The sequence below is a fragment of the Vitiosangium sp. GDMCC 1.1324 genome (assembly GCF_003044305.1).
Classification (GTDB): domain Bacteria; phylum Myxococcota; class Myxococcia; order Myxococcales; family Myxococcaceae; genus Archangium.
On record NZ_PZOX01000017.1, the window covers coordinates 115,344 to 171,068 of the forward strand.

Genomic DNA, 55,725 nt, shown 5'->3' on the forward strand with positions numbered 1-55,725 from the left:
CGGTTGAGGCGGATGGCCGTGTCCAGCGGGACGGTGACGCCCGCGAGCAGCGCCCGGTCGGACGCGCCCACCACCTGCACCTGGGTGGAGAGGGTCGGAACGTTGGGCAGCGGGGCCGTCACATAGGAGCGGTTGAAGTCCACGGGCAGGGTGAAGCCCACGAGCATGCTCGGGGCGAGCGTCGGCAGCTTGCGGGCCGGGGCGAAGGTGTTGTTGTAGATCTCCAGGAGGCGCGTGGAGATGAGGGCCGGCAGCGGCTGGCCCGGCCCCGGGTCCACGAACTTCCCCATCTGCACGTCGCCCTCGACGAGGCCGGGGTCCACCCCCACCGTGAGGACGTCCATGCCCATGCGGATCTTCCGGCCGAAGAAGTCCCCGTTGTAGAGGCTCGCCGCGGGGGCGCGCACGTTCATCTTCCGGTAGAGCTTCTCCACATCCGGCAGCGCCTGGAGCCGCTCCACCATGGCCGCGTCCAGCTTGCCTCCGCCGAGGAACGATCCGAGCGACACCGCCGGAGGCACCACGTCCACCAGCCGCGCGTCGTTGGGGAAGATCTTCTCGCGGATGACTCGGCCCACCCCCAGGCCCAGGCCCAGGAAGAAGACGAGCGCCCCCACACCCATGGCCACGCCGAAGGCGGAGAAGAACGCGCCGCGCCGCTCGCGGGCGAGGCTCAACCGCACCAGTTGGGACAGCGCCGCCAGCCTCATGACAGACCTCCCGCCAGCGCGGGACGAGGCTCCTCGACGAGCCGGCCCTCCTTGAGGCGCAGCACGCGCCGCGCCGCCGAGCTCATCCGATCCTCGTGGGTGACGGCGAGCAGGGTGAGGCCCTCGTGGTGCAGTTCCTGGAAGAGCGAGATGACCCCGGCGCCCGTGGCGGCATCGAGGTTGCCGGTGGGCTCGTCACACAAGAGCAGCCGGGGGCCGGTGAAGAGGGCCCGGGCGATGGCCACGCGCTGGCGCTCGCCGCCGGAGAGCCGCACCGGGGCGCGGTCCTTCTTGGCCAGCAGACCCACCCGGTCGAGCAGGGACTCGGCGCGTTTGCGGGCCTCGGGAGAGGCGGGGCCGAAGTGCGAGGGCATCAGCACGTTCTCCACCGCGGACAGGTTGGGGATGAGGTGGAAGGACTGGAAGACGAAGCCCACGTGCTGGTTGCGGAAGCGCGCGAGCTCCTTGTCGGAGAGCCCGGCCAGCTTCACGCCGGCCACCTCCACGTCGCCCTGGTAGTGCACATCCAGGCCGCCGAGCAGGTGCAGCAACGTGGACTTGCCACTGCCGGAGGGGCCCACCACCGCGACGAACTCACCGTCCGCCACGTCGAGCGAGAGTCCATCGAGGACCCGCACCTCGGTGCCGTCCCCGTCCCGGTACTGTTTGACGATGTCGCGTGCGCGTATCAATGGGGTGCCAACCAGAGGGTGAGCTCGGCCTGCAGGGCCTTCTCCTTCTCGGAGAGGCCCAGCGTGACCGCGCGGAGATCATCCGTGGCGTCCAGCCAGCGCACCGTGGTCGCCTTGATGGCGAAGCCGCCGATGCCCCAGGCCTCGGAGGGGAGCGCCCTCACGGAGTCGGACAGGCGATTCAGGTCCAACACCGCGCCCAACACCGGACCCTGGAGCGCGCTGCGCACGTCCTCGGCCACGGGGCTCTTGCCAGCGGGGCCCTTGAGCCGGGTGAGCGCCGCCTCGAGGCGGGATTGAGGCGCGGCGAGCACCACCTTGTCGCCCACCTCGGCGAAGTGCGCGCCCTCGCCCTGCCGGTACGAGGTGAAGTAGACGCGCTGGCCGTTGATGTCCGTGGGCTTCACCTCGGCGCCGAAGCGCTGGGCGACGGGGGGCACCTTCTCCAGCGTGGAGGCGAAGGCGGCCGCGTCCTTGGACTCGCCCACCACCACCAGGTGAATGAAGCGGAAGGGGTTGGTGCGCCGTGGGTCCAACGACGGCATGCCGCCACCGAGTTGCGCGGTGGGCGCCAGGGACACGCCCGCGACGAGGCCGGGCTTGAGCTTGTCGAGCACCTCGCCCTTCAGGTCGAAGCCGCTCTGCTGCACGGCCTGGGTGACGGAGGAGCCGACGAGGTAGGGCCAGATGCCGCTGAGCTGCGAGGGGTCTCCCCGGTAGCGCGCCACGAAGAAGCTGTCCTCCGGGAGGTAGCCGAGCAGCTCCGGGGCCTGCTGGGGAGTGAGCGCGGCGAGCGAGGCCTGCGTGTCGGGCCAGGGCGTATCCAGGCGCAGCGTCACCGCGCGCTCACCGAGGGAGCCCGCCACGGTGACGGACTGGGTGGTGCCTGCCGGGATGAGGAAGCCGATGCCACCGGGGAGGAAGGCGTAGAAGTCGCGCTCGGCGGGCAGCCGGTTGAGCGAGGCGGTGAGGAGCGGCTCCTGGAGGAGCGACTTCTCGGCGGGCATGGTGGCGTAGCCGGAGAGCTGGGACACCATGGCGCCCGCGCCCAGCAGGGCATAGCCCTCGGTGAAGAGGAGCCCGAGCGAGGGCTGCTGCGCGTTGGGGCGGCTGAAGGTGACGAGCGTGCCGCCGGGGACCTTGCTCTCGGCGGACTGGGAGGCGCCGAGGCGCTCGCGGGCGAGCTTCGCGAAGGTGGCCGTCAGGGTCTTCTCGTCCTTCACCCCGAGCACGGAGAAGGCCTGGTCTCCACCGAGCAGGGAGGCACCCGCGCCCCGGGCCGGGTCGATGCCAGCGGCCTCCATGGCCTGACGGCTGCGCAGGTCCACGCCCACCTGCCGCATGATGCTGGAGACGTAGGACTCGGCGGACGAGGCGTTCTGGAGCTGGGCGACGAAGTTGGCCAGCTTGAGCTTCTGGAAGCGCGCGAGCTTCTCACCGAGGGCCCCGAGGTCGGGGACGACGACGGAGGCCTGGGCGCCGCGAGGCAGGAAGCGGGCGGGGTTGGCCGCCGTCGCGCCGACCTGCTTCTCCCCACAACGGGAGCAGCCGGCGAACACGAGCAGGACGAGCAGGAGCCAGGAAGGGGCGCGGCGGGACATGGAGCCGGGAGTGCAGACGGCCCCGGGCCCGGAGTCAAATTCTTCCTTCAGGAGCCCCCTGTCCGGCCGTCCGGGGGCCGACCTTGACATCCCCCGAACCGCACTGGGAGCGCGGGCGCTGGACCCGAGACCCAGCGGGACCTCTCACCAGATGCTGTCGGAGAAGAGGCAGTGGAGGAGATTCACCTTGCCGAAGCCGGTGTTGCACACCTGGAGGTCCGGCACAGGGGTGAAGAGCACGTCATTGGGCAACCGAACGGAGCTGAACGACTCACGAGCGAGCGCGTCCAGCTTCGCCTCGAGAGGCTGGAGTTCGGGAGGAAATGGAGGAAACCACGCCTCGGAGTGCGATCGTTCCTCGTCCAGTTCCACCTCTTGAGACGCATGAAGGAAATGCACCGGAGCCAGGATGCTCACGTACACCACGACGCACTTCTTCTCGCGTTGCTCCCCCTTCGTGCCAGGCAGATAGACCCGGACATGGCGGCTCGGATCATAACGAAGGGCCCGCAAGTCCCATTGGAGGCAATCGGGGAGTTGCTCGCGAACACGCTGCAGGAAGCCCTTCCAAGCCGCGTCATCCTTCATTGCAGCCTGCTTCGCGGCCACCAACCGCTTGTATTCCTCGCTCTGCCTATGGCGCGGATCATCTTCATGAAGCCCCGAAGGGTAGTAGCGATGCACGAGCTTGATGAGGGACTCCGCAGAGAAACGCTCTTCCATGCTGTTGGCCCTCAATCCTCGGGGAAAGTTTTCGGCTCGATCCCTGCCGTGAGGAACTTCGTCACCCTGACGCCCTTGAGAGGCTCCCTCAACAACCTCAACATTTCGACCCTGAACTGATCGCAGGCAAGTGCAGAAACGGTCTCGGGTCCACTCAGCACCATCTGAGCTGCCGCATCAGCGGCTTCCGCCGACCGTCTCTGCGCGGTCACGTTCGAAATCGCGCGTTTCCAGTTGGTGACGGGCACTCCGACTTCCACATCGCACCACGCCTGCAACGGCCTGAGTTGGGACACTCGAGTCAACAAGATGTTCACCTGCGCAATCTTCCATCCCCCCGGCTCCGGTCCCGTCTTGTCCACGACATCGTGGAACTCGAACGCCGACGGCGGGATGTGCCCACCCGAAACGGTGGCGCATCCATCCAGCAACAACACCATCGCGCCCAACAGGAGCAGGCGTACCCAGAGTCCTCGCTTCATGGTCCTCCCCCGAGCCATGGGCCCTCGGGAGTCATGAAACAGGGAACACTTCGGACACGAAACGGCTCACGCCGCGCGCTGTCTGGAATCCCTCAGCGCACCCGCGTCCCGTGCGGCAGCGGGCCCGAGGTCTCCTCCGTGAAGTCGAGGAAGCGCTCCATCTCGCGCACCGTCTCGTCCGTGGCGTGCGCCTCGGCGCTGAGCGCATCGAGCTGCCGGTTGACGGTCTCGGGATCCCGGATCGCGATCGACTGCTCGTGCGTCAACCGCATCAGGTCCTCGATGCTCGCCAACTGGTGGCTCACCACCTCGCGGCTCTCCCCCGCCTGCTCGAAGCGCGCCAGCCGCCGCTTCAAAATCTCCAACCGCTTCTCCTTCACGTCCTTGAGCCGCGGATTCGTCTCCTGCGCCACCTCCGCGTCCATCAACCGCACCTCTTTCTCCAGCGACTGCCGCTCCGCCGAGTTGAGGTACGTGCGGTACTGGTTCAGCGTGGAGATGAGCCGCAGGAACGAGGTGAGCAACGCATCCAGCCGCTGCTCGCTGCTCGCCGCCAGTACCCGCCCTCCAGGCAGCTTCGCGTAGTTGGCGAGGATCTTCTCCTTCAGCCCCACCAGCTGCTGGTAGTGCTCGCGCTGCGAGGTGGCCAGTTCCGCCAGCAACGTGTCCACCTGCTGCCGCGCGGCCTCCGCGTCCTTCTCCTCGGGCATGCCCGCACGCACCGCCCGCTGGAAGCGCTTCGAGAAGGGCACCACCCCCAGGTACAGCCCCTCCACTCCGAGCGCCACCAGCGTCGGCAACAGATGTCCCGTGAGCGCCGAGGACGCCCCCGCGGTCAGCAGCCCCACCAGGTTGGCGGGCATCAGGAAGGCGGCCTTCAGGAAGTTGGGTGTGCGCGCCACGGAAGTCCTCGCCAGGGAGGCGCCTCGCGTCCAGAGGGCTCAGGGCCCTCGCGCCTCCGACACGTATTTCAGCGCGCCGAGGTCGCGAGTGTCCTCGGCTGGCGGAGCCACCGCCGTGCGCTTGATCTTCTGGTAGAGCGCCGAGGCGCTCTGGAAGAGCTCGTCATAGGTGACGGGCGCCTCGCCGGAAAGTCCGAAGAAGGCCCGATTGTCCGCCAGCGTCGCCGGGGGCGCGCTCCGGATGGCCTCGGTGGGGTCTCCCAGGTACGGCGCCACCTCGCCCAACAGCCGCGCCCCGGGCCCTGGATCCTTCTGGACGCTGCCTCCCGCATCCAGCAGTCCCCGGATGACGCGGCGGACCGCGTCCGGGTAGCGCGCGGCATAATCGCCCCGGGCCACCAGCACCGTAGCCACCAGGTGAGGCGCGTCCGCCGTGGTGGCCAGCACCGCGCCGCCCCGGTCCCGAGCCGCCAGTTCCACGTCGCCCCATAGCCCGGAGACCGCGTCCGCCCGGCCCTCGCGCAGCGCTCGGCCCGCGTCCAGCGTGGAGGGCAGGTCCACCCACCGCACGTCCGTCATCCGCAGGCCCGCGCGAGACAGCGCCCACAGCGCGAAGTAGTACGAGGAGCCCGAGGGGTACACCCCCAGCCGCTTGCCGCGCAGCGAGGCCAGGTCCGGCACGCCCACCGCCGCCAGCGCCTCCTGCCCGCGGCTGCGCCCCACCAGCATCACCGTGCGCGGCGCTGCGTCCCTCAGCGACGGCAGCCAGGACGCCAGCCGGTCCACCGAGATGGCGGCCATGTCCACCCCGCCGTGCTCCGCGCCCACCGCCAGCGCCTGCCGCAATTCCTCCTCGCTGGCGAAGACGACCGCGCGCGCGTCCATGGCGTACGCCGTCTTCAGCACGCCCTGCGCCGCGCCGGGAGGTGCCCCGGGGTTGTCCAGCGTCGAGGCCCCACCGGTGGCCAGCAACAGCGCCGCCGCCGAGCCTCGCGCGGTGAAGCCAATGAGCGTGGGCCGCAGCGGCACCGAGGCCAGGTCCGCCACCGGCGCCGCCACTCCGGCGGGGAAGTCTCCCGGCGACAGGCGGATGGCCTCCTTGGCCGCCGGGAAGAAGCGCGCCTGGAGGCGGTCCAGGTACCCCTGCCTCGAGGCCACCAGGTACACCGCCCCCAGACAACACAGCGCCAGGAACGGATAGAGGCCGGGTCCGCGTCTCACTGCCATCCGGGCGGCCTCCTCCGTCCCACGGGACTACTTGATCTCCACCTTCTTGCCGATGGTCTTCTCCGGACCGCCACCCACCTCGGACACCGGCGCGGGGCTCTCCAGACCCATCTCCATCTTCATCTGCTTGACGAGGTCCATCGCCTGGATGCGCTCGGCGTCCTCCTCGATCTGCACGGCCTGGTGGTCCACCGACTCGAGCGCCATCTGCATGCGCGCCTCGTTGATGGCGGACTTCTCCTGGACCTTGCGCAGCATCTCGTCGTGGGTGGCGTCGATGCCGGCCACCTGGAAGGACTCCATGGCGTCGGCCACCTTGGACTGCCACTGGGCGCGCCGCGCGTCGCGGATGGCGTTCATCGCCTCCTGCGTCTTGCGGTCCTTCTCGCGCATGAAGGCCTTCTTCAGGTTCAGCGACTTCTCGTACGCCTGCTTGGCCGTATCCAGCTGCATCTGGTTGCGCTCGAGCGCCGCCTTCTCCGTCTGCAGCTTGGTGGCGTACTGCGCCGCCAGGTCGTCACGTCCCGCCTGGATGGCCGCCTTCACCTTGGCTGTCAGCTCCCGGATGTCCTGCTGGTACTTGGCGTTCTCCTTCTCCAGGAGCGTCAGGTTCGCCCGCACCATGGCGATGGACTCGTTCATCTTCGGGACCTGATCGTTCAGGTCACGGATGTTCTGCTCGAGAATGAGCTCGGGGTCCTCAATGGAGGAGACGAAGAAGCCAAAGAAACTGCGCATTGCCCTTGTGAACCGTTGCCACATGGCGGGTGTCTACCTCCTCGAATTCGTGCCGTTGGTGGGGGACCTTACACCAACCCACCGTATTCCACGTATGGCGAATGCCTCAGGTCTACGCTCACCGAACGGCGGTGATTGCCAGCCGACTCCCCGAGTGACGCTGGTCCGCTCGGAGTGCGAGCAGCCCCTACCCGGAGCACCCCCTCGCCGCCCCTCTCCGAGGCCTTAACGGGCCCAGGCGGCGATGCGCGCGGCGTGCTGGCGGGCGCTCGACACCACGGAGGCCGCGTCCAGGGTGAGCAGGTTGCGGTCCTTGAGGACGGGCCTGCCGTCGATGAGGACGTGCACCACGTCGGTGGAGCGCGCCGAGTAGACGAGCGGCGAGAGCACATCCCGGGGATCGGCCGGGGAGGAGTGGAGGCCGGAGAGCTCCACCACGGTGATGTCCGCGCGCTTGCCCTCCTCCAGCGAACCCAGCTCCGCCTCCAGGCCCAGCGCCCGGGCACCGCCGAGCGTGGCCATCTCCAGGACGCGCTCGGGCGGCATGCCCCGGGGGCCCACCCTGGGCTTGTGCAGCAGCGCCGCCAGCCGCATCTCCAGGAACATGTCCAGGTTGTTGTTGCAGGGCGCGCCGTCCGCGCCGAGGCACATGGACACGCCCGCGTCGAGCAGCTCGGGCACCGGGGCAATGCCCGAGGCCAGCTTGAGGTTGGAGCCGGGGCAGTGGCACACCACCGTGCGCGTGTCCCGCAGCAGCCGCCGCTCCTCCTCGGAGAGCCACACGCAGTGGGCCAGCGTCACGTGCGGGCCGGTGAGGCCCACCTCATGGAAGAAGGCCACGTTGTCCTTGCCGGTGAGCTCGCGCACCACGTCGCACTCGGTGCGGTTCTCGCTGGCGTGGGTGTGGATGCGCACGCCCTTCTCCCGGGCCAGGCGCCCCACCTCGCGCAGCAGCTTCTCCGTGCACGAGAGGACGAAGCGCGGCGCGAAGGCGTAGCGCAGCCGGCCCCCGTGGGTGCCATGCCAGCGCCCGAGCAGCGCGAGGCTCTCCGCCAGCGAGGCCTCCGTGGACTCGTGCAGGCCCGTGGGCACGTCGGCCGCGTCCATCATCGCCTTGCCGCCGGTGAGCCGGAAGCCACTGTCCCGAGCGGACTCGAAGACGGCGTCGTAGTGGCGCACCGTGCCCATGTCGAGCGCGGCCGTGGCCCCCGAGCGGATGAGCTCCGCGAAGGTGAGATCCGCCGAGGCCCGCATGGAGTCCGCGTCGTGCGCGGCCTCGAAGGGCCAGATGCGCTCGCGCAGCCAGTCCAGCAGCTCCAGCCCGTCCGCCCGGTTGCGGAAGAGCGTCTGGCAGGCGTGCAGGTGGCCATGGATGAGGCCGGGCAGCACCACCTTGCCGCTGACGTCCAGCACGCGCAGGCCCGCGCCCCGGGTGCGGATGTTCCGCCCCACCCGGGCAATTCGCCCATCCTGGATGAGGACATCGGCTTCCGCGAGCACCTCGCGCTCGCGGTTCATGGTCACGACGGTGCCGTTGGTGAGGAGGAGATCCACGGTCCAACGGGTATTACCACGGTTTGAGGCCCCACTTGGGGGCCATACACGGAGTGTCAGAGGAAATCGCGGGTGAAGGCGTGCGGGAGCAGCTCACCGAGGGTGTAGCGCGCCTCGTCCCCCTTGAGGTTGCGGCTGCGCACGGGCAGCTCCTTCGGGGCGAACTCCAGCATCACCTGGCGGCACATGCCGCACGGCGGACACGGAGTGGGCGTGTCCACCACGATGGCCACCGCCACCGGCCGGTCGCGCCCCTGGGCCACCCCGGCCGCCAGCGCGCCACGCTCGGCGCACACGGACAGGCCGTAGGAGGAGTTCTCCACGTTGCAGCCCGACACCACACTTCCGTCCGCGTACAGCACCGCCGCGCCCACCGGAAAGCGTGAGTAGGGCGCATACGCGCGCTCCCGCACCTTCTTCGCCGCCTCGAACAGCTGCTCCCAGGGAATGTCCGCGCTCATGCGCCTCCTCGTGCCTTGGACTCGGCCAGCTCGATTTCGTCAATATAGCGGGCGATGCGCAGCTCCACGTCCTCCGGCAGGTCCATGAAGCGCACGTGCGCGGACGAGCCTCGCGGACCGTGCCCCACGTGGAGCACCTGCCCGAGCACCTGGAGCTCCTCGTCGGAGCCCGGCAGCGTGAAGCGCGCCTCCACCTTCGTGCCCACCGGCATGGCCCAGCTGTACCAGGCGAAACCCCCGAGCGAGATGTTGCCCTCCCGGGGTTCGAACGCGTCCGACGAGCCCGCCCGCCTCACGTGGATGCGCATCGACACACGGGGGGACTCACGCCGGTCGTCCACCTTCCGCGGGTTACCATCCTTGGACTGCTCGCTCATGCCGTGCCCTGCACCTGTTCGTGGAGCCCCATCGTCCACACATCATACCCACCTCCGGGCGCACCGCACGGACTCACGAGGGCGGGTGCGGATTCGGTGACCACCGGACACTTCCCTGTTGCTCTCCGGGCAACACGGCTGGCGACATCCCGCGTCAATGCCCTCCCGGGTTCCATGCGCGCTCGGGCCAGAGGAGCACGGTCGTGTCGGCGCTGCCCGAGGCCAGGAGGGAGCCGTCCGCGGAGAAGGCCAGGGCCGTGACGAGAGCGCGATGCCCCTCCACCACCCCGAGCAGCTCGCCACCCACACGCCACACCCGGACCCGCCCCTCATGGTCTCCCGTGGCCAGGATGCGCCCGTCCTCGGAGAAGGCGAACGCCGAGAGACGGGCCGGCAGCTCCCACCGGAGGCGGCGCTCCGGACGCAGGGGGTCCACCAGGGCGAGCGTCTGGAGCCCATCCTCGAAGGCGAGCCATGCATCGTCCGGGGAGAACGCGAACTTCGTGAAGTCGCTCCTCATGCCGTGCTCGATGAGGCACGACGTGCCGCTCTCCAGGTCCCAGATGCGGGAGCCCTGCCAGTGCTTCCGTCCCTCGAACAGCACCCCCGTGACGAGGAATCGGCCGCTCCCGGACAGGGCGAGCGCATCGTCGTTCTCGAGGGAGAGGGGGACCTTCCGGAGCAGCTTGCCCGTACGGGTGTCGTGCACGCGGGCGAACTGTTCGCCGCGCCAGGAGTGAAGCTCCGAGATCAGCGCACCGTCCGCGGACCAGACGGTCTGGTACGGAGTGCACCCGTCCTCGAGCTCCACCTCGGTCCCCGCAAGGGCATCCCTGATCCAGTGCCCAGCGACGAGCGCACGGCCCTGGGACAGGTGGAGGTACCGGTCGTCCTCGTCCTGCCCCAGGTCGACACACGCCTCCTGCCTGCCAGAGGCGCAGTCCCAGGAGCGCACCGAGCCATCCGCGGAAGACGACACCAGGATCGTCCCATCCCGGGAGAAGGTGAGCCGCGTCACCCGATCCCGATGGGCACGCGCCGGCAGTACCCTCCCGGTTGCCAGCTCGATCAGAACGACCGTTGACGAGCCCTTCGAGAAGGTGGCCCACCGCTCATCGGGCGAGCGCACCAGGTCCACGTCCCAACGGAGGTGAGCCCGGGAGTCCACCTCCTGAAATACCTCGCCGTCGCGGAGGAACTCGAGCTTGCGCGAGGACACCTGGATGGAAGTCCCGTCGGGCAGCGGAAGCGGAGGGTTGAAGGAAGTCTCGGCCTCCGCCAGCAGGACCCCCGTGTCCGTGTCAAAGGTGCGCCGGAGCGTCCTCCACCCCTCCCCGGCGACGTCTCGAATCACGCTCCGGCCATGATCCGAGAACGCGGCCCACGCGGGCGTGTACTCCCCCCCATCCCGGGCCGACCAGAGCAGTGACCAGGCCGCCGTGTCGAAAACGCACAGGCGAGAGAGATCGAAGGTCCGCTCGACAACGGCGGCCCGGGAGCCGTCCGGCGAGAAGGCGAGGAACTCCGTGTTGCCCACCGCGCCCTCCGGACACACCCACCGGAGGGGCTCGTCCGCCGCGAGGTCGAGCACCGCGAAGCCATTCGAGGACGGGGAGCCACTCGAGGCCCGGGTCCCGGCCAGAATCGTACGACCGTTCGACGAGAGCGCCATGCAGGAGATGGCGCCCCCGGGAGGCGACCACTGCCGCAGTTCGGCACCCTGTTCCGCGTCCCACAGCCGAATCGTCCCGTCGGCACTCCCCGTGACGATCCGCGTGTGGGAGACGTAGTGCACCGCACACACGGCGTCGCGGTGCCCGGAGAGCACGAGGACCTCGCGGCCGTCCTCCAGGTCCCAGACGCGTGCCGTGCTCCCGCTCGCCGAGACGACCCTTCGGGAGTCAGGTGAGAAGGACACCGCCTTCAACCCGAAGGGGATGCCGTCCTTCTCCGGAGGATGCCAGAGGCGATGGGTCCCGCAGCGGCTGAGTGCCGCCTCGGGGATGGGGTCTCCGAATACGTCCAGCCGGGGAAACAGGCGCTCTTGATGGCTCATGGGAGGGTGGCGCAGAGACGGCAGGAGCCGGGCCCCCTGACACCGCCCCCCCTTCCCCACCCAGCTACTCGAGCCGCTCGAGCACCAGCGGCCGGGACGCCGGCGGCTGGGGCCCGAAGCGGTACGCTCCGAGCAACCGCTCCTTCACTTCCTCCAGCGGCCCCGGCTCGTTGTAGTGGATGCGCACGATGGGCTCGCCCGCCACCACGGGCTCGCCCTCCTTGCGCAGCAGGGTGAAGCCCACGGCCGGGTCGATGATGCTGTCCACCCGCTGGCGTCCGGCTCCCAGCGCCACCGCCGCCAGGCCCACCGCCTCCGTGTCGATGCCGGTGATGAAGCCGGGCTGGGCCGCCACCACGTCCACCGTGGAGCGCGCCTGCGGCAGCAGCGAGTAGTCATCGATGGCGCGCGGGTCTCCGCCCTGCGCCTGGACGATCTCCTTCAGCTTGCGCACCGCGCTCCCGTCCTTCACCGCCGCATGCATCTTCTGGCGCGCCTCGGCCTGACTGGAGGCCTTGCCACCCAGCACCAGCATCTCCGCCGTGAGGGCCAGCGTCACCTCGGTGTAGTCCGCCGGGGCCCGGCCGCGCAGCATCTCCACCGCCTCGATGATTTCCAGCGCGTTGCCCACCGCGCGGCCCAGCGGCTGCTCCATGTCCGTGAGGAGCGCCGTCACCTTGCGGCCCATCTCCGCGCCGATGCCAATCATCGTCCGGGCCAGCGTGCGCGCGTCCTCCGCCCGCTTCATGAAGGCACCGCTGCCTACCTTCACGTCCAGCACCAGCGCGTCGATGCCCTCCGCCAGCTTCTTGCTCATGATGGAGCTGGCGATGAGGGGGATGCAGTCCACCGTGGCCGTCACGTCCCTCAGCGCGTAGAGCTTCTTGTCCGCGGGGGCGATGGCGCTCGTCTGGCTGATGAGGCAGCACCCCACCTCGCGCACCAGCCGACGGTACTCGGACACCGGCACGTCCATCTTGAAGCCGGGGATGGACAGCAGCTTGTCCACCGTCCCTCCGGTGTGCCCCAGGCCCCGGCCGGAGATCATCGGCACCGGCACCCCGCAGGCCGCCGCCAGCGGCGCCAGGCTCACCGACACCTTGTCCCCCACCCCTCCCGTGGAGTGCTTGTCCACCTTCACGCCGGGTACGTCCGACAGGTCCACCACCTCGCCGGACCTGAGCATCGCCTGCGTCCAGGCGCCCAGTTCCACCGCGTTCAGTCCCCGGAAGAAGACCGCCATGCACAGCGCGGACATCTGGTAGTCCGGCACCGCTCCCGAGGTGTACGCCTCGATGAATGCCCGGATGTCCTCGGGCGCCAGCTGCTTTCCGTCCCGCTTGGCCTTGATGAGCTCGTAGGGTCTCACGCGGACAGCCCATACCAGGAAGGCGGGCAGGCATGCACCGGGAGAAAGGGCCTCCCACCGCCCATCGTCCATCCGGATACCCGTCATCCGCCATCCATCTGATAAAGGTGGGGGGTCTTGATCTCCCTCCGGCACATCCACAAGCGCTTCGGCGCCGTGACCGCCCTGGACGACGTGTCGCTGGACATCGGCACCGGGGAAGTCCTCGCTCTGGTGGGCGAGAACGGCGCCGGAAAATCCACCCTGATGAACGTCCTCTACGGGCTCTACCAGGCCGACTCCGGCGACGTCGTGATCGACGGCAAGCCGGTGCGCCTGCGCAGCCCCAAGGACGCCATCGCCCGGGGCATCGGCATGGTGCACCAGCACTTCATGCTCGTCCCCACCCTGACAGTGGCGGAGAACGTGGTGCTGGGCCGGGAGCCCTCGCGCTGGGGCCGGTTCGACCCGGACCGGGCCTGCGAGGAGGTGGCCGCCACCTGCGAGCGCTTCGGCTTCAAGCTGGACCCCCGCGCCCGGGTGGACACCCTCACCGTGGGCTCGCAGCAGAAGGTGGAGATCGTGAAGGCGCTCCACCGGGGTGCCCAGGTGCTCATCCTCGACGAGCCCACCGCCGTGCTCACGCCCCAGGAGGCGGACGACCTGTTCCGGGTGGCTCGGGAGCTGGCGGCCGGCGGGCGCACGGTGGTCTTCATCAGCCACAAGCTGCGCGAGGTGCTCAGCGTGGCCGAGCGGGTGGCGGTGATGCGGCGCGGCAAGCTGGTGGCCGAGGTCCGCGCCGCCAACACCCGGCCCGAGGAGCTGGCCGCGCTGATGGTGGGCGAGTCGCGCGTCCCCCACGCCGAGGCCCAGACGTACCACCCGCCCGAGGGCGAGAAGCTACTGGAGGCCCGGGAGCTGCGGGCCCGGGGAGCCGACGGACGGCCGGCGCTGCGCGGGGTGTCGCTTGAGGTGCGCGCAGGGGAGATCGTCGGCATCGCCGGGGTGGACGGCAACGGCCAGCGCGAACTCGCCGAGGTGCTCACGGGACTGCGGCCGCTGGACGAAGGCGGAGGCTCACTGCTGGGCGGGCCGCTCGCGGGACTGACGCCCGCCGAGGCGCGGAGCCGGGGCGTGGGGCACGTGCCCGAGGACCGGCTGTGGCGCGCGGTGGTGAAGGCCATGACGGTGGAGGAGAACGTGGCCCTGGGACGGCAGGCGCGGCCGCCCTTCGCCCGGGGACTCCAGGTGGACTTCGCGGGCCGGCGCGAGCGCACCCAGGCGCTGCTGACGGCATATGAAGTGCGGCCTCCGGATCCGCAGGTGCCACTGCAGGCCCTCTCCGGCGGCAACCAGCAGAAGGTGGTGGTGGCGCGCGAGCTGGACGCGGCGCCCAAGCTGCTGGTGGTGGTGCAACCCACGCGAGGCCTGGACATCGGCGCAGTGGCGCAGGTGCAGGCGAAGCTGCGCGAGGCGCGCGACCGGGGTGCTGGCGTGCTGCTCGTCTCGTTGGACCTGGAGGAGGTCCTGGCCCTGTCCGATCGCATCTACGTCTTCTTCGAGGGACGCATCACCGGCACCTTCTCGCGGCCGGAGTTCGACGAGCGGAAGATTGGCTGCCGGATGCTCGGCACCGGCATGGAGGAGGTGGCCCATGGGTGAGCGGCTGCGCGGGGTGCTCCCCTCCATCCTCTCCGTGCTCCTGGCGCTGGCGGTGTGCTGGGTGTTCATCGCCATCACGCGCGATGCGGCGACCGCCACAGAGTCCTACCTGCAGATGCTCCGAGGCGGCCTGGGTGACTGGCCCATGTTCCTCGACGGGGGCCGCATCACGCTGCTCACCCGTCCCCTCGGCGAGGCCGCCATCAAGGCGTCGCTGCTCCTGCTCACCGGCCTGTCGGTGACGGTGGCCTTCAAGGTGGGCCTCTTCAACATCGGCGCCCAGGGGCAGATGTTGGTGGGCGCGCTCACGGCGGCGGTGGTCGGCGCCCAGCTCGAGCTGCCCGCCGTGCTGCACATCCCGGCGGCGCTGCTGGCGGCCGGCCTCGCGGGAGCGGTGTGGGCGCTCATCGCCGCGGGCCTCAAGCTCGCCCGGGGCGTCCACGAGGTCATCTCCACCATCATGCTCAACTGGGTGGCGGTGAGCCTGGTGGACAACTGGTTGGCGGTGGGTCCGCTCCGGGCCGGAGCCGGCACCGGCCTGTCCACCACGGGCACCGCGGAGATCGCCCCCAGCGCTCAGCTGCCCCGGCTGCTCGGGGAGATGTCCCGCCTGAACCTCGGCTTCCCGCTGGCGCTGGCCGTGGCGCTGGCCCTCTGGGTGTGGCTCACGCGGCTGCGCACGGGCTTCGAGACGCGCGCGGTGGGGCTGGGCTCCGAGGCGGCCCGGGCCGCGGGCATTCCCGTGGTGCGGCGCACCGCCGAGGCCATGGGGCTGGCCGGAGCGCTCGCGGGGCTGGCCGGCGCGGTGCTCGTGCTGGGCACCGAGTTCAAGTACCCGGGCTCGCTGGGCGCTCCCTACGGCTTCGACGGCATCGCCATCTCGCTCATCGGCGCCAACCACCCGCTGGGCGTGACGCTGTCCGCGCTCTTCTTCGGGGTGCTGCGCGCGGGGGGCACGCGCATGCAGCTGCTCGGCGTGCACAAGAGCTACCCCGAGCTCATCCAGGGCCTGGCCCTGCTCTTCGTGGCGGGCAGGCTGGTGTGGCTCGCCCTGCTGCGCCGGCGAAAGCTGGCCGCGCCATTAGCCTCCAGCAAGCAGCCGGAGACGAGCCCGGAGGTGCCTCGTGCTTGAGATTCTGGAAGCCCTCCTGTCCTCCACCCTGGAGTACTTCCCGGCGCTCCTCTTCGCCACGCTCGGGGCCACCCTCTGCGAGCGCTCCGGCGTGGTGAACGTGGGCATCGAGGGGATGATGCGCGCGGGCGCCTTCTGCGCGGCCGTGGCGGCGCTCACCTTCCCCACCCCCGTGGGGGTGCTGATGGGCATGCTCGCCGGCGCCGGCATGGCCGCAGTGCACGGCTACCTGTGCATCCGCTGGCGCTCGGACCAGGTGGTGTCCGGCATGGCCATCAACCTGGTGGCGCTCGCCGGTGGCACCTACCTCCTCGAGTCCCTCTACGGCCCCAACGGCACGCCCCCCATCCACCAGCTCACCCGCTGGCACCTGCCCGGCCTGTCCCAGGTGCCCCTGCTGCGCGTCTTCTCCGGGCACTCGGCCCTCACGTGGATCGCCCTGGCGCTGCCCTTCGCCTTCCACTGGCTGCTGTACCGCACGCCCCTGGGCCTGCGCCTGCGCGCCGTGGGCGAGAAGCCCCACGCCGTGGCCACCCTGGGCCTGTCCGTGATGGGGCTGCGCTGGCTGGCCGTGGTGGGGGGCGGAATGCTGGCGGGACTGGGCGGGGCCACCCTCTCCACCGCCGTGCTGGACCGCTTCGAGCAGCACACCCCGGCCGGCCTCGGCTTCATGGCCCTGGCCGCCATGGTGTTCGGCCGCTGGACGCCCCTGGGCGCCTTCCTCGCCGCCCTCTTCTTCTCCGCCGGCAACGCCCTGCGCATCGGCCTGGCCTCCAGCGCCCCCGGCCTGCTGGAAGTGGTGCCCCAGGGCTTCCTCCTCGCCCTGCCCTACCTCCTGACGCTCGCGCTGCTCGCCTTCCAGGGCCAGCGCACCCACGCCCCCGCCGCCCTCGGCACTCCCTACGAGCAGGAGTCTCGCTGACCCGGGTGTGCTCTCCGGCACGCCCTTCCGGGTCACCTCCTCCCCGCTGGCCTCCCCCCCGGCTCCCTCTTGAGCCGGGCACGTGGATTTTTACCGTCCGGGTCCCTCTCCACCCGGGTCATTCCTGACTTGGATTCAGACGTGACCCACCTGCGCTCATGTATGCGCAGGCAGGAATAAGTGTCCCTTCATCTCGGCAACACATCAAATCCATGTATTTCAAGGAAGAAATGATGGAGCGTCGACTGACGTACAGTCGGGCCATGGACGGCAGGCAAACGGCACGCGCATCGCATCGAATGTGTCGCACGCCAGGGGTTCGTTCGCGGCAGGACAGGAGGGCCTGAGGGGCCCTCGGCGCGGCGGCAGGCGCTGGACGTGCGAGGGGGCGGCGGGAGGAGGGAGGTCGGCGTCCGGAACCAGTTGGGGGGGGACCCGACGTGAAACCAGACAGAGCACGTGGAGCACGAGGTGACGCGATGAGCGCGGTGGCGACGGCCTGCAAGCCGAAGCAGGCACAGGTAACGAGCGAGGGCCGGCATCTGACCGCCGTGGGCTCGCTGGACGGTACCGACGTGCAGTACCTCGACCTGGGCGCGCTGGCGCGGCACGCGGTGGCGCTGCTCCAGGCCACCGGCCATGTGGAGGCCACCGAGGTACAGCTGGAGCTGCCGGACGAGCCGGTGTTCGCGCGGGTGAGCAGGCGGAGGATGGAGCAGGTGATGCTGCACCTGCTCGCCGACGCCGTGAGCGCGTGCCGGAGCGAGGGAGCCACCGCCCGGGCGGTGCGGCTGAGGGTGGAGCCCCAGGACGACTTCGGGGACTACGGCCCCACCTTCCAGCTGCGCTACGCGTCCGCGTCCGAGAGCCTCTTGTCGGAAGGCCTGACGGCGGCGCGAGAGCTGGTGGAGACGCTGGGCGGGAGCTTCACGGTGAAGGACCACGGGTTGAAGGGCACCACGGTCACCGTCTCCGTGGAGTTGCCGGACCAGGGCACCGCGAGCTGGTAGCGCTCGCGGGCCCGGCCTTCGCGATTACAGCTTGTAGGCGACGCCGAACAGCGCCTCGAGGGTGAAGCGGGCCGAGCCACGGCCCCGGAAGTCCCCATAGGCGCCGATGGTCGGCCCCATCCGCAGGTTGAAGGTGACGGCGAGGTTGCGGTCGATGAAGTACTCCGCGCCGCCCCCCAGGAGCAGCGGGAAGACGGGGCCGCCGCCCGAGCCGAAGATGACGTAGAAGGGGATGTCCAGGCCCGCGTTGAGCATGAGCGCACTGCCCACGGGGATGCCCACCGTGAGCGAAATGGGCAGCGCCAGACCCACGTCGGTGAAGTTGTCGTAGAAATAAAAGAGGGGCCCGGGGGCGAAGCTCAGCCCCAGGTTCAGCTTCGAGTTCTCCAGCAGCATCACCCGCACCCAGGCCTGCAGCTTCAGCCCCGGCACCACGGCGGTGACGATGCCCTCGCGGCCGTAGTTGAAGGTGAACTTGCCGCCGATGTCGAACCGCGACGTGGCCCCGTGCAGCACGCCCAGCGACAGGCCCGGCCAGCCCACCTGACCCTCGAGCACGGTGCTTCCCTGCCCCACCGTCTGGCCCGACAGCACGGACCACCCCTGACCCCGGCCATACGACACGCCCTCGCCCTGCGCCATCGCGGCACCCGAGACGAGGAGCACACCCACCAGCAACCCCATCGAGACATTGCGCTTCACGCACCCACCTCCGGCTGCCCTCGCTCGCGCGCCAGCGCGATGAAGGCGTCGATGAGCTTGAGGAGCCGGGCCTCGGCCCGGGCGCGCGCGGCTTCCACCGGCTCGCCGGAACCCAGCGTCTCCTTCAGCTCGAAGTAGTATTTGATCTTCGGCTCCGTCCCGGACGGCCGCGCCGTCACCCGGCCTCCGCCGTCCAGCTCGAAGCCGAAGACGTTGGAGGGCGGGAGCTTCTCGCCCTTCTTGTAGTCCTTCACCGTCTTCACCGGCAGCTCTCCCACGCGCGTGGGCGGCGAGCGGCGGAAGCCCTCCATGATGCGCGCGATGACCTGCGCGCCCTCGGCACCCGGGAAGGTGAAGTTGCGCTGACCGCTCACGTACAGGCCGAACCGGCGCTGAATCTCCTCCAGGTAGCCGAGCACCGTCTTCCCGCGCGACTCGCACCAGGCGGCGAGGTCCGCGAACACCAGCCCCGGGCCGATGCCGTCCTTGTCCCGCGTCACGCCGCCCACCACGTAGCCGAGCGCCTCCTCGTAGCCGAAGACGAACTGGGTGCCCTCGGCCTTCTCGCGCTCGAGGGCGCGGTTGGCGATCCACTTGAAGCCGGTGAGCACCTCGTCGTACGCGGCGCCCAGCTGCGTGGCGATGTCGCCGAGCTGCGTGGAGGACACGATGGTGGTGACGACGTGCGGCTTCGCGCGCCGCGTGGGACCCTGCACGAGCACGTAGTGGCCCAGCAGCACGCCCACCTCGTTGCCGGTGAGCATGCGCAGCTTGCCCGCGCCGTCACGCACCATCACCGCGAGCCGGTCCGCGTCCGGATCATTGGCGAGCACCAGGTCCGCCTTCACCCGCTCGGCGGTGGCGATCGACAGGTCCATGGCCCCCGGCTCCTCGGGGTTGGGGAAGCGCACGGTGGGGAAGGCGCCATCCGGCTGGTGCTGCTCGGACACCACGTGGAAGTTGCTGAAGCCCGCGCGCTCCATGGCCTGCTCCATCCACGCACCGCCCAGGCCGTGCATGGCGGTGTAGACGATGGAGAGCGAGTCCGAGCCACGCCCGTGCACGCGCAGCTTGAGGATGGCGTCCAGGTAGGCTTCGCCGAGCGAGTCCGGCACATCCCGCCACAGGGCGCGCGCATGCGCCTCCACGGGCGAGAGCAGCTCCACCTCGTTGGCGGGCTCCACCTTCGAGATGAACGAGGCGATGCCCTTGTCGTGGGGCGGGATGATCTGCGCGCCGTTCTCCCAGTAGACCTTGTAGCCGTTGTACTCGGGCGGGTTGTGGCTGGCCGTCACCATGATGCCCGCCGCGGCGTTGAGGTGCAGGGTGGCGAAGGCGACGAGCGGCGTGGGAACCATGGAGGGGAAGACGTGCGCGGGAATCCCCTCGGCGGCGAGCACGCAGGCGGTGTCCTCGGCGAGCTCGGAGCTCATCCGCCGGCCATCGCGGCCCACCACCACGCCCCGGGTGGTGACGTCCGGGATGGTGGCCTTGAGGTAGCGCGCCAGGCCCGCGGTGGTCCGCCGCACCACCGCGCGGTTCATCCGGTTGGGCCCGGCGCCCAGCACGCCGCGCAGGCCCGCGGTGCCGAACTCCAGGTCGCCCGCGAAGCGGTCCGCCAGGTCCGCCACGTCACCGCGAGCGAGCACGTCCTGCAGCTCCGCCACGGTGACCGGATCCGGGTCCGCCCGCAGCCACGCCTCGGCCTTCTGCTTCAGTCCTGCTGCGTCCATGTTCTCCCCTCCTCGAGGCCCGCGACGCGATGCGACCGCGTCCAGCCCTCCCCGTCTGTTCTACCGATGCCCGCCCGGCCCGGGCCCTACTTGTAATCCGTGAGGTGGCGCCTGCGACCGCTCTTGGGCGCATCCCTCTTGCTCTGGCAGTTCACGCAGAATTCCACATAGGGCATGGCTTCCATCCGGCCGAATGGAATCTCGTCGCCACACTCCTCGCACTCGCCGAAGGAGTCCGGGTCATCGCGCAGCTTGCCCAGGGCCTTCACCACGCGCTGGAGCACGATGTCCGAGTTCCGGTTCCGGCTGGAGGCAATGGTCTGCAACATTTCGTTGAGCGGCTGCTCGTCCTCGTCCCCGCCCACACGCGACTCGTCCGTGCGGTTGGGTTCGATCTTCGCTGGCGTCTTGCCCGTCAGCTCCGCATGGAGCTCCAGCAACTTCTGCTTCAACTTCTCGCGCTGTGCCTGGGTCACGGCCCTTCTCCACGCGGTGGCTAGTACTTCGCGGTAGACCTCTGGCCGGTGACGATGGCCACGGACGCCGAGGCGCCCAGCCGGTTGGCCCCTGCCCGAATCATCTTCAGGGCGTCCTCCGCCGAGCGGATGCCACCCGAGGCCTTCACACCCACGTCCTCGCCCACGAGCCGGCGCATGAGGGCCACGTCCTCCACGGTAGCGCCTCCGGTGCTGAAGCCCGTAGAGGTCTTCACGAACGCCGCGCCCGCTGCCTTGGACAGCACACAGGCGGCGATCTTCTCGTCCTGGGAGAGCAGGCTCGTCTCGAGGATGACCTTCACCGGATGGGGCCGGCTGGCCTCCACCACGCGGGCGATGTCCTCGAGCACGAGCGCGTAGTCCTTCTCCTTGAGCGCGCCGATGTTGAGGACCATGTCGATCTCCCGCGCCCCGGCGTGCAGGGCCATGCGGGCCTCGAAGGCCTTGGCGCTCGTGAGCGCCGCGCCCAGCGGAAAGCCCACCACGGCGATGGGGACCGACTTCGAACCGGCCAGGATGCCCGCAACCGTGGCCACATGGCTCGAGTTCACGCACACCGTGGAGAAGCCGTGCTCCACCGCCTCGCGAGCCACCCGGACGATGTCCTCGCGGGTGGCCTCGGGCTTGAGCAGCGTGTGGTCGATGTAGGGCGCCAGGTCCGCGTTGTCCCGGATGGACTCGGGGTCGATGCGCGCGGTCTTCACGGGGCGCGGGGGCTCGGTGCTGACGGGGGACGCGGGGGGTTCGCTGCCCACCCGGGAACCGAGCATGCTGTGGCGGACGCGGTCGGCGATCTCCTCGACGACCCGCTCGATGTCTTGGGCCTCGGCCATGGGGCGCGGTGTAACCCACTCCGGGCCGCTCGGGAAGCACCGAGACGGCCTCGTACAGTCGCACGTGGGGCATCCGTTCTCTGGGATAGAGTTCCCTCCGCCATGGACTTCGTGCGGCTCCTCCTCCCCCTCTTCGTCCTGCTCGCCGCCCTGCCCGGCCGGGCCGCCTCGTCCCCCGCCCCGCAGACGCCCACGCTCAAACCGCTCACCGTCTACTTCTTCGACGTGGGCCAGGGAGACGCGGCGCTCATCGTCTCGCCCACCGGCAAGACGGTCCTCATCGACGGTGGCCCTCCCGAGGCCGACGACACACTGGTGCCCCGCGTGCGCCAGCTCGTCCAGGGACCGCTCGACCTGGTCATCCTCACCCACCCGCACCTGGACCACCTCGGAGGACTCGCCAAGGTCATCCAGGCGGTGGGCGCCCGGCGCTTCATGGACCCGGGCTACGACCACCCGAGCGAGTCCTACCGCAAGCTGCTGGACGTGGTGGGCCAGAAGGTGGGCCAGGTGATGACGCCCACGCCCAACCCGAGCGCACCCGAGACGCTGCTCACCATCGGCCTGGGCGAGGGCGTGACGCTCACCGTCCTCTCGCCGCGCGCCCCGCGGGACCCCTTCCTCACCCACACGCGCTCGGACGTCAACGCCAACTCCATCGTCGCCAAGCTGACTTATGGGAAGACAGCCTTCCTCTTCGTGGGAGACGCCGAGCCGGAGACCGAGGAGTCCCTGCTGAAGAAGCCCATCGACTTCACCTCCACGGTGCTGAAGGTGGCGCACCACGGGGGCCGCTACTCCTCCACCGCGCCCTTCCTCGCGGCGGTGAAGCCCCAGGCGGCCGTCATCTCCTGCGGCGCGGGCAATGACTACGGACACCCCACCGACGAGGCCCTCGAGCGGCTCGGTGCCGTGGGCGCGCGCATCTTCCGCACCGACCTCCAGGGCGAGGTGCTCGCGGTGAGCAACGGCACGACCGTCACGCTCACGCCGAAGAAGGGCAGGAGCGCGCCCACCGTCGTCACCGGACAGGTGACCGGCCCCGTCGCGAAGGGTCCCATGCCCACGGGCGCATCGAGCTCCGCGGGTGGCTCGAAGGTAGTGCCCGCGAAGGGGACCCTCCCCGCCGAGCGCACCACCCCACCACCAGCCGCCAGCACCTCGGGGACGCGCTACGTGAGCCTCAAGGGCAGCAAGGTGTTCCACCGCGAGGACTGCGGCACGCTCAAGCGGGCGAAGACGCAGGATCGGAAGATGTACAACGACCGAGCCTCCGCCGTGCGAGAGCGCCGTCCCGCCGAGGACTGCGACCCATGAAGCGCCCCGTGAGCAGACCCAAGTCTCGAAAAAGGAGCCCGCGCACCATGCCCAAGGTCACCCTGGACCGATTCGAGGAAGAGCTCGCCGTGCTCATCGTGGATGGGCGCCAGGTGACGCGTCCGCGCAAGGACCTGCCGCCCGAGGCCCGCGAAGGCGACGTGCTGGACCTGGAGACGCTGACGGTGGACAGGGCCGCCACCGAACGCCTGCGCGACGAGGTGGGCCAGGCACGCAAGCGGGCCATGAAGAAGACGCCGCCGCCCGGGGACTTCGACCTGTAGCGCGGAGCGGCTCAGCCCTCGTCCGGAGGGCGCGCACGCGGCAGCAGCAGCACGAGCAGCAGCGCGCTCACCCCGGCGAGCACCCCGGCGGTGACGAAGGCGGTGGTGCTGCCCCGGGTCGTCCACAGGGCGCCGAAGAGCAGGCCCGCGGTGAGCGAGGAGACTCCGGTGAGGCCGTTGTAGAGCCCAAAGGCACGCCCCCGGGCCTCCGCCGGCACCAGTGCGGTGAGCAGCGACTTCTCCGCGCCCTCCGCGAGCGCGTGGTACAGCCCGTAGACGCCGATGACGACCATCGTGAGGGTCACCCCTCGGGCCCACGCGAGCGCCAGGTAGCTCAGCGCATAGAGGGACCAGCCCGCCAGCACGAGCCGCGAGGCGCCCAGCCGGTCCGCGAGCCGGCCCGCCGGGAACGAGACGGCCGACTTCACCGCCTGGAGCAGCAGCCACGCCAGGGGAAGGAACTCGGGCTGCGCGCCCTCCTCGGTGAGCTTCAGGAGGAGGAAGGCATCGGTGGAGTTGGCCACGCCGAAGAGGGCGACGGGCACGAGGTAGTACGCGACGCGCCGGGGCACGGGCGCGAGCGCGCGGGTGACACCCGTGGCGGGAACGGACTCGAGCCGTGGGGGCTCGCGGACGAGCAGCAGGGCCACCACCGCGAGCAGGCCCGGCACGGCCGCGACGAAGAACACCTGCTCCACGCGCAAGCCCACGGCCACCAGCACCATCGCGGCGAGCGAGCCCACCGCGGCGCCCGCGTGGTCCATGCCCCGATGGAAGCCAAAGGCCCGGCCGCGGGAGTCCGCGGGAACCGAGTGGGCGATGAGCGCGTCGCGAGGGCTGGAGCGCAGGCCCTTGCCCACCCGGTCCAGCGAGCGGATGACGATGGGCTGCCACGGCAGGGTGACGAAGGCCATCAACGGGCGCATCAGGCTGGACAGGCCATAGCCCAGCAGCACCATCGGCTTGAGGCGGCGCGCCCGGTCCGCCCAGACACCGGACTGGTACTTGAGGACGGAGGAGACCAGGTCCGCCACGCCCTCCATGGTCCCGAGCAACAGGGGCGCCGCCGGCAGCCTCGCGGCGAGGAAGGCCGGCAGCAGCGGGAAGATCATGTCGCTGCTGACGTCCGTCAGCAGGCTCACCACGCCGAGCAGCACCACGGTGCGTGGCAGGCGGCTCGTGCGAGGAGCGGCGGCATCCAAGGCCGGACTCCTCGCGCGGACTACATGGACTTCGTGAGGACGAGCGGAATCTCGACCTCGACGTCATCCCCCGAGAAAGAGGGGAACACCATGCGCCGGGCCCGGGCCTTGATGCAGTTGCCCATGATCGAGCCGTCGACGTCCGTCCGGTCGAACGCCACCTTCTTCACGGTGCCGGAGCTACCCACGGTGGCGGTGAGCAACAGCTTGCCGTCGCGCATCCGCGGGTTCTTGCGCAGCGCCGCCTCGATGCAGGACTTGAAGGCGGACTGCGACTGCGACACCACCCGGGCGATCTCCTCCTGCGGCGGGCCAGCCTGCTCGGTCGAGTCCGTGGCGGCCACCTCGGTGTTCTCGCGCACCTCGGGGCCCACGTCCTTCTTCTCGGCCTCGGCGTAGAGCGCGGCCGCGTCCTTCTGCGCCTCGCCCGTCTGCGCCTCACCCTCGGGCTTGGCGGCCTCCTGCGGCGGGGGCTCCTCCTTCACGGGCTCGGCGGGGCGCGCCTTGGGCTCGGGCTTCGGAGCGGGAGCGGGCGGCGGAGGCGGCGGCTTGGTGCGGCCGAGCATCAAGTCCCGCAGCTCGCCCATGCCCTCCGCCGAGAAGACGGACACGGGCTGCTGCACCGCATTGCCCGCCGCGTCCACGCGGGTGACGCGCAGCGGGACCACCTGCAGCTCCGTGAGCGCGTACAGCAGGCCCACCGGCAGGCCCAGCAGCAGGACCACGAAGAGGGCGATCTTCCAGGGCGGGTTGCGCCGGTCCACCCCCGCCTTCTTCACAAAGTACTGGGTGTTCTCCGCCTGAGCGCGCTTGGGCGCCGGCTCCTTGCCCAGCGAGGCGAGCGGATCCTCCTGAGAGGAGCCCGCGAGCGCGTCCGGGCCCAGCTCCCCCTGCGCCTCGGGCTGGGGAAGGTCCAGGTCGGAGAACAGCTCACCCAGCGGGGCGCCATTGCCCTCGGACGCGCCGTTGCCCTCGAACGCGCCATTGCCCTCGGACGCGCCGTTGCCCTCGAACGCGCTGTTGCCCTCGAACGCGCTGTTGCCCTCGAACGCGCCATTGCCCCCGAACTCAGCGGCCGGCTCGGGCTCCTGCTCCCACGGGGTGGCGTCCTTCGCGAGCGGGGCCGGGCGGCGCTGCGTGGGCTCGGCCTGCCACGATGTCTGCGAGGGTGGGGGCGGCTCGGGCTGCCACGAGGTGGCCGACTGCTCCACGGGAGCCGGCTCGGGCTCCGGCTCCATGACCGGAGGCGGCGCGGCACGCATGGCGGGCGGCGGCGGAGCGGGTGCCGGGGCCGCGGGCGCGAAGAAACCCGCCAGCTCGGCGATGTCCTGTCCCCGCTTCCAGTCCGGCATGCCCTGCTGCCAGAAGTAGCTGCGCGCCGTCACGGCGCCCGAGGCCACGAGCTCCGCCAGGGCGCCCTCGTCCAGCGGCCCCTCCTGCTTGCTCTTCACCATCACGAACCACGGCGAGCGCGAGTCGCGCAGCGGCATGGTCCTCGTGGGCTCGTCCTCCCAGGATTGCGCCGCGGGCGCGGGCTGGACGACGGCGGCCGCCTCTTCCTCGGCCAGCGAGCGGTCCTGTTCGCGCAGCCGCTCCACGTCCGCCAGGGACACGACGCGCGTGCTCTCCTGCTCCTCGATGGGGGGACCCTCCACCGAGATGACGTTCTGGCAGTTCTTACAACGCACCTTGACGGTCTTTCCACGGACCTTGTCGTCCGCAATGGAGTACCGCCGCTGACACTTGTTGCAGGAGAAGTTCAAGGGGGGTGTCCCGCGCACGCACACAGGGGCGAGCGTCCGGAATGCTAGCGCCTGGGCGGTGGAGTGCAAACCATCGGGTTGACTCCGCCAAGCGGCCCAACTATGAGCCGCCTCCCCCTACCCTCTTGACACAGAAGGTGGCGCATGCCCGCGAAGGACCTCGGGAACAAGTACGTCTGCTTCAAGTGCTCCACGAAGTTCTACGATATGAAGAAGCCGGACCCACTGTGCCCGAAGTGCGGCGCGGATCAGCGCGAGAGTCCCGCGCTCAAGCCGCCCTCCGAAGGCCGGCGGGGTCGCCTGTCCTCCATTCCCAAGGTCATCGAGCCCATCGAGCCCGAGGAGCCCGCCGCGGAGAGCGAGGAGGAGGAGCTGGCCGAGTTCGAAGATGAGGAAGGCGAGGCCGCGGCCGAGGAGGACGAAGAAATCTGAGCCCGGCCAAGGGGGCTCCGCCACCCGGCGGTAGCCCCCTGGCCTTTTCACGGACTCAGCGCTCCGCCGCCCCACCCAGCTGGTGGAGCGCACGGCGGAGCTGCTCGTAGCGGATGGGCCCCAGCGCCTGGATGCCCACCGGGCGGCGCGGTCCCTTGCCCGCCATCACGGGAACGGGTGTCCCCTTCGGGCGTGGCTGCTTCTTCGGCTGCATGACTCGTCCCCCTGGTTGCATCGGTCACGACATGTAGCACATTTCCGCCCAGACGGAAACATTTCATTCCCACCCTCTTTTTCGCGGGCCTGACGGGGCGCCGTTCACGGCACCGACAGCGAGGTCGCGGCCGGGGGCAGGCCCAGGGGGAGGTCACGGACCTGCTCCACCGCCCAGGTCTGGTCGAGGCGGACCGTCTCCCCGCCCCGCACGGAGAGGAAGCGGGAGACGCCCGGCAGCCGAGGGTGCCAGAGGACGACGGAGTACGAGCCCGGGGGCACCTCCAGGCGGAAGTGGCCGGAGGCGTCCGAGGTGGTGAACCAGGGGTGCTCGAAGGTCCGCACGGCGGCGCTCATCCAGGGGTGCAGATCACAGCGGACATGAAGGACACCCGGCGCCGCGGGCAGGGGCCGGCGCACCCGGGAGCCCTCGATGGGCAGGGCCACGTTGAGGACGGAGCGCTGCGAGCCGGCCAGGGCGTTCACATTGTGGAGGAGCGCGTCCGAGTTGCGGACCTCCAGGGAGGTCCCCGCGCGGGCGGCGAGCACTGGAGGCTCGAAGGCACACCGCTTCTGGTCCAGGAAGGCCGTGGGAGCGTCGGGGTCCGGGGCGGGCGCCTCGGTGCCATCGGCGAGCGCCACCACCACGAAGGCCAGCGCGCCGCCAGGGCCCACGACGAGGGAGCGATCAGGCAGTGTGGACCCACAGACGGAGGCCACCGAGGGGCTGGTGGGCAGGGGGGGCAGGTCGGGCGGAGTGCCCCTCAGGCGGACATCCCCCTCGATGACGCCAGGGCGGGAGTCAGCCACCGGGCTCCGCGGGGAGGAGGCCAGCGAGGAGGGAGAAGGGAGCGTCCCGGCGGGCTCCTGGCAACCCGGAATGAGGGGAACCAGGGAGGAGAGGGCGAGCAGTGGGAACGGGGGACGGCGCACCGGCGCCGGTCTAACTGGTGCGTGAAGGCATTTCAAACCCCACCCGGCTGCTTGGGTTGTGCAGGGATGACACTGAGTCGATTTGGGCGTTGGACCCTGGAAATCCTTGTTGATAGAAGAGCGCGGGCCCCGGGGTAGGGCCCCCATTGGGAGGCAGCAAATTTGCGGGAGAAACTGAAGGCGCTGGCGGAGCTGCAGAAGGTGGACCTCGAGGTCGCCTCGCTCCGAAAGGCCGCGGACGTGCATCCCCGGCAGTTGGCGGAACTGGAGCGCGAGCTGGGCGCTGCGCGCAGCGCCATCGAGGCCGAGCGCAACCGGGTCGCGGACATCGAGCGGCAGAAGACGACGCTCGAGCAGAACATCACGGACGAGAAGGACAAGGTGAAGAAGTGGGAGGCGCGGCTCGCCGAGCAGCGCTCCACCCGCGAGTACTCCGCCCTCGCCCGTGAAATCGACATCGCCAAGAAGGCCAACCAGACGATGGCCGACGAGCTGGTGGAGCTGAGCAAGACGCTCGGCGCGGCACGCGAGGCGGTGAAGGGCAAGGAGGCCGAGTTCGCCACACGTCAGGCGAGTCTCTCCTCCCGGATGACGGAGCTGCGCGGCAAGCAGAGCCAGTCCGAGGGCCAGGTGAAGGCGCTCGAGAGCAAGCGGGCCGAGGTGGCCGCGAGCGTGGACGCCACGCTGCTGCGCCGCTACGAAACGGTGCGCAAGAAGAAGCTGCCGGCCATGGTGGGCGTGGTCAATGGCACCTGCCAGGGCTGCAACATGAACGTGCCGCCGCAGCTCTACAACAACCTGCGCGTGTCGCTGGGCACGGACATCTGCCCGTCCTGCAACCGCATCATCTACGCCATCGAGGCACTCGAGACTCCGGCGGCGAAGTAGTCCCGCGCCATGGCCCCGCCGAGTCTCGTCGACATCCTCCGTTACATCGGGCGCGAGGAGCCGCTCACGGGAACGGTGCGCGCCTTTCCGGGGCTTACCCGCGAGGACCTGGGCCGCCTCCTGGAGAGCGCGGCCGGGCGGCTCGCGGCCCTCCCCCCCGAGCCCCTCCCGGAGCCACGTGCCCCGGTGAAGAAGCCGGAAGGCCCCACCCCGGCAGCGCCCCCGAGCCTGCGGCTCTTCTCGGACGGAGCCGCTCGCGGCAACCCGGGTCCCGCGGGCGCCGGCGCGGTGCTGATGGACCCCGAGGGACGGGTGGTGGCCCGGCTCGGCAGGTTCCTCGGCGTCCAGACGAACAACTACGCCGAGTACATGGGCCTGCTGCTGGGCCTGAAGCACGCCCGGAGCCTGGGCGTGAAGGAGCTCGAGGTGCTCGCCGACAGCGAGCTGCTCATCCGCCAGCTCCAGGGCCGCTACCAGGTGAAGAGCCCGACCCTCCGCCCGCTCTACGAGGAGGCCGTCGGCCTGCTCAAGCAGTTCCTCCGCGTGAAGCTCGCCCACGTGCCCCGCGAGGAGAACAAGGCGGCCGACGAGATGAGCAACCGCGCCATCGACGAGAGGATGTGAACCTACCCCCTCGTCCGGAGTGACCTGGGGCCCGCCTCTGTTGTATGAGGCACGGGCCGGAGTGGTCCGGGTGAACGCTGGTCACTGCAGGAATGGGTGACGGGAGGAAAGTCCGAGCTCCACAGGGCAGGGTGCTGGTTAACGACCAGTCGAGGCGACTCGCAGGACAGTGCCACAGAAAACAAACCGCCGGTTCCGCGAGGGGCCGGTAAGGGTGAAACGGTGCGGTAAGAGCGCACCGCGCCCGGGGTGACTCGGGCGGCACGGAAAACCCCACCTGGAGCAAGAGCCAATAGGAGCGCGTCCCCGAAAGGGGACAGGGGTTGCCCGCCCCATGCGTTCGGGTTGCTCGCTGACGAGGTCCCTGGGCAACCAGGGCCCTAGATGAATGTTCGCTGCCCACCTCGAAAGAGGTGGTGACAAAACTCGGCTTACAGGGCCACTCCGGTTTTTTTCCCTGGGCCTACTGCTGCTCCACCGGCACCTGCACGAGCAGGATGCGGCTGCGCCCGTCGTTGCGCACCGCCTCCGGGTTCTTGAGCTGCAGGCGCGCGTCCGTCTTCGGATCCCAGAACCCCACCCACAGGCTGAGCTGGCGGGCGGAGGCACCGGGCGGAAGCGCGATGTTGAACTCGTCCTTCACCGTCTCGCCGGCCTTCCACTGGGTGGTGGGGTAGAGGCCACCGGCCGGCTTGTGGTCGGCGTTGACGCGCTCCATGCGGCCGTCGGCGTCCTCCACGTGGACGAAGACCATGTAGTCCTCCTCCAACGGCTTGAGCACCTTGAAGTAGGCGGTGACCCGCGCGGCGTCGCCGGGAGTGATGCGGCCGGGGTTCACGGTGGCGCCCACCAGTTCCACCTTGTCCTCGAAGTTGGCGCCGTTGCGCACCGTGAGCGGCGGCACCTGGGCCACCACGGCCTGGCGCCGCTCGTTGGGACTGGAGCCCCCGGGCGCCTCGACGATGCAGGCGCTGAGCAGGGAGGCAGGGACGAGGAGGGCGAGGAGCGTAGGGCGACGCATGGCGCCTCGTTTCTAGCGGCTTCCCGGCACGGCATCCACCAGCCCGTGGCTCCTCGGGGCCCCGCCCTCTCTGCCCGCCACCTCTCCAGGGGACGAACGGGCCCCAGCCCTCGTCCCGAGACGTGTTCGCCGGGTGGCGTGGACCGAAGATGGGTGGGACTCGCGGTGCATCTTGAGGTATGCGGTGCGCGCCATGAAGACGCCCACCGCCCTCCCCTTCGTCCTCGCGCAGGCGCCGTCGCCGCAGCCCTCCCCGCTGCCCCAGGAGCCCCCCCAGACGCAGCCCGGGGTGCCGGAGACAGGTACGCCGCCGCCGCCCGAGGGCAGCCCCGTGGGCACGGTGGTGGGGGTCGGCGTCACGGTGCTGCTCGTGGCGTTGATGGTGGCGGCGGCGCGCAAGCTGTTCTTCAAGCGCCGCCCCGAGGTGCCCGGCAAGGCGCCGACGGTGCCTCCCACGAAGGAGAAGCCCGAGCTGCCGGCGGAGCGTCCGGAGCTGCGCGTGGAACTGCCGCCCACCGAGGCGGAGCTCGCCAGGCGCCGCGAGGCGGAGGAGCTCCATGCCCGCGCCGAGGCCCTCACCCGCCAGCGAGAGGAAGCCACCCGCGCCGCGAAGGCCACCACGGATGCCGCCGAGCGGGCGCGCCTGGAGGCCGAGGCCCGGACCCTCAAGGAGCGCGAGGAGGAGGAGAAGCGCGCCGAGTACCGCGCGAAGAAGGCGGCGGAGGACGAGGCGAAGGAGCGGCGCAAGCGCGAGCGCGAGGAGGCGGAGCGGCAGCTGGCGGAGCAGAAGGCCCGCGAGGCGGCGGCGGCCGAGGAGGCCCGGCGCGCGGAGGAGGCGGCGGCCCGCGCCAAGATTGAAGCCGAGGCCGGCCGGACACTGGCGCAGGGCCTGGACAAGACGCGCAGCCAGGGCTTCATGGCGCGGCTCAACGGCCTCTTCGGCTCGAGCCGCAAGGTGGACGAGTCCGTGCTGGCGGAGATGGAGGAGATCCTCTTCACCGCGGACATCGGCGTGCGCACGGCGTCCAACCTGGTGGAGGTGGCGCGCGAGAAGCTCAAGCGCAACGAACTGAGCGACGCCAACCGCATCAAGGATCTCATCCGCGAGGAAGTGACGCGCATCGTGGACCTGCCGGTGCCGCGCACGATGGAGGGAGGAGGCCCGCCGCACGTGGTGATGGTGGTGGGCGTCAACGGCGCGGGGAAGACGACCACCATTGGCAAGCTGGCGGCGAAGCTGACGGGCCAGGGCAAGAAGGTGGTGCTGGCCGCGGGCGACACGTTCCGCGCCGCCGCCACCGAGCAGCTCGACGTATGGGCGGACCGCGCGAAGGCGGAGCTGGTGAAGGGGCCCGAGGGCGCGGACCCCAGCTCGGTCATCTTCGAGGCCATCAAGAAGGCGCAGGCCGGGGGCGCCAACGTGGTCATCGCGGACACGGCGGGCCGGCTGCACACCAAGGTGAGCCTGATGGAGGAGCTGAAGAAGGTGAAGCGCGTGATAGACAAGGCGCTTCCCGGGGCTCCGCACGAGGTGCTGCTGGTGCTGGACTCCACCAACGGACAAAACGCCATCCAGCAGGCCCGGCAGTTCCACGAGGCGGTGGGCGTCACCGCCATCGCGCTGACGAAGCTGGACGGCACCGCCAAGGGCGGCGTCATCATCGGCATCAGCGACGAGCTGAAGATTCCCGTGGTGTGGGCGGGCGTTGGCGAGAAGGTCGCCGACCTGCGCCGCTTCGATGCGCGCGAGTTCGTCCAGGCGCTGTTCGATTAGGCGGGCCGCGGCACGGCACGGGCGTGGGTCAGGCCGAGCTGGGGCATGGCGTGGGACACGGCCCGAGGACAGCCGGTGACTACTCCTTCAGCAGGCCAGGCAGGAGCTCCTCGATGAGCTTCTTCGTCTCCGGATCGAGCTCCTGCCCATCCGCGCCCACGCCCAGCAGGGCCCCCATGTTCGCCTGACCGAGGTCCTCGTCACCATGGGTCTCCTTCCACCAGTGCACGCGCAGACGCTCGAGCTCCTTCGCATTCGAGGGGCTCGCCTTGGCCAGCTCCCGGGTGAGGCAGTCCCCGCAGGTCCACTTGAAGCGGTACGTGTCCACGTAGGAGCGCAGGCCCTTGAAGAAGGCCTCGTCCCCGATGAGCTTGCGTGAAGCGTGGTGCAGCAGCGGCGCCTTGCCGTACACCAGCGCGCCGTACTGAAGGGGGTCATCGAACTCGGAGGTGGGCCGATCCGCCGCGGCGTCCTTGCCGCCCGAGAGCCGGAACAGGTGGTAGGACGAGACGAGCGCCTCCTGACGCATCTGCTCGGCCGCCGCGCGCCCGTGCTTCCACTCCATGTAGAGCAGCGCCGCGTACTGGGCCAGCGACTCGTCCACCACCGGCGCGTTGATGGGATCCGAGCCCACCAGCCCCGCGAAGTACTGGTGCGCCACCTCGTGGGCCACGGTGAACTCGAGCGTGCGCTCCAGCGTCTTGCCGAGCTGCGCGAACGGCGCCGCGTCCCCGCCCATGGCCTGGAGGAGCTGCTGCATCTGCCCCATCCCCTGCATACCCTCGAGCGCGCTGCCAGGGTCCCCCGCCCCGCGGTAGAGCGCCGTGCCCACCGTGACGAGGCCCGGGAACTCCATGCCTCCGGCGCCGCCCGACAGCGGGGCCTCCACCACGCGGAAGAACTTGAACGGCAGGGGGCCCAGGCGCCGCTCGAACTCGGAGAGCGCGTCGCTGGCGTACTTCAGCACGCGCCTGCCCACCTCGACGTCACGGGAGGCGAAGAAGCTCTCCACGGTGACGCCATTCACCGTCGCCGTGGCGCTCTGGTAGCCGCGCGAGGCGAACACGGGGAAGTCGCGCACCGCGCCCGCGGCGAAGGTGTAGCGGATGCGGCCATTCTTCTGCGGCAGCTCGCCCATGGGAACGCCCGTGGCGTGCACCTTCCACCCCGACGGGACGATGATGTTGGCGAGCACGTTGGAGGGCTCGTACAGCGCCAGGTCACCCACGCCGGTGGGACCGGCCCAGGGGTTGCCGCTCGCGTCGAGTGGAGGCACCAGGGGCACCACGCCCACCAGGCTCACGAAGTCGTCCATCGCGGCGAAGGCCCCGTAATCCCCTCCCGCCCCACCCGGGTTGCCGAGCGAACCCATCAACGTCGTCGAGCCGGGCTGCGCGCGAGGCACCCGCGCCTCCAGCTCGAGCTCCACCACCGCCGAGCCCCCCGGGGCAATGGGGCTGTCCAGCTGCACGCGGTAGAGGCTGTCCTCGGGATGCTGCAACTTCGCGGGCTGCCCGTTCACCTTCACGTCCGAGAGCGCCACCCTCGGATCGAAGGCATTGGGAGTGACCCGCAGGTGGACGGCGTCCAGCGGGCGGTTGCGCACGGACAGCTCCACCCGCAGGTGGCCCGTCACCTTGCGCGCCTTGGGATCCACCTCGAGCTGCACCAGATAGCGGGGCAGGTCCTCCAGGGGCCCGAGCGCCTGCGCGGCGCGGGCCCGCTCCTCGGACTTGAGGTGCTGCAGAGCGAACTGCACCTCGGGCGGGACGAAGTCCCCAGCGGGAGCAATCCCTGGCACGAGCAGCAGTGCCAGCAACGGCCAGCGACGCAGGTAGGAGCGCATGGGCGCCTCTCAGAAGTTGAACAACCCTCCCGAAGGACGGTTGATGACACCATCACAGACACCGGAGCAGACCTTGTCCGGGTTGAGCGGCTGCGAGGCGAGCGCGACGCCGACAGCGGTGCCAGCGACCACGGCGCCCACGCCGGCCCAGAAGTACCAGCGCTTGGTGAGCGGGGTACTGGAGGCGACGGCCGGCGTCTCCTGGGTGAGCGGAGAGGGTGTGCTGGTGCTGCTCGGGGTGAGGTTCGGCGCCCGCGGCTGATCGGCCTGCGCGAGCGTCTCCGGACGCAGGTTGACGTCGACCGTGTACTCCTTGCCGGCGCGCACGGCGATGCGTTGCGACTCGCGGCGGAAGCCCTCGCGCTGGACGACGATCTCGTACGAGCCGGCCGGGAGCATCACGCTGTCGAGCGGGACCACGCCCTTGTCCTCGCCGTTGATGAGGACGCGAGCGCCCGCCACATCCGCCTTCACGGAGACGAAGCCCGCGGTGGCCTCGAGCATCACGCCCACCTCGGTGAGCTCGCCCTCCGGAGCGGTGATGCGCCGGGAGAAGTCGCGATAGCCCGCCCTGCGAACGGCGACGGTGTGCTCGCCGGGAGTCACCTCGATGGCGCCCTTGGAAACCAGACCCACCTCCTTGTCATCGACAAAGAGGCGCGCGCCCCGGACACCATTGACCTTCACGAGCAGCTCGGTCTTCTTGATGAGGGGCGCGAGGAGATCCAACTCCTGGGACTGCGCGGGTGCCTCCGGCTCGGGCGCGGCCTGCTTGGAGCCCTTGCCGGACTTCGCACCCTTCGAGGTCTTTGAGGCCTTCGCGCCCTTCGGCGTCTTGGGGGCCCGGGGAGTGGTGCCCTTCCCCTTCCCCTTTCCCTTGCCCTTCGCGGACGGAGTCAACGGGGCGAGCAGATCATCCATCCCCTGCGCGAAGGCAGAAGGCGCGGCGAAGCAGAGGACCAACGCGATCAGGAAGGCGCGACGCAGGAGCATGACGGACCAGAGGTTAGAGAGTCGCGCCAGAGGGGTCAAACAGGAGTCCACCCCGAAGGCGGGTTGGGGGAAGATCTCCACCCCATGTCACGACCGATTCCCTGGATTGTAGCGGGGGGCCTTGCCGCCGCCCTCACGGCCTGTCCGACCCGGACCCCATCCCAGCCCCCGGCGCCCCTCCCCATCCGGGTGCCACCGGGGTGCGAAAAGAGCCAGGCGGGTGAGTACCACCACGCGCAGAACCCCGCGTTCCGCTACCTCGGCGAAGATGACGGCGGAACATTGACACTGACGCTGGCCCGTGCTCGGGAGGGTGCGGAGTTCCAGACGGATGGGGGCACGGCGGTGCGCATCGTGCTGAACCGGACGCCGGACGGCTTCGTGGGCGAGACCCGCGCGACGATGTTCACCCCCACGGGCACCGAGTGCCCGGTGGGCTTCCCGACGCAGGCGACGACCTGTGATGACAAGGGCCTCACGCTGCGCTCGGTGGCCTCGGCGGCGATCGACGAGCAGTGCCGCCCGGCCACGAACGGCTCGAAGCCTGTCTGGAAGGAGCAACGGCTGCTGAGGGGGGCACCCAACGCCGGAACACCCGACGCCGGAGCACCGGATGCGGGGACGGCCCCACCGCCCACGAGCGGAGACGCCGGAACACCCGCGGGGCGCTGAGCCCCTCGCACCACCGGGGTGGGGGCTCTCCCCTCGCCCTGGTGCACCACACCACCGCTCAGGCCGCGCGGCGGGTCTGCTCCTCGGGCACCTTGACGGGAGCGGGAGCGGACTCGCTGAACTTCAGGCGGCCCTGCAGCAGGCTGGACACACCGACGTACAGGAAGCCCAGCTGGAACAGGAGGATGAAGGGCACCGAGCTGTAGATGTGCTTGTCGATCGCGAACCACAGCGCGCCGGTGAAGTAGAGCGCGAAGGACAGCTCGATGACGGGCATCAGCGTCTTGTCGCCGCGGTAGGCCTTCTTCACAGCGACGACCTTCTTGCCCTCGGCGCCCGTCTTCGGCGTGCGGGTGAACCCGGACTGCTGGCCCAGGAGCGCCTCGAGCACCGCCCTGGCGTTGTTGATGGCCATGCCGATGCCCAGGCTCATCAGGAACGGCAGGTACTTGAAGCGATCCCACCCCTTGGCGCCCTGCTCACGCTGGGCGGCCACATAGAAGGCGCAGACGCTGGCGGTGGCGCTCAGGAAGAAGGGCAGGTCCAGGAAGAGCGTGCCGTACAGGCCGTGCTGGAAGCGCACCACCATGGACAGCGGCATGAGCGCGCTGAGCACCACCATCAACAGGTAGGCCATGTTGTTGGTGAGGTGGAAGAAGGCCTCGCGCTTCACGGCGAAGGGCAGGTCGCTCTTGAGAATCATGGGGAGCAGCTTGCGCGCCGTCTGGATGGAGCCCTTGGCCCAGCGGTGCTGCTGGCTCTTGAAGGCGTTCATCTCCACGGGCACTTCAGCCGGGGAGATGACCTCGGGCAGGAAGATGAACTGCCAGCCCTTCACCTGGGCGCGGTAGCTCAGGTCCAGGTCCTCGGTGAGCGTGTCGTGCTGCCAGCCACCGGCGTCCGAGATGGTGACCCGGCGCCAGATGCCCGCCGTGCCGTTGAAGTTGAAGAAGCAGCCCGAGCGGTTGCGCGCGGTGTGCTCGATGATGAAGTGGCCGTCGAGGAAGATGCTCTGGGCCTGGGTGAGGATGGAGAACTCGCGGTTGAGGTGGCCCCAGCGCACCTGCACCATGCCCACCTTGGGGTCGGCGAAGAAGGGCACCGTGCGCATCAGGAAGTCCGGCGCGGGCACGAAGTCCGCGTCGAACACCGCCACGTACTCGCCCTTGGCCGTCAGCAGGCCGTTCTCCAGCGCGCCCGCCTTGAAGCCCTGGCGGTTGACGCGGTGGATGTAGACGATGTCGTGCCCCTTCTGCTTGTGGCGCTCCACGCACGCGCGGGCGATGCCGCACGTCTCGTCCGTGGAGTCGTCCAGGACCTGGATCTCCAACAGCTCGCGCGGGTAGTCGATGCGGCACACCGACTCCACCAGCCGCTCGACCACGTACATCTCATTGAAGATGGGCAGCTGGATGGTGACCCGGGGCAGCGCCGGCAGCACCCCCTTGGGCGTGGGCAGCTTGAACTTGTGGCGATAGTACAGATAAGCCATCCGATAGCGGTGCGATCCATAGACCGCCAGCACGCACAGGACGCCGAAGTACACGCCCAAGAAGATGATCTCGACGGTGGTCATCTGACCTGGCCCCTACCGCGGGTGAAGTCGCCGCGGTCCTTACCCTGCTCGGCGGAGATGAAAGTCCGACCCACGCCGACCGCCGCACCCGGTTCAGCGGAGCCCCCCGCCTCGTATGTGCCCGGAATGACAAGGGTTTGTCATACCTGGGGAGTAACGAGCGCCGGACAATAGGGATGCGTCAGGTGGCTGTCAAATGGTTGTCGGGACTTGCACCAGGGGTGGGGCCCTCGGAGCGCGCGCAAACCCGCGACCTCCGAGGTCTTCCATGCCTCAGCCCACCGCGCGCTGAGCCACCACGGCGGGCACCGGGGCGGGAACCACGGCGGCCAGGGGCGCCTCGGCCACGTCCGCCTCATCGCGGGTGGCGAGCGCCAGAATCCGCTCCACCAGCACGGGGAAGTCGAGCCCCTTCTGGGCGGCGATCTTCGGCAGCAGGCTGACGGGAGTCATGCCCGGGAGGGTGTTGACCTCGAGGATGACGTCGTTCTCGTCCTCCGAGCAGATGAGATCCACGCGGCCGTAGCCGCGGCAGCCCAGGGCGCGGTAGGCGGCGAGCGCCAGGGACTGCACGTTGGCCACGCGCGTGGGGGACAGACGCGCGGGGAGGAAGTAGCGCGAGCCGCCCTTGTACTTGGCGTCGTAGTCGAAGCCCTCGCGCGGGGTGGCGATCTCACAGGTGCCGAGCACCTCCTCGCCGAGGATGCCCACCGTCACCTCGCGACCGTGCGCCATGCGCTCCACGAGCGCCTCACCGCCGAAGCGGCACGCCAGGGCCACGGCGGGAGCGAGCGCCTCGGGCTCGCGCACCACGGAGAGGCCCACCGAGGAGCCACCGCACGCGGGCTTCACCACGCAGGGGAAGCCCAGGTCGCCGTGGAGCTCCAGGGCGCGGGAGACGTCGGAGCGGCCCACGCGGTAACCCTGGGGCGTGGGGAGGTTGTGGAGCCGGAAGAGCTTCTTGGCCATGGGCTTGTTCATGGCCAGCGCGGAGGCCAGCACGCCCGAGCCCGTATAGGGCAGCCCCATCAACTCCAGCAGACCCTGCACCTTGCCGTCCTCGCCCATGCGACCGTGGAGGGCGATGAAGGCCACGTCGAGCTCGGCCGAGCGCAGGGCGCGGTCCAGACCGGGGCCGGCGAAGATGCGGCTCACCGAATGGCCGCGAGCCTCAAGGGCCGCCACCACGGCCTCACCGGTCTTCAAGGAAATCTCCCGCTCCTCGCCCCAACCACCCATCAGAACACCGACGCGCTTGCCCATGACTTTGGATTCCTCCTTGTCAGGGGACTAGAGCACGCGGGATGCCAGCTTCGAGCAGACGGGCTTCGCGTGGAACCGTGCTCGCTCGCTCGACAGACGGCCTCGTCTTTCCAGTACTTTGCAGACACGGAGCACGGGGACACACACGGAGCGAGCGTGTCCCGAGGACCACGCCGTGTCCCCCGGACCACGCATCCGCCGCTCCCCTGTCCTCCTCCTGTTCATCCAAACCAGCGGCCGGAGGTGGGGGCGAAGATCCGCAACCGCTCGCGCAGGCTCTCGGGGGCGCGGGCCTGGAGGGTGGCGTGCACCTCATCAGGGCTGTAGGCCTGACTGAAGTGCATCAACACCAGGGCCTCGTTCTGGAAGCGCTCGGCCCGCGCGAGGATTTCATCCAGGTGGATGTGCGAGCGCTCCTGCGCATCCTGCACCGTGCGCTTCGCGTCGATGAACGTGCACTCGAGTATCAGCACCCGGCTGTCGAGCAGCGAGGGGGCCGTCTCCAGTACGTGCGAGAGCGTATCGGTGGCATAGGCCAGCTCGAGCCGATCCACCTCGTCGAAGAGGGGCTCGCCCGCCCTGCGCCGCCGGCCGATCTCCTCGGGGGGCAGCGCCTGGAACTCGGGCTTGAGCTTCGAGACGCGGCGGAAGAACTGGTAGCAGAGCGAGGGCACCGTGTGGTGCGTGCGGAAGGCGCGCACCCACAGGCCGTGCCCGAGGTGCTGCGTGTCCCCCGGACGCATCGGGACGGCCTCGATGTCCGTCGACATCCGGTGCAACCGGCCCTGCACCGCGAGCGCCTCGCGCACGGGTGCTTCGATCTCCGCGGGCAGGAACACCTGGGGTGGCCCCTTGCCGATGAGGGTGCGGATACCGAGCAGCGACCCGAGCGCGCTCGCGTGGTCGGAATGGCCATGGCTCAGGAAGATGCGATCCGTCCCGGCGAAGGAGCGGATGGGCACACCGGCATCGAGCACCACGCCGAGCTCCGGCACCTGCAGCGACGTGTACACGCCACCGACTGAAATACCTCGAACCGTGTAGGGACCCGCGCTGACCTCGGTGAGCATTCCGGGGAGGCTAGCGGATGGGGACGGGCTGTCACACCTCTCGAGACCCCTTTGACAGCTTGTCGCGCGCGAAGAGCTCGGTACCCGGGAAGGAGCGCCCCTCTTCTCTCTGAAGAGGCCGTGGACGCGGCCGTTGGTCCCGGCCTTGCTCTGGGAGGTGGGCATCCACGCTCCCCGTCCTGGAGGCTGCCGATGTCCACCTTTATCCGCCCGGCATTCCACGCGCTCACCCTGCTCTGCGCCGCATGCACATGCCTGGTCGCCGCACACGCCGTGAACTCGGTGGTGGATGCCTGGCTCCAGCCCCTTCCCTCCCTCAAGGAAGAAGCACCCAGAAAACAGCGCTCGCCCCTGGATGAGATGCAGACCCCGCTGTCCCTGGCACCGCTCGCCCGCTACCTCGGGCTGCCGGACAAGCTGCGCCAGGAGGTCATCCCCTCCCCGACGACACCCGGGGACGAGCCAACGCCAAACACGCTGGGCCTGAAGCTGCTGGGCACGATGATCAGCGTCCGCCCCTCCGCCACCTTCGCCTCCGTGTACGAAGGTGCCACGCGCCGCACACGCTCGGTGTGGATGGGCGGCGACATCCAGGGAGCGCAGGTGATCGCCATCGAGCGCACCCGGGTGCTGGTCTTGAACTCAGGACGGGTGGAATACATCGGCCCCACGGCGACGGACGCGGCACCCCAGGGCATGGACCCGAAACCTCCCACGCCTCCGGCCGCACCGGGCTCGAAGCCCTCCATCGACGTCCGCCAGGTCGGGCCGCAGAGCTATGAGATCTCGCGCAAGGACCTGGACATCGCGATCGCCAACCCCAACGAGCTCATGATGCAGGCGCGCGTCATCCCCGCCATCCGCGACGGCGTGGCCCAGGGATTCAAGATGTTCTCCATCCGGTCCGGCTCGCTCTACAGCCAGATCGGCCTCCAGAACGGGGATGTCCTTCAGCGCATCAACGGGCTCTCGCTCGACAGCGTGGAGCGAGGACTCGAGGCCTACCAGAAGATGCGCGAGTCCCCGCGCCTGGAGCTGGATGTGGAGCGCAACGGGCAGCCGGTGCGCCTGACGTATTCGGTGCGCTGAACCCCCGCCCCTCCCGGGCGAGTTCTTCACCGACTGGTAGGACCATCGGACCAGTTGCGGGAGAACGCGCCCGGAGAGTCCCCGCCCCCGCGATTCGTCAGCGCTTCGCGGGAGCCTTGAGCCCGGGCCACACGGAGCGCAGCGTGCCGGCGAGCTCGCGGAGCGCATCGGCGCGCGGGTAGCCCGGACGCCACACCAGGGCGAGCGTGCGGCTCGGCGCCGGGCCCGCGAAGGGACGCACCACGAGCTGGCCCAGCCGGTTCTCGATGGGCACCGAGAGCGCGGGCAGCAGCGTGATGGCGCCCTCGCCCGACATCACCATCTGCGCCAGGGTGGTGAGACTCGTCGCGCGGAAGTCCACCTCGCGCGCCCCGATGCGCGTGCACAGGGCGAGCGCCTGCCCCCGGAAGCAGTGCCCATCCTCCAGCAGGAGCACGTTCTCCTCGTCCAGGTCCCCGAGCTGCACCTGCTTCTTCTTCGCCAGCGGGTGGCCCGGCGGCGCCGCGACGACGAAGGGATCCTCCGCGATGACGGCGTGCTCCACGTCCCCCAGCTCCGGGACGAGCGCCAGCAGCGCCGCATCCAACCGTCCCTCCTCCAGGCCGCTCACGAGGACCCCGGTCTTGTCCTCGCGCAGCCGGAGCCGCAGCCGGGGGAACTGCTTCACCAGGGCTGGGATCACCTCGGGCAACACGTAGGGCGCGATGGTGGGGATGACACCCAGTTGCAGGTTTCCCGCGAAGGGATCGGACAGGCGGGACGCCGCGGACAGGATGTCCCCGGCCTCGGTGAGCACCCGGCGTGCTCGCGCCACCAGCTCCTCTCCGGCCTGCGTCAGCATCACCCGGCGCTTGTCCCGCTCGAAGACCTTCACCCCGAGCACCTCCTCCAACTGTTGAATCTGGGCGCTCAAGGCGGGCTGGGAGACGTGGCATCGCTCGGCTGCCCGGCGGAAGCCGAGCAGATCGGCGACGGCCACCAGGTACTCCAACTGCCGCAGGGAGATGTCGTTCAGGGAGGGCATGGGCTTGGGAAGAACTGATAGGGACAGCCTATCAATCCCATCGAAACGATGTCTTGGGAAACTCAGGGCCAACTCTCTACTTTCTCTCCCATCACGAACGCACCCGCGTCCCACCAGGAGAGAACCCGCGTGTCCAACCAAACCCATCTGACCACCGAGGCCGGCGCACCCGTCGCCGACAACCAGCACTCGCAGACGGCCGGCGCCACGGGCCCGGTGCTGCTGCAGGACCACCATCTCCTCGAGAAGCTCGCCCGCTTCAACCGCGAGCGCATCCCGGAGCGCGTGGTGCACGCGGTGGGCTCGGGCGCCTACGGCTCCTTCGAGGTCACCAACCCCGACGTGTCGCGCTACACGCTCATGAAGCTCTTCGGCGCCAAGGGCAAGCGCACCGAGGTCTTCGTGCGCTTCTCCACCGTGGCCGGCTCCAAGGGCGCCCCCGACACGGCGAGAGACCCGCGCGGCTTCGCGGTCCGCTTCTACACCGAGGACGGCAACTGGGACGTGGTGGGCAACAACACGCCCATCTTCTTCCTGCGCGACGGCATCAAGTTCCCGGACTTCATCCACTCGCAGAAGTACGACCCGTTCACCAACCTCCAGGAGCCCGACAACCAGTGGGACTTCTTCTCGTACTCGCCCGAGGCCACGCACCAGTTCACCTGGCTCTTCGGTGACCGGGGCATCCCCGCGACGCTGCGGCACATGGATGGCTTCGGCTCGCACACCTTCCAGTGGGTGAACGCGAAGGGCGAGCGCTTCTGGGTGAAGTTCCACTTCAAGACCGACCAGGGCATCCAGACGCTCACCAGCGAGGAGGCCGCGGCCATTGGCGGGAAGGATCCGCAGCACCACCAGCGAGACCTCTACGCGGCCATCCAGCGCGGCGACTACCCCTCGTGGACGCTCAAGGTGCAGGTGATGCCCGAGGCCGACGCGGCCACCTACCGCTTCAACCCGTTCGACCTCACCAAGGTGTGGCCGTACAAGGACTACCCGCTCATCGAGGTGGGCAAGATGGTGCTCGACCGGGCGCCGGACAACTACTTCGCGGACGTGGAGCAGGCGGCGCTCGACCCCGCCAACTTCGTACCGGGCATCGGCCCCTCGCCAGACCGCATGCTGCAGGCGCGCCTCTTCGCCTACGGCGACGCGGCCCGCTACCGGTTGGGAATCAACCACACCCGGCTGCCGGTGAACTCGCCCAAGGGCGTCACGGGTGGCGCGCGCAACTACGGGCGTGACGGCGGCATGCGCTTCGACGGCAACGGCGGGCGGAGCAAGAACTACGAGCCGAACAGCTTCGACGGCCCCGCGCAGACGAACGAGCCCACCGGACTCGGGGTCTCCGTCAACGGCGCCACGGGCACCTACGTCCCGGTGCGCCACGCCGAGGACAACGACTTCGTGCAGGCCGGAAACCTGTACCGGCTGCTGAGCGAGGACGAACGTGAGCGGCTCGTGGCGAACATCGCGGGCAGCCTGTCGCAGGTGAGCCGCGAGGACATCATCACGCGCAGTATCGCCCACTTCCGCAACGCCGACGAGGAGTACGGAGCGCGCATCGCGGCGGCCGTCCACAAGCTGCGCCAGTCGCGCTGAGCCTCACTTCCCTTTTCTCTCCTGACACGAGGACCTCTCCATGAAGACGAATACCCAGGAATCGCAGGCGAAGGTGACGGACGCGGATGTGATGAACGTGGCGCGGACGGCGTTCCAACACGCGAGGGCCGGAGAGGCGATGAGCCTGGCCTGGCTCGTCACGGCGGGGTTGCCGGCCAACCTCGCCAACGAGAAGGGGGACACGCTGTTGATGCTCGCGAGCTACCACGGGCATGTGGACGCCACCCGCGCTCTCCTGCTGCACGGAGCCGACCCGGAGCGAACCAACGACCGCGGGCAGACGCCACTCGCCGGGGCGGCCTTCAAGGGAGACGTCACCATCGCGAGGCTCCTGCTGGACCATGGCGCCCGCGTCGATGGCGCGGGACCGGATGGCAAGACGGCCCTCATGTTCGCGGCGATGTTCGACCGGGTGGAGGTGCTCGAGCTGCTGCTCGCTCGTGGCGCGGCGCCGGAGTTCGTGGACGCCGAGAAGCGCACGGCGCTCGACTACGCCCGCGCCATGGGTGCCCGACGCACGGCGGAGAAGCTCGCGGGGCTGCAAGGGACGAGCGCGCCGCAACGAGCCTGACACGTCGCCCATCCGCCGCCGTACGCGTTGCACGGCGGCCGGACAGTCATCGAAACCCGGCTTGACAAAAAATGCATCCGCACGCACCTTGCCCACCGTGAGCTTCGATTTCGCCACCACCACCACGACCACCACCGCCACTCGAACTGGCGGGAGCGGATTCGTGCGTGCAGTGAGCTGACGAACGCACGGTTCCCTGCCCCGCCTTCACCGGCCGGGGCGTCCGTGCAAGCGCTCAGTGCTCCGACCGGAAGGCTTCTTTTCCCGACTTGGAGACTGAAATGCTCGACGAACACGATCACCGTTCCCTTGGCCAGCGCCTGGACCTCTTCCACATGCAGGAGGAGGCCCCCGGCATGGTCTTCTGGCACCCGCGTGGCTACCTGCTGTACCGGCTCATCGAGGGCCGCGTCCGCCAGCAGATGCAACGCGATGGCTTCCTCGAAGTGAAGACGCCTCAAGTCCTCGCCCAGCCCATCTGGGAGCGCAGCGGCCACTGGGAGAACTTCCGCGAGAACATGTTCCTGCTCGCCGACGAGGGCGAGCGGCACCAGGCGCTGAAGCCGGTGAACTGCCCCGGCCACATCCAGCTCGTGCAGCGCATGGCCCCGAGCTACCGCGACCTGCCCTTGAAGGTGGGTGAGTTCGGGCTCGTGCACCGCAACGAGCCGGGTGGAGCGCTCCACGGCCTGTTCCGGCTGCGCCAGTTCACGCAGGACGATGGCCACGTCTTCTGTGCCGCGGAGCAGATGCGGGAGGAGGTCGCCCGCTTCTGCCGCTCGCTTCACGCCTTCTATGCCGACTTCGGCTTCGAGGACGTGGAGGTGGCCTTCTCTAGCCGTCCCGCCCAGCGCGCCGGAAGCGACGAGATGTGGGACCTTGCCGAGTCGCTCCTGCTCGAGGCCGCGAAACAGGCGGGGCTCGAGTGCGTCATGCAGCCCGGCCAGGGGGCGTTCTACGCGCCCAAGCTGGAGTTCGTGCTGAAGGACCGGTTGGGCCGCGCCTGGCAGTGCGGGACGATCCAGCTCGACCTGGTCCTGCCAGGACGGTTCGACATCCATTACGTGGATGCCTCGGGACAGAAACGCCAGCCGATGATGCTCCACCGGGCAATCCTCGGGAGTCTGGAGCGCTTCATCGGAATCCTGCTGGAGCACCACGGGGGCGCGCTGCCCGCGTGGCTGGCGCCGGAGCAGGTGGTGGTGGCCTCGGTGGGCGAGGCCCCCGCCGGTTACGCCGAGCGCTTCGCCGCGAAGCTGCGCGAGGCGGGCTGCCGCGCGAGCGTGGATGCGCGAGCCGAGTCACTCTCGCGGAAGATTGTCGACGCGCACCAGGCCGGCGTGCCGTGGCTCGTCGTGGTGGGCAATCGCGAGGTGGAGAAGAACGCCGTCCGGTTGCGGCGACGGGACGGAGAGCAGCGGGACCTGTCCTGGGACGAGGCGGTGGCGGCGCTCGTCTCCGAGTGCCGGCCCGCGGCCGCCGTGTGAATGAGGAGGCGGTGGCGCGGGAAGGCCACCGCCTCCCACTCCGGCTCGGCGCATTTCCCAAAGGAGCGGGCCCTCTCCGGGTCCACCGGTGCATGAGCGGGCGAGCCGCAAGCCCTCTCCGCATCCATTCTCAAGAGGGCGGTGGGGTTGCACTTTCCCTGGATAGGGGGAAGCACATGCCGAATCCCAGATCCTTGAGGAGGTGGATTGTCATCCTCGGTCTTGCGGGGCTCGCGGGCACCGCGCTCGCGCAGGGCACTCCGCAGCCCGGAGCACCGCCGGCGCCCGCCTCGCCGCCCCAGGCCACTCCGCCACCTGCCCCGCCCGCCCCGGGAGCACAGGCCCAGGTGGATCCGCAGACGCAACAGGTGCTGGATGCCCTCAAGGCACTCAACCCCCAGCCGATCCACACGCTGAAACCCGCCCAGGCCCGCCAACAGCCCGGGCTGAAGGACGCGGTGTCATCACTGCTCCAGAAGCAGGGCAAGCCCACCGAGCCCGAGAAGGTGGCGAAGGTGGAGGACCGCACCATCCCCGGCCCACAGGGAAACCTTCCGGTGCGCGTCTACACGCCCGAGGGCTCCGGGCCCTTCCCGGTGCTGGTGTACTTCCATGGCGGCGGCTTCGTGCTCGGCAACCTCGATACGTTTGACGCCAGTGCCCGCGCGCTCGCCAACCAGGGCAAGGCGGTGGTGGTGAGCGTCCAATACCGCCAGGCTCCCGAGCACCAATTCCCCGCGGCGCTCGACGACGCGGCGGCGGCCTTCCGCTACATCCAGAAGAACGCGGCGCAGTTCAACGGAGACCCCAAGCGCGTGGCGGTGGGCGGTGAGAGTGCGGGCGCCAACCTCGCCACGGCGGTGGCGTTGCGCCAGAAGAAGAACGGCAGCGTGCTGCCGGTCTACCAGCTCCTCATCTACCCGTTCGTCAGCAATGACCTGTCCACGCCCTCGAACCAGCAGTTCGGCGGCGGGCAGTACCTCCTGAGCAATGACGACCTCGGCTGGTTCTGGCAGCAATACCTGGGCAACAACTGGCGCGACAACCGCAACCCCGAGGCTGTCCCCCTCCAGGCAAGGCCGGAGCAGCTGCGAGGTCTGCCCCCAGCCTTCGTCATCACCGCCGGGCTCGACCCGCTACACGACGCGGGCCAGCAGTACGCGAGCAAGCTCCAGGACGCCGGCGTCCCCGTGGATGTGCGCAACTACGATGGCGTGATTCACGACTTCTTCGGGCTGGCACCCGTGCTCGACAAGGCGAAGCAGGCCCAGACGGATGCGGGCCAGGCGCTCCAGCGTGCCTTCTCCCAGCCCAAGCAGGGTCAGGGCATCGGTGGCTCGGGCTCGCAGCCCGTTCCCCCCGGTCCACCGTGACACGTTCGTCCCTCGACGGCTGGCACACACGAGTGTGGAGCCGCCTGATGGGCTGTGATTGGCTGCGCCGCCTATGACCGAGAGAGTGAACAAAGTCGCCATCGTCGGGGCCGGATCCGTGGGAGCCACCATCGCCTATGCCTCCATGATCCGGGGAGTGGCCAAGCAGCTCGCCCTCTACGACGTCAACCGGGCCAAGGTGGACGCGGAAGTGCTGGACTTGAACCACGGGCTCCAGTTCGTCCCCATGGCCACGCTCGAGGGCTCGGACGACATCGGTGTGTGCGCGGGAGCGGACGTGGTGGTCATCACCGCGGGGGCCAAGCAGAAACCGGGGCAGACGCGGATGGATCTCGCGGGAGCGAACGTGGCGCTGTGCCGCACGCTCGTCCCCCAACTGCTGAAGGTGGCGCCCAACGCGCTGCTGCTGGTGGTGACCAACCCGGTGGACGTGCTGACGTACGTGGTGCAGAAGCTGAGCGGGCTGCCCGCGCGGCGGGTGTTCGGCAGCGGCACGGTGCTCGACTCCTCGCGCCTGCGCTTCCTGCTGGCATGCCACCTGAAAGTGGCGGTGCAGAACGTGCACGCATTCATCGCGGGCGAGCACGGGGACTCGGAGCTTCCCCTGTGGAGCTCCGCGTCGGTGGGCGGCATCCCGCTCATGCAATGGGCGGTGCCCGGACACGCGCGGCTGACGGAGGAGGACCGCACCCGCATCTTCGACAACGTGCGCACCGCCGCCTACCAGATCATCCGCGGCAAGGGCGCCACCAACTACGCCATCGGCCTGGCCACGACACAGATTCTCGAGGCGGTGCTGCACGACGAGCAGCGGGTGCTGCCCGTGAGCTCGCGGATGGAGGGCTACCTCGGCATCCACGATGTGTGTCTGAGCATTCCGAGCATCGTCAACCGTGGAGGCGTGGAGTCGTTGCTGGAGTTGCCCATGAACGATGCGGAGCGTGACGGCCTGCGGCGTAGTGCTGACACCATCCGTCAGGCCATCCGCACCCTGGGCTTTTGACCTGCTTGAGCGGCTCTACACGCGCTGACGCTCAGCGCGGCTTGACGAACTTCAGTGCGAACCGGTCGCTGGTGCCACGGCGTGCACCCGCGGCCCCCGGGCTGGCGTCCCAGTCCCGCGCATCCTGCGGGTTGCGCCAGACGTCGCTCTCCGCCCCGAGCTGGAAGCCTGCGGCGAGCACCTCGGAGCGAACGGTCTCCTCGTCGATGCGGTGCAGCGTCTTGGCCTCGCTCACGCCCGCGCCGGGACGCGAGCTCGAGTCGATGACGACGTAGACACCACCGGGCTTGAGCGCCCGGAAGACGGCCGCGTTCATCTTCGCGCGGTCGGTCCCGAGCCACACGGCATCGTGGTAGATGGCGTTGCTCACCACGGCATCCAGGCCGGTGGCCTCGGGCGGCAGGGGATCATCGAGCTCGCGGTCGGCCCGCACCACGTTCTGGTTGACGGGACGGGCGAGCCGCTCGGTCCAGGGCTTCTCGACGAAGCGCTCGAGGATGAGCGGGGTGTTGTTGCCATAGACGACGCCCGAGGGGCCCACGGCGCGGGCGAGCAACTCGGTGGTGTACCCCCGACCGGCCATCAGCTCGGCGACCTTCATGCCGGGCTGGACGCCCACGAAGTCGAGCAGGGCGGCGGGGTGGCGTCCCTCGTCGAGGGCCCGATCGGCCTCGAGCCGATCCGGTGCATCGACGATGGCCCGCGCAGCCGGAGAGGGGCTCGCGAGGGCGGAAGGAGAGGACTCAGGCGGCGTCATATGGGCACAGCCTACCAAGGTGAGACATGAGGCGATGAGGAGGTAGCGCATGGGGCCGCGAGCATAAGTCAGAAAAGAAACCGGCGAGGGTGCATCATGTCGGGGAAGATCCATCCCGCGCCCCTGTTCCCCGGCTGGCCCTCACGTCCTCCTGGAGCCCCTCATCGTGAACTCTCGAAGTGCCTCTCTCGCGCGGCTCTCGCCCTTCCTGCTCCTGACCGTGCTCGGGTGCCGCAACAACGAGCTCCACACCACGGGAAGCACACCGGTGTCCGGGTTCGAGGTCGTCCAGAGCTGGCCCCATGACCCCAACGCCTTCACGCAGGGACTCCTCTATCGAGACGGCAAGCTGTACGAGGGCACGGGCCTCAATGGGCAGTCGAGCCTCCGTCAGGTGGAGCTCGAAACGGGTGCAGTCCTGCGCAAGCAGGATCTCGCCCGGCAGTACTTCGGAGAAGGGCTCGCGTTCCTCGGGGGCAGGCTCTACCAGCTCACCTGGCGCTCGCACGTGGGCTTCATCTACGACGCCGCGACGTTCCAGCAGGTGGGGCAGTTCAACTTCGACACCGAGGGGTGGGGGCTCACCGAGGATGGCACGTCGCTCATCATGAGCGATGGCACCAGCACGCTGCGCTTCCTCGACCCGCGGACGCTCGCGGTGCAGCAAACCCTCAAGGTGACCGACGAGGGCCGTGAAGTCTCACGGCTCAACGAGCTGGAGTACGTCAAAGGTGAGATCTACGCGAACGTCTGGATGACCGACCGCATCGCGCGGATCGACCCGGCCACGGGACGGGTGAACGGGTGGATCGACCTCACGGGGCTCCTCGCGCCGGAGGACCGGAGCGGGAACGAGGACGTGCTGAACGGGATTGCCTACGACGCGGCCCACGACCGGCTGCTGGTCACCGGGAAGAAATGGCCGAAGCTGTTCCAGATCCGCGTCGTGCCCCGGTAGGCCCTCTGTCCGGAGGCCCTCCTCAGGGTGTGCAACCGGCGGGGCCGGAGAGGGTCAGGGTGGCGGTCGCCCCCCAGACATCCTTGAAGGTGATGACTCGCCCCGAGCCCGTGACGGAGATGGCATACGAGGAGAAGTTCAGGATGGGCTGCAGGAACATGAACGAGGCCTGAGCTGTCGCACCGGTGAACGTCAGGTAGTAGCTGTACGTCGTGCGGCCGCCATCCATCCGAACCCATGACGTGCCGGGGGCATAGACGCCCTGCAATCCGCTCTGGGCGATATCCGGATCGTTGAACGCGCCAGAGACCGTTGCTCCTGAGAGCGTCAAGGTGCCGGACTCCCCGTTCCGGGCAATGAAGGTGAGCGTATTGCCGGACCCGATGACCCGGACGATGGGATTCTTGCTCGCCCAGTTGGCATCGAGGTCATTGAGACTGTTCCCCGAGGCGGTGAAGGAGCCCGACACCGTCGGACACGGAGTGAGTGCCTCCCGAGAGGAAGCAAGGGCCTCCTCCTCGACGGGAACACCCTCACCGACGGCACCTCCGCACCCCACCAGCAGCATCATCACACCAACACGCAGGACTCGCTCTTTGCTCATGTCCACGGCTCTCCTCTGGGTGAGCTGGGGACGGTACCGACGGGCTGAAACCTGAATCAACCCTCAAGTGGAGAAAATCGGTATAGCCGGGAACTCATGACGCATATCGTCATGAGCGTTACGGCCCGGAGCAGGAGGGGGCGTGGGGCTCAGTGACTCTCGTTGCTGGCCTTCACGGGCGTCTTCGTGCCGGTGTTCGACACGCTGTTCAGGTAGTTCAGCGACATCTTCAACTGGTGGTCGGTCAGCTTCGCCGTCACGTCCCAGTCGCGCACGCTCTCGGGCAGACCCTTGGGCTTCGCCACCGTCTCGGTCTCGGTCGCCACCGACGGCTCCGCCTTGAAGTGCCGCTCCAGGTCCTTCTCCCGAGGCTGGTCCTTCGCGCCCTTCGCACTCGGAGACTCCGGCACCCAGTAGTCCGGCGTGATGCCCTTCTCCTGGATGCTGCGTCCCTTCGGCGTGTAGTAGCGCGCGATGGTCAGCTTCAGCCCCGAGCCATCCTCCAGCTCGATGACCGTCTGCACGCTCCCCTTTCCAAAGGTCTGCGTCCCCAGGATGGTCGCGCGCCCGTAGTCCTGCAGCGCTCCCGCGACGATCTCCGACGCCGATGCGCTTCCCGCGTTCACCAGCACCACCAGCGGGTAGCCCGGCTCCGTGTCCCGGTCCTTGCTCCGCTCCTCGGTGGTGTTGTTCCCCTTGCGCCCTCGCGTGCTCACGATGGGCAGGTTCCCCGGCAGCCACAGGTCGCTCACCGCCACCGCCTGGTCCAGCAGCCCGCCCGGGTTGTTGCGCAGATCCAACACCACCCCGCGCAGCGGCTTGCCTCCGTTCTGCTCGCGCAGTCGGTCCAGCTCCTTGCGCAGGTACACCGCCGTGCGGTCCTGGAAGTTCTTCACCTTCAGGTGGGCGATGCCTCCGTACAGCGCGCCTTCCACCGAGACGATGCGGATGTGGTCCCGGATGATGGCCAGCTCGCGCGGCGCGTTGAAGCCCTCGCGCATGATGGTCAGCAGCACCCGCTTGCCCGCCGGGCCCCGCATGCGCTGCAGCACGTCCCCCAGGTCCATCCCCTGCGTGCTCTCGCCGTCGATGGCGACGAGCTCGTCTCCGGCCCGGATGCCCGCTCGCGCCGCCGGCGTGTCATCGATGGGCGCCACCACCACGATGCTGTCGCCCTTGCGCAACACTTCGATGCCCAGCCCTCCGAACTCGCCGGAGGTGTCGATCTTCATCTCCTTGAAGACCTCGGGCGGCATGAAGACGGTGTGCGGATCCAACGTCTCCAGCATCCCCTTGATGGCGCCCTGCATCAGCTTCTTGTCGTCCACCGGCTCCACGTAGTTGTTCTCCACGTAGGAGAGCACCCGGGCGAACACCTCGAGCTGCTCGTACGTGGGCGTGTTGGTGGAGGACGGCTCGCGTCCGTCGGCCCGCGCCGTGGGGGCCAGGAGCAACAGGCCCGCGGCGAGCGCCGCGCGCCAGGAGTGCAGGGAGCGCATGGTGCCCGACTCTAGCACCCGGCCTGCGCCGCGGCCCTCCTACAGCCCGGTGCCGTCCGCGAACTGCACCAGTTCCGACACGAGCTCGTCTGGCCGCTCCACGTGCGGGATGTGCCCGAACCCCTCCACCACTCGCACCCGCGCATGCGCCGGCAGATTCGAGCGAAAGAAGCCCAGGCTCTCGTGGGGCAGCAATTTCTCACTCCCACCCCACACGAACAGGACGGGCATGGCGAGCGCCTGGAGCGCCTCGGCCTTGAGGTACTCGCCCCTGGCCAGCGCGTCCGCGCTCAGCGCGCGCACCGCGGGAGTGGAGTAGATGCCGCGCACCGTGTCGGCGAACAGCATCATCAGCCAGGGCGGCCGGTGGAAGAGACGTTTGGTGAGCGCCCTCGACTGCTCGGGGGTGCGCACGTCCATGGCCTCCAGCACCTCGCGGATGAGCTCGTGCCCCACGTCCGCGCCCGCCGGAGCCACCAGCCCCAGCGCGCGCACCAGCTCGGGGTGCTCCGTCGCCAGCTGCGCCGACAGGGCGCCGCCCAGCGAGTTGCCCACCACGAAGGACGCGCCGCCCACCACCTTCCGGCAGTACTCCACCAACAGGTCGTACTGGCCGCGCACGCACGTGGGCCCGAGGCAGTACTCCGGCGAGAAGCCATGCCCTGGCAGGTCCACCGCGAGCACCCGCTCGAAGCGCTTCGCCAGTCCGAAGAAGATGCGCGCGAAGCCGTTGGCCGTCCCACCCAGGCCGTGCACCAGCAGCACCGTCGGCCCCTTGCCACTCCCCTTCAGCTCGTAGTGGTGCAGCGGCTGACCCGCGATGTTCACCACTTCCGACCGAACCCCGCGCGCCACCAGCATGCGCCGGGTGACTTCCTGTAGTCCTGAGATGAGATCCACGATGGGAAGCCTAACCGTCCTCATGCCGCACCGCATCATTTCCGCGCGGCGTTCTATCCACGAGCGAACGTCAGCCCGGGAGCCAGCCCTCCGCCAGGTGGGGATGAAACCTCCCGCGGTGGCTCACCCGGGCGAGTGCTCGAGGGTGATGCGCCGGCCCTCCCCGGCACTGCGCACCGCCGCATCGAGCACCCGGATGACCTGGGCCGCGCTCTCCGCCGTCACCGGCACGGGCCCCTCGCCAGCGATGGCCGCGGCCAGTTGGCGGTAGAACTCCTCATAGCGGCCTGGGAGGGTCGGCACGCCGCCGCCGCGGCTCAGCCGGCCATGATGCTCCACGGGCTCGACGCCCCAGCCCTCCTGGCCCGGCCGAAGCCCCTTGCCGAGCTGCTCCTCCTGCGGATCGAGCCCGTACTTGCTCCAGGCCTCCGCCTCGCCCTGCAGCACGAAGCGGGGCCAGGGCTCATGCACCACCGAGCCGGAGTGCAGGATGACGCGCAGCTCGCCATAGCGCAGCAGCAGGTGGAACCAGTCCGTTGCCCGCGCCCCCTGCCGCTGCTTGCCGAGATCGGCGCTGATGGATTCGGGCAGGCCGAACAACTGCAGGGCCTGATCGACCAGGTGGGCACCGAGATCCCACAGCGTGCCGCCACCGGGGACATCGTCCTCCTTCCAGCGCACCTTCACCTGGGGCCGGAAGCGATCGAAATGGCTCTCGAAGCTGTACAACCGGCCGAGGCGTCCCTGCTCCAGCAACTGACGCACGGTGAGGAAATCACCATCCCAGCGCCGGTTGTGGAAGACGGTCAGACACCGGCCCCGCTCGCGAGCCAGCGCGGCCAACCGCAGGGCCTCGGCCGGGTCCAGGGTGAAGGGCTTCTCCACGACCACGTGCTTGCCCGCCAGGAGGGCCCGCTCCGCCAGAGCCGCGTGCGTGTCGTTGGGCGTGGCGATGATGATCAACTCCAGCGAGGGATCCGCCAGCAGCGCTTCCTGGGAGAGCACGCGCACGCCCGGCCAGTCGCGCGCTACCTCCTCGGCCCGGCTTGTGGCGACCGCGGAGAGGGTGAAGGCGGGCTCCGAGGCGAGCAGCGGTGCATGGAAGCGGGCCCCGGACAGACCGTAGCCCAGCAGCCCCGTGCGGATGGGAGAGCGAGAGGAAGTGGAGGGTCTCATAGCGTTAGCGTGTGGATGACAGCCAGGGGGCCGGGTCCACGGCCTGCCCGGCCCGGCGGATCTCGAAGTACAGGTAGGCGCCCTTGAGCGAGCCCGTGTCGCCCACCTCGCCCACCACATCGCCCGCGACCACCCGAGCGCCCACCTGCTGGGCCACCGAGGACAGGTGCGCCACCAGCGTGTGGTAGCCACCCCCATGGTCGAGGATGAGCAGGTTGCCGTAGCCGCGCATCCATCCCGCGTAGGCCACCGTGCCCTCCGCCACCGCCTTCACCGGCGTGCCCGCGGCCGCGCGGATGTCCACGCCCTTCTGCACGGTGACGGTGTTGAAGCGCGGGTTCACCACCCGTCCGAAGCCCACCTCGATGGTGCCCGGCGAGGGGAACGGCAGCTTTCCCTTGAGCGCCCCGAAGCCGGACGCGGCCGGGCCCTCGTTCATCTCCTGGATGACGCGCGTGAGGTCCGAGTCCGCCTGCTCCAGCTCGCGCACCATGCGTCGCGCCAGCTCCGCCTCGCCCTTGATGGCACCCACCACCTCCTCGAGCGCCTCCTGCTGTGCCTTCGCCAAGGCCGCCTGCTCGCGCAGGAAGCCCAGCCGCACGTCCAGCGAGCCCTGCAATCGGCGCAGCTCGGCCGCCGCCTGGCGCCGCAACCGCGCCACCCGCTGCACCGTGCGCAGCATCCTCAAGTCCTCCTCCAGCGTCGCCCGCAGTGCACGCGAACGCCACACCATGGCGGAGAAGTCCCTGGCGCTCAGCAGCACCTCCAGCGGCCGGCGCCGCATCAGCCGGTACATGCCCCACAACCGCGGGGACAGCCGGCGCAGCTGCTCGCGCAGCATCTCCTGCGTCACCGCGTCCTCGTGCTCGGCCACGGCCAGCCGTTTGCGGAAGACGGCCAGGTCCCGTTCCAGGGCCCTCACCCGCTGAGAGCTGGTGGCCGCCCGCTGCTCCACCATCTCCAGCACTTCCAGCGCGGACACCTTGCGCGATTCGATGAGCGCGAGCGCCGCCCGCTGCGTGGTCAACTTCTCGCGCACGGCCTCCCGCTCGGCCGCCTCGTCCTGCACGGGCGGCTGTGGCGCGGCGCCGTCCTGGGACAGGGCTACGCCACCCCACAGCAGCAGCGAGAGGAGGACGAGCCGGCTCATACCCGCAGGAAGCGCCCCACCGCGATGAAGCTCCCGCCCAGTCCCAGCGCGCAGCCCGCCGCCAGCAGCTCCAGCGCGAGGCCCGGCTCCAAGAGCGGCACCCGGCCTCCAGGACCCACCAGGAAGGAGAAGAGCGAGGCCATTCCCGGTCCCACCAGCCGATCGAAGGCCACCAGTCCCGCCAGCGCCACCCCGGCCCCGAGCAGCCCCTGCAACAAGCCCTCGATGAGGAAGGGCGCCTTGACGAAGCGATCCGTCGCGCCCACCAGCTTCTGGATCTCAATCTCCTCGCGCCGCGCGTAGATGGCGAGCTGGAGCGTCGCGGACACGATGACCACCGTGGCCAGCAGCACCACCGCGAAGGCCACCCACCCGCCATAGCGCAGTGCCTTCGAGATGGCCGAGAGCCGCTCCACCGCCTCCTCGCCATAGTCCACGCCGGTGACGCCGGGCATGGCGCGCAGTTCCTGGGCCAGGGCCTTCAGCGCGCCCGGGGTGCGCCGCTCCTGGGGCACCTCCAGCTCCAGCGAGGGCGGCAGCGGATTCTCGGGCAGGTGCGCCAGCGCCTCGCCCAGGTCGCCCAGCTCCCGGGCCAGACGATCCAGCGCGGCCTGTGGGGGAACCAGCGAGGCCCGGCCGCCACTGGTGGCCACCATCCGGTCCCGCAGCACCGCGGCTCCCTCCTCATCGAGTTCGGGGGACAGGTACACCGTCACCTGTACCTCACCGCCCAGCGAGCCGACGAGCGCGTCCACCATCCGCCCCATGGCCTGGGCCAGCCCCGCGGAGAAGAGGGCGATGGCGATCGTCGTCACCGCGATGAAGTGCACGAAGGGCGCGTGCCGCAGCCCCGAGGCCGCCGTGCGCCAGAAGTATGCCGCCTTCGCGAGCGCGCTCATCCCGCCGCCATCCGCCGGGCGGCCTTCACGCCGTCCTCGTCCGAGACGATCATCCCGCGCTCCAGCCGCAGCGTGCGCTTCTGGTAGCGGGTGATGAGGCTGGTGTCGTGGGTGGCCACCAGCACCGTGGTGCCCCGCGCGTTCACGTCCATCAACAGGTCCATGATCTCCAGCGTGAGCGCCGGGTCCAGGTTGCCGGTGGGCTCGTCCGCCAGGAGGATGGTGGGGTCATTGACGAGCGCCCGGGCAATCACCACGCGCTGCTGCTCACCTCCGGAGAGCTTCAGCGGCAGCGAGCCCGCCTTGTGCTGCAGGCCCACCATCTTGAGCATCCGCTGCACGCGCTCGCGGGCCTGGG

At 69.6% G+C, this 55,725-nt stretch carries 54 protein-coding genes and 1 other RNA gene (2 of these 55 running past the window's edge); 19 read left to right on the forward strand and 36 right to left on the reverse strand.

Features of this window, described 5'->3' with window-relative positions:
• The 13 genes from DAT35_RS38700 to DAT35_RS38760 all read right to left on the reverse strand — a co-directional run.
• On the reverse strand, positions 1–710 hold the 5' portion of the coding sequence (locus tag DAT35_RS38700) for an ABC transporter permease (RefSeq protein WP_108074301.1). 574 nt of this gene lie to the left of the window's left edge; only the first 710 of its 1,284 coding nucleotides appear in the window; the start codon lies at positions 708–710; its stop codon lies beyond the left edge, outside the window.
• A complete protein-coding gene (locus DAT35_RS38705) occupies positions 707–1,402 on the reverse strand; it encodes an ABC transporter ATP-binding protein (RefSeq protein WP_108074302.1) in 696 nt (231 codons plus the stop codon). The genes DAT35_RS38700 and DAT35_RS38705 overlap by 4 nt, the downstream gene beginning before the upstream one ends.
• A complete protein-coding gene (locus DAT35_RS38710) occupies positions 1,399–3,003 on the reverse strand; it encodes a hypothetical protein (protein ID WP_108074303.1) in 1,605 nt (534 codons plus the stop codon). Before DAT35_RS38710 ends, DAT35_RS38705 begins: the two co-directional genes overlap by 4 nt.
• Positions 3,004–3,147: 144 nt before the next feature.
• On the reverse strand, positions 3,148–3,726 hold the full coding sequence (locus tag DAT35_RS38715; RefSeq protein ID WP_108074304.1) for a YlbF family regulator: 579 nt from the start codon (positions 3,724–3,726) through the stop codon (positions 3,148–3,150).
• 11 nt (positions 3,727–3,737) lie between these two features.
• Entirely contained in the window at positions 3,738–4,208 is a 471-nt protein-coding gene (locus DAT35_RS38720) for a hypothetical protein (RefSeq protein WP_146210075.1), read from the reverse strand.
• Between the two features lie 92 nt (positions 4,209–4,300).
• Entirely contained in the window at positions 4,301–5,110 is an 810-nt protein-coding gene (locus DAT35_RS38725; RefSeq protein ID WP_108074306.1) for a hypothetical protein, read from the reverse strand.
• A 39-nt stretch (positions 5,111–5,149) separates the two neighbouring features.
• A complete protein-coding gene (locus DAT35_RS38730) occupies positions 5,150–6,337 on the reverse strand; it encodes an ABC transporter substrate-binding protein (protein ID WP_108074307.1) in 1,188 nt (395 codons plus the stop codon).
• A 27-nt stretch (positions 6,338–6,364) separates the two neighbouring features.
• Positions 6,365–7,099: a PspA/IM30 family protein gene (locus DAT35_RS38735; protein ID WP_108074308.1), complete on the reverse strand. Its 735-nt coding sequence runs from the start codon at positions 7,097–7,099 to the stop codon at positions 6,365–6,367.
• 201 nt (positions 7,100–7,300) lie between these two features.
• Positions 7,301–8,629 carry a 5'-deoxyadenosine deaminase gene (locus tag DAT35_RS38740; protein WP_108074309.1) on the reverse strand — a complete coding sequence of 443 codons (1,329 nt, stop codon included), beginning with the start codon at positions 8,627–8,629 and terminating at the stop codon, positions 7,301–7,303.
• A 56-nt stretch (positions 8,630–8,685) separates the two neighbouring features.
• Positions 8,686–9,090 (reverse strand): cytidine deaminase, encoded by a 405-nt coding sequence (locus DAT35_RS38745; protein ID WP_108074310.1) that lies wholly within the window; start codon positions 9,088–9,090, stop codon positions 8,686–8,688.
• The gene (locus DAT35_RS38750) at positions 9,087–9,467 is read right to left on the reverse strand and encodes a PilZ domain-containing protein (protein ID WP_108074311.1); all 381 of its coding nucleotides are present in this window, start codon (positions 9,465–9,467) and stop codon (positions 9,087–9,089) included. Before DAT35_RS38750 ends, DAT35_RS38745 begins: the two co-directional genes overlap by 4 nt.
• 154 nt (positions 9,468–9,621) lie before the next feature.
• Positions 9,622–11,523 carry a WD40 repeat domain-containing protein gene (locus DAT35_RS38755; RefSeq protein ID WP_108074312.1) on the reverse strand — a complete coding sequence of 634 codons (1,902 nt, stop codon included), beginning with the start codon at positions 11,521–11,523 and terminating at the stop codon, positions 9,622–9,624.
• 64 nt (positions 11,524–11,587) lie between these two features.
• Positions 11,588–12,892 carry a thymidine phosphorylase gene (locus DAT35_RS38760; RefSeq protein ID WP_108074460.1) on the reverse strand — a complete coding sequence of 435 codons (1,305 nt, stop codon included), beginning with the start codon at positions 12,890–12,892 and terminating at the stop codon, positions 11,588–11,590.
• A gap of 174 nt (positions 12,893–13,066) precedes the next feature.
• On the opposite strand from DAT35_RS38760, the gene DAT35_RS38765 reads away from it, so the two are divergent.
• The 4 genes from DAT35_RS38765 (at position 13,067) to DAT35_RS38780 (ending at position 17,597) form a co-directional block, all read left to right on the forward strand.
• Positions 13,067–14,533 (forward strand): ABC transporter ATP-binding protein, encoded by a 1,467-nt coding sequence (locus DAT35_RS38765; RefSeq protein ID WP_108074461.1) that lies wholly within the window; start codon positions 13,067–13,069, stop codon positions 14,531–14,533.
• Positions 14,526–15,665, forward strand: coding sequence for an ABC transporter permease (locus DAT35_RS38770; protein ID WP_108074313.1), 1,140 nt, complete (start codon positions 14,526–14,528; stop codon positions 15,663–15,665). Before DAT35_RS38765 ends, DAT35_RS38770 begins: the two co-directional genes overlap by 8 nt.
• Complete coding sequence (locus DAT35_RS38775) at positions 15,658–16,587, forward strand: ABC transporter permease (protein WP_108074314.1); 930 nt, start codon at positions 15,658–15,660, stop codon at positions 16,585–16,587. The genes DAT35_RS38770 and DAT35_RS38775 overlap by 8 nt, the downstream gene beginning before the upstream one ends.
• A gap of 479 nt (positions 16,588–17,066) precedes the next feature.
• A complete protein-coding gene (locus DAT35_RS38780) occupies positions 17,067–17,597 on the forward strand; it encodes a HAMP domain-containing histidine kinase (RefSeq protein WP_108074315.1) in 531 nt (176 codons plus the stop codon).
• Between the two features lie 24 nt (positions 17,598–17,621).
• Here DAT35_RS38780 and DAT35_RS38785 read toward each other — a convergent pair whose 3' ends face one another.
• The 4 genes from DAT35_RS38785 to deoC all read right to left on the reverse strand — a co-directional run bounded on the left by DAT35_RS38785 (position 17,622) and on the right by deoC (position 21,362).
• Entirely contained in the window at positions 17,622–18,299 is a 678-nt protein-coding gene (locus tag DAT35_RS38785; protein WP_108074316.1) for a hypothetical protein, read from the reverse strand.
• Positions 18,296–20,032, reverse strand: coding sequence for a phospho-sugar mutase (locus DAT35_RS38790; protein WP_108074317.1), 1,737 nt, complete (start codon positions 20,030–20,032; stop codon positions 18,296–18,298). Before DAT35_RS38790 ends, DAT35_RS38785 begins: the two co-directional genes overlap by 4 nt.
• A gap of 86 nt (positions 20,033–20,118) precedes the next feature.
• Positions 20,119–20,508 carry a TraR/DksA family transcriptional regulator gene (locus DAT35_RS38795; RefSeq protein WP_108074318.1) on the reverse strand — a complete coding sequence of 130 codons (390 nt, stop codon included), beginning with the start codon at positions 20,506–20,508 and terminating at the stop codon, positions 20,119–20,121.
• Positions 20,509–20,528: 20 nt separating this feature from the next.
• Complete coding sequence (gene deoC / locus DAT35_RS38800; protein WP_108074319.1) at positions 20,529–21,362, reverse strand: deoxyribose-phosphate aldolase; 834 nt, start codon at positions 21,360–21,362, stop codon at positions 20,529–20,531.
• 102 nt (positions 21,363–21,464) lie between these two features.
• Between deoC and DAT35_RS38805 the strand changes: the two genes are divergently transcribed.
• Together DAT35_RS38805 and DAT35_RS38810 are read left to right on the forward strand one after the other, a co-directional pair.
• A complete protein-coding gene (locus DAT35_RS38805; protein ID WP_108074320.1) occupies positions 21,465–22,679 on the forward strand; it encodes a ComEC/Rec2 family competence protein in 1,215 nt (404 codons plus the stop codon).
• A gap of 47 nt (positions 22,680–22,726) precedes the next feature.
• On the forward strand, positions 22,727–22,963 hold the full coding sequence (locus DAT35_RS38810; protein ID WP_108074321.1) for a DUF3006 domain-containing protein: 237 nt from the start codon (positions 22,727–22,729) through the stop codon (positions 22,961–22,963).
• An 11-nt stretch (positions 22,964–22,974) separates the two neighbouring features.
• Here the strand turns inward: DAT35_RS38810 and DAT35_RS38815 are convergent, their stop codons facing one another.
• A complete protein-coding gene (locus tag DAT35_RS38815; protein WP_108074322.1) occupies positions 22,975–24,165 on the reverse strand; it encodes an MFS transporter in 1,191 nt (396 codons plus the stop codon).
• A gap of 20 nt (positions 24,166–24,185) precedes the next feature.
• Positions 24,186–25,928 carry an AgmX/PglI C-terminal domain-containing protein gene (locus tag DAT35_RS38820; protein WP_108074323.1) on the reverse strand — a complete coding sequence of 581 codons (1,743 nt, stop codon included), beginning with the start codon at positions 25,926–25,928 and terminating at the stop codon, positions 24,186–24,188.
• A 144-nt stretch (positions 25,929–26,072) separates the two neighbouring features.
• On the opposite strand from DAT35_RS38820, the gene DAT35_RS38825 reads away from it, so the two are divergent.
• A complete protein-coding gene (locus DAT35_RS38825) occupies positions 26,073–26,360 on the forward strand; it encodes an FYDLN acid domain-containing protein (protein WP_108074324.1) in 288 nt (95 codons plus the stop codon).
• A 55-nt stretch (positions 26,361–26,415) separates the two neighbouring features.
• On the opposite strand, the gene DAT35_RS59465 is transcribed toward DAT35_RS38825, so the two are convergent.
• Together DAT35_RS59465 and DAT35_RS38830 are read right to left on the reverse strand one after the other, a co-directional pair.
• Positions 26,416–26,574: a hypothetical protein gene (locus DAT35_RS59465; RefSeq protein WP_158502089.1), complete on the reverse strand. Its 159-nt coding sequence runs from the start codon at positions 26,572–26,574 to the stop codon at positions 26,416–26,418.
• Between the two features lie 104 nt (positions 26,575–26,678).
• Entirely contained in the window at positions 26,679–27,383 is a 705-nt protein-coding gene (locus DAT35_RS38830) for a carboxypeptidase regulatory-like domain-containing protein (RefSeq protein WP_233261975.1), read from the reverse strand.
• A gap of 285 nt (positions 27,384–27,668) precedes the next feature.
• On the opposite strand from DAT35_RS38830, the gene DAT35_RS38835 reads away from it, so the two are divergent.
• The 3 genes from DAT35_RS38835 (at position 27,669) to rnpB (ending at position 29,468) form a co-directional block, all read left to right on the forward strand.
• Positions 27,669–28,394, forward strand: a complete 726-nt coding sequence (locus DAT35_RS38835) for a zinc ribbon domain-containing protein (protein ID WP_108074326.1) — start codon at positions 27,669–27,671, stop codon at positions 28,392–28,394.
• Positions 28,395–28,403: 9 nt separating this feature from the next.
• Positions 28,404–29,018 (forward strand): ribonuclease HI family protein, encoded by a 615-nt coding sequence (locus DAT35_RS38840; protein ID WP_108074327.1) that lies wholly within the window; start codon positions 28,404–28,406, stop codon positions 29,016–29,018.
• Between the two features lie 58 nt (positions 29,019–29,076).
• Positions 29,077–29,468: RNase P RNA component class A (rnpB, locus tag DAT35_RS38845), an RNA gene on the forward strand.
• Positions 29,469–29,481: 13 nt separating this feature from the next.
• Here rnpB and DAT35_RS38850 read toward each other — a convergent pair.
• Complete coding sequence (locus DAT35_RS38850) at positions 29,482–30,039, reverse strand: hypothetical protein (protein ID WP_108074328.1); 558 nt, start codon at positions 30,037–30,039, stop codon at positions 29,482–29,484.
• A 193-nt stretch (positions 30,040–30,232) separates the two neighbouring features.
• Between DAT35_RS38850 and ftsY the strand changes: the two genes are divergently transcribed.
• Entirely contained in the window at positions 30,233–31,813 is a 1,581-nt protein-coding gene (ftsY, locus tag DAT35_RS38855) for a signal recognition particle-docking protein FtsY (protein ID WP_108074462.1), read from the forward strand.
• A gap of 79 nt (positions 31,814–31,892) precedes the next feature.
• On the opposite strand, the gene DAT35_RS38860 is transcribed toward ftsY, so the two are convergent.
• Positions 31,893–33,659, reverse strand: coding sequence for a M1 family aminopeptidase (locus DAT35_RS38860; protein ID WP_108074329.1), 1,767 nt, complete (start codon positions 33,657–33,659; stop codon positions 31,893–31,895).
• 9 nt (positions 33,660–33,668) lie between these two features.
• The gene (locus DAT35_RS38865; protein WP_146210076.1) at positions 33,669–34,652 is read right to left on the reverse strand and encodes a PEGA domain-containing protein; all 984 of its coding nucleotides are present in this window, start codon (positions 34,650–34,652) and stop codon (positions 33,669–33,671) included.
• A gap of 84 nt (positions 34,653–34,736) precedes the next feature.
• Between DAT35_RS38865 and DAT35_RS38870 the strand changes: the two genes are divergently transcribed.
• Complete coding sequence (locus tag DAT35_RS38870) at positions 34,737–35,324, forward strand: hypothetical protein (protein ID WP_108074331.1); 588 nt, start codon at positions 34,737–34,739, stop codon at positions 35,322–35,324.
• Between the two features lie 58 nt (positions 35,325–35,382).
• Here the strand turns inward: DAT35_RS38870 and DAT35_RS38875 are convergent, their stop codons facing one another.
• From DAT35_RS38875 to DAT35_RS38885, 3 genes are all read right to left on the reverse strand, one after another.
• Positions 35,383–36,900 (reverse strand): cellulose synthase family protein, encoded by a 1,518-nt coding sequence (locus tag DAT35_RS38875; protein WP_108074332.1) that lies wholly within the window; start codon positions 36,898–36,900, stop codon positions 35,383–35,385.
• Between the two features lie 273 nt (positions 36,901–37,173).
• Positions 37,174–38,163 (reverse strand): D-alanine--D-alanine ligase, encoded by a 990-nt coding sequence (locus tag DAT35_RS38880; RefSeq protein ID WP_108074333.1) that lies wholly within the window; start codon positions 38,161–38,163, stop codon positions 37,174–37,176.
• 221 nt (positions 38,164–38,384) lie between these two features.
• Positions 38,385–39,233: an MBL fold metallo-hydrolase gene (locus DAT35_RS38885; protein WP_108074334.1), complete on the reverse strand. Its 849-nt coding sequence runs from the start codon at positions 39,231–39,233 to the stop codon at positions 38,385–38,387.
• Between the two features lie 192 nt (positions 39,234–39,425).
• Here DAT35_RS38885 and gspC point away from each other — a divergent pair, with 192 nt between their 5' ends.
• Positions 39,426–40,322, forward strand: a complete 897-nt coding sequence (gspC, locus tag DAT35_RS38890) for a type II secretion system protein GspC (RefSeq protein WP_108074335.1) — start codon at positions 39,426–39,428, stop codon at positions 40,320–40,322.
• A 97-nt stretch (positions 40,323–40,419) separates the two neighbouring features.
• Here gspC and DAT35_RS38895 read toward each other — a convergent pair whose 3' ends face one another.
• The gene (locus DAT35_RS38895; RefSeq protein ID WP_199243123.1) at positions 40,420–41,346 is read right to left on the reverse strand and encodes a LysR substrate-binding domain-containing protein; all 927 of its coding nucleotides are present in this window, start codon (positions 41,344–41,346) and stop codon (positions 40,420–40,422) included.
• 129 nt (positions 41,347–41,475) lie between these two features.
• On the opposite strand from DAT35_RS38895, the gene DAT35_RS38900 reads away from it, so the two are divergent.
• The 5 genes from DAT35_RS38900 (at position 41,476) to DAT35_RS38920 (ending at position 47,424) form a co-directional block, all read left to right on the forward strand.
• The gene (locus DAT35_RS38900) at positions 41,476–42,948 is read left to right on the forward strand and encodes a catalase (protein ID WP_108074336.1); all 1,473 of its coding nucleotides are present in this window, start codon (positions 41,476–41,478) and stop codon (positions 42,946–42,948) included.
• Between the two features lie 40 nt (positions 42,949–42,988).
• Positions 42,989–43,540 (forward strand): ankyrin repeat domain-containing protein, encoded by a 552-nt coding sequence (locus DAT35_RS38905; protein ID WP_108074337.1) that lies wholly within the window; start codon positions 42,989–42,991, stop codon positions 43,538–43,540.
• 281 nt (positions 43,541–43,821) lie between these two features.
• On the forward strand, positions 43,822–45,027 hold the full coding sequence (gene thrS, locus DAT35_RS38910) for a threonine--tRNA ligase (protein ID WP_108074338.1): 1,206 nt from the start codon (positions 43,822–43,824) through the stop codon (positions 45,025–45,027).
• Positions 45,028–45,203: 176 nt separating this feature from the next.
• Positions 45,204–46,400, forward strand: a complete 1,197-nt coding sequence (locus tag DAT35_RS38915; protein WP_108074339.1) for an alpha/beta hydrolase — start codon at positions 45,204–45,206, stop codon at positions 46,398–46,400.
• Positions 46,401–46,485: 85 nt separating this feature from the next.
• A complete protein-coding gene (locus DAT35_RS38920; RefSeq protein WP_233261976.1) occupies positions 46,486–47,424 on the forward strand; it encodes an L-lactate dehydrogenase in 939 nt (312 codons plus the stop codon).
• A gap of 31 nt (positions 47,425–47,455) precedes the next feature.
• On the opposite strand, the gene DAT35_RS38925 is transcribed toward DAT35_RS38920, so the two are convergent.
• Positions 47,456–48,181 carry a class I SAM-dependent methyltransferase gene (locus DAT35_RS38925; protein ID WP_304466078.1) on the reverse strand — a complete coding sequence of 242 codons (726 nt, stop codon included), beginning with the start codon at positions 48,179–48,181 and terminating at the stop codon, positions 47,456–47,458.
• A gap of 166 nt (positions 48,182–48,347) precedes the next feature.
• Between DAT35_RS38925 and DAT35_RS38930 the strand changes: the two genes are divergently transcribed.
• On the forward strand, positions 48,348–49,139 hold the full coding sequence (locus DAT35_RS38930; RefSeq protein ID WP_233261977.1) for a glutaminyl-peptide cyclotransferase: 792 nt from the start codon (positions 48,348–48,350) through the stop codon (positions 49,137–49,139).
• A 22-nt stretch (positions 49,140–49,161) separates the two neighbouring features.
• On the opposite strand, the gene DAT35_RS38935 is transcribed toward DAT35_RS38930, so the two are convergent.
• The 7 genes from DAT35_RS38935 to ftsE all read right to left on the reverse strand — a co-directional run.
• Positions 49,162–49,743: a hypothetical protein gene (locus DAT35_RS38935; RefSeq protein WP_108074342.1), complete on the reverse strand. Its 582-nt coding sequence runs from the start codon at positions 49,741–49,743 to the stop codon at positions 49,162–49,164.
• 149 nt (positions 49,744–49,892) lie between these two features.
• Positions 49,893–51,242: a S41 family peptidase gene (locus tag DAT35_RS38940; RefSeq protein WP_108074343.1), complete on the reverse strand. Its 1,350-nt coding sequence runs from the start codon at positions 51,240–51,242 to the stop codon at positions 49,893–49,895.
• A gap of 39 nt (positions 51,243–51,281) precedes the next feature.
• Positions 51,282–52,166 carry an alpha/beta fold hydrolase gene (locus DAT35_RS38945; RefSeq protein ID WP_369946308.1) on the reverse strand — a complete coding sequence of 295 codons (885 nt, stop codon included), beginning with the start codon at positions 52,164–52,166 and terminating at the stop codon, positions 51,282–51,284.
• 99 nt (positions 52,167–52,265) lie between these two features.
• Positions 52,266–53,318 carry an oxidoreductase gene (locus tag DAT35_RS38950; RefSeq protein WP_108074345.1) on the reverse strand — a complete coding sequence of 351 codons (1,053 nt, stop codon included), beginning with the start codon at positions 53,316–53,318 and terminating at the stop codon, positions 52,266–52,268.
• Between the two features lie 4 nt (positions 53,319–53,322).
• Entirely contained in the window at positions 53,323–54,468 is a 1,146-nt protein-coding gene (locus tag DAT35_RS38955) for a murein hydrolase activator EnvC (RefSeq protein ID WP_108074346.1), read from the reverse strand.
• Positions 54,465–55,367: an ABC transporter permease gene (locus DAT35_RS38960; protein ID WP_108074347.1), complete on the reverse strand. Its 903-nt coding sequence runs from the start codon at positions 55,365–55,367 to the stop codon at positions 54,465–54,467. The genes DAT35_RS38955 and DAT35_RS38960 overlap by 4 nt, the downstream gene beginning before the upstream one ends.
• Positions 55,364–55,725, reverse strand: partial view of a cell division ATP-binding protein FtsE gene (gene ftsE / locus DAT35_RS38965; RefSeq protein ID WP_108074465.1) — the 3' portion only. The gene runs 334 nt beyond the window's last position; the window shows 362 of its 696 coding nt (coding positions 335–696); its start codon lies off the right edge, out of view — the gene reads right to left on this strand; the stop codon is at positions 55,364–55,366. Before ftsE ends, DAT35_RS38960 begins: the two co-directional genes overlap by 4 nt.

Excerpts from the sequence above, each read along its gene's own strand:
- DAT35_RS38715 (WP_108074304.1), bottom strand. The coding sequence starts at position 3,726 with ATGGAAGAGCGTTTCTCTGCGGAGTCCCTCATCAAGCTCGTGCATCGC.
- DAT35_RS38755 (WP_108074312.1), bottom strand. The coding sequence starts at position 11,523 with ATGAGCCATCAAGAGCGCCTGTTTCCCCGGCTGGACGTATTCGGAGAC.
- DAT35_RS59465 (WP_158502089.1), bottom strand. The coding sequence starts at position 26,574 with ATGCAGCCGAAGAAGCAGCCACGCCCGAAGGGGACACCCGTTCCCGTG.
- DAT35_RS38850 (WP_108074328.1), bottom strand. The coding sequence starts at position 30,039 with ATGCGTCGCCCTACGCTCCTCGCCCTCCTCGTCCCTGCCTCCCTGCTC.
- DAT35_RS38885 (WP_108074334.1), bottom strand. The coding sequence starts at position 39,233 with ATGCTCACCGAGGTCAGCGCGGGTCCCTACACGGTTCGAGGTATTTCA.
- DAT35_RS38895 (WP_199243123.1), bottom strand. The coding sequence starts at position 41,346 with ATGCCCTCCCTGAACGACATCTCCCTGCGGCAGTTGGAGTACCTGGTG.
- ftsY (WP_108074462.1), top strand. The coding sequence starts at position 30,233 with ATGAAGACGCCCACCGCCCTCCCCTTCGTCCTCGCGCAGGCGCCGTCG.
- DAT35_RS38925 (WP_304466078.1), bottom strand. The coding sequence starts at position 48,181 with ATGACGCCGCCTGAGTCCTCTCCTTCCGCCCTCGCGAGCCCCTCTCCG.
- DAT35_RS38945 (WP_369946308.1), bottom strand. The coding sequence starts at position 52,166 with ATGAGGACGGTTAGGCTTCCCATCGTGGATCTCATCTCAGGACTACAG.
- DAT35_RS38730 (WP_108074307.1), bottom strand. The coding sequence starts at position 6,337 with ATGGCAGTGAGACGCGGACCCGGCCTCTATCCGTTCCTGGCGCTGTGT.
- DAT35_RS38770 (WP_108074313.1), top strand. The coding sequence starts at position 14,526 with ATGGGTGAGCGGCTGCGCGGGGTGCTCCCCTCCATCCTCTCCGTGCTC.
- DAT35_RS38905 (WP_108074337.1), top strand. The coding sequence starts at position 42,989 with ATGAAGACGAATACCCAGGAATCGCAGGCGAAGGTGACGGACGCGGAT.
- DAT35_RS38720 (WP_146210075.1), bottom strand. The coding sequence starts at position 4,208 with ATGAAGCGAGGACTCTGGGTACGCCTGCTCCTGTTGGGCGCGATGGTG.
- DAT35_RS38750 (WP_108074311.1), bottom strand. The coding sequence starts at position 9,467 with ATGAGCGAGCAGTCCAAGGATGGTAACCCGCGGAAGGTGGACGACCGG.
- DAT35_RS38860 (WP_108074329.1), bottom strand. The coding sequence starts at position 33,659 with ATGCGCTCCTACCTGCGTCGCTGGCCGTTGCTGGCACTGCTGCTCGTG.
- DAT35_RS38735 (WP_108074308.1), bottom strand. The coding sequence starts at position 7,099 with ATGTGGCAACGGTTCACAAGGGCAATGCGCAGTTTCTTTGGCTTCTTC.
- DAT35_RS38935 (WP_108074342.1), bottom strand. The coding sequence starts at position 49,743 with ATGAGCAAAGAGCGAGTCCTGCGTGTTGGTGTGATGATGCTGCTGGTG.
- DAT35_RS38865 (WP_146210076.1), bottom strand. The coding sequence starts at position 34,652 with ATGCTCCTGCGTCGCGCCTTCCTGATCGCGTTGGTCCTCTGCTTCGCC.
- thrS (WP_108074338.1), top strand. The coding sequence starts at position 43,822 with ATGCTCGACGAACACGATCACCGTTCCCTTGGCCAGCGCCTGGACCTC.
- DAT35_RS38955 (WP_108074346.1), bottom strand. The coding sequence starts at position 54,468 with ATGAGCCGGCTCGTCCTCCTCTCGCTGCTGCTGTGGGGTGGCGTAGCC.
- DAT35_RS38880 (WP_108074333.1), bottom strand. The coding sequence starts at position 38,163 with ATGGGCAAGCGCGTCGGTGTTCTGATGGGTGGTTGGGGCGAGGAGCGG.
- DAT35_RS38915 (WP_108074339.1), top strand. The coding sequence starts at position 45,204 with ATGCCGAATCCCAGATCCTTGAGGAGGTGGATTGTCATCCTCGGTCTT.
- DAT35_RS38840 (WP_108074327.1), top strand. The coding sequence starts at position 28,404 with ATGGCCCCGCCGAGTCTCGTCGACATCCTCCGTTACATCGGGCGCGAG.
- DAT35_RS38870 (WP_108074331.1), top strand. The coding sequence starts at position 34,737 with ATGTCACGACCGATTCCCTGGATTGTAGCGGGGGGCCTTGCCGCCGCC.
- deoC (WP_108074319.1), bottom strand. The coding sequence starts at position 21,362 with ATGGCCGAGGCCCAAGACATCGAGCGGGTCGTCGAGGAGATCGCCGAC.
- DAT35_RS38805 (WP_108074320.1), top strand. The coding sequence starts at position 21,465 with ATGGACTTCGTGCGGCTCCTCCTCCCCCTCTTCGTCCTGCTCGCCGCC.
- DAT35_RS38875 (WP_108074332.1), bottom strand. The coding sequence starts at position 36,900 with ATGACCACCGTCGAGATCATCTTCTTGGGCGTGTACTTCGGCGTCCTG.
- DAT35_RS38825 (WP_108074324.1), top strand. The coding sequence starts at position 26,073 with ATGCCCGCGAAGGACCTCGGGAACAAGTACGTCTGCTTCAAGTGCTCC.
- DAT35_RS38745 (WP_108074310.1), bottom strand. The coding sequence starts at position 9,090 with ATGAGCGCGGACATTCCCTGGGAGCAGCTGTTCGAGGCGGCGAAGAAG.
- DAT35_RS38960 (WP_108074347.1), bottom strand. The coding sequence starts at position 55,367 with ATGAGCGCGCTCGCGAAGGCGGCATACTTCTGGCGCACGGCGGCCTCG.
- DAT35_RS38810 (WP_108074321.1), top strand. The coding sequence starts at position 22,727 with ATGCCCAAGGTCACCCTGGACCGATTCGAGGAAGAGCTCGCCGTGCTC.
- DAT35_RS38950 (WP_108074345.1), bottom strand. The coding sequence starts at position 53,318 with ATGAGACCCTCCACTTCCTCTCGCTCTCCCATCCGCACGGGGCTGCTG.
- DAT35_RS38940 (WP_108074343.1), bottom strand. The coding sequence starts at position 51,242 with ATGCGCTCCCTGCACTCCTGGCGCGCGGCGCTCGCCGCGGGCCTGTTG.
- gspC (WP_108074335.1), top strand. The coding sequence starts at position 39,426 with ATGTCCACCTTTATCCGCCCGGCATTCCACGCGCTCACCCTGCTCTGC.
- DAT35_RS38710 (WP_108074303.1), bottom strand. The coding sequence starts at position 3,003 with ATGTCCCGCCGCGCCCCTTCCTGGCTCCTGCTCGTCCTGCTCGTGTTC.
- DAT35_RS38780 (WP_108074315.1), top strand. The coding sequence starts at position 17,067 with ATGAGCGCGGTGGCGACGGCCTGCAAGCCGAAGCAGGCACAGGTAACG.
- DAT35_RS38790 (WP_108074317.1), bottom strand. The coding sequence starts at position 20,032 with ATGGACGCAGCAGGACTGAAGCAGAAGGCCGAGGCGTGGCTGCGGGCG.